Source organism: Streptomyces olindensis (assembly GCF_040645895.1).
Classification (GTDB): Bacteria; Actinomycetota; Actinomycetes; order Streptomycetales; family Streptomycetaceae; genus Streptomyces; species Streptomyces olindensis.
This window is the reverse complement of sequence record NZ_JBEYZD010000061.1, coordinates 1-54727: the sequence shown is the minus strand read 5'-3', so window position 1 is coordinate 54727 and position 54727 is coordinate 1. Positions and strand designations below refer to the sequence as shown.

The window sequence follows — 54727 nt, the reverse complement described above, 5'->3', positions numbered from 1 at the left end:
CTCAACGCGTTCGAGCCGATCATCCTGCACTCCCTGTCGGAGTCGATCACGCACCTGCGCGCCGCCTGTCTGACGCTCGCCGAGCGCTGCGTGTCCGGCATCACCGCCAACACCGAGGCCCTGCGGGCGACGGTCGAGAACTCCATCGGCCTGGTCACCGCTCTGAACCCGCACATCGGCTACACGGCCGCCACCGACATCGCCAAGGAAGCCCTCGCCACCGGCCGAGGGGTTGCCGAACTCGTCCTGGAGAAGGGCCTGCTCCCCGCCGAGACCCTCGCCGGCCTCCTGCGCCCGGAGGTCCTGGCGGGCAGCGGCCCGGCTCCGGCGGCCTGACCTGCGCGGGCACCGGGACCGGCACGGAGGGACAATCGAGATCATGACGCCGTCGACGACCTTCCAGCCGGTCCTGGAGCGCATCGCGGAGGAGATCGAGCGGACGCCCGGCCGGGGCCGGCCCGCCGACTACATCCCGGCGCTCGCGGCCCGTGACCCGCGCAGCTTCGGCATGGCCGTCGCCGAACTCGACGGCACCGTGTACGGGGTGGGGGACTGGCGGCAGCCGTTCTCCACCCAGTCCATCACGAAGGTCTTCACCCTCGCCCTGGACCTCGCCCGCGAGGGCGACGCCCTGTGGGAGCACGTGGGCCGCGAGCCCTCCGGCAACCCCTTCAACTCCCTGGTCCAACTGGAGTACGAGAACGGCATCCCGCGCAACCCGTTCATCAACGCGGGCGCCCTCGTCGTCACCGACCGGCTGCACACCCGCACCGGCGACGCGTCGGGGGAACTGCTGGGCTTCCTGCGCGCGGAGAGCGGCAATCCGGAGCTGACCTTCGACCAGGAGGTCGCCGCCTCGGAGACCGCCCACGGCGACCGGAACGCCGCGCTCGGCCACTTCATGGCGTCGTACGGCAACATCGACAACCCGGTGCCGGTCCTGCTCGACCAGTACTTCCGCCAGTGCTCGGTCACGGCGTCCTGCGCCGACCTCGCCCTCGCCACGACCTTCCTCGCCCGGCACGGCATCCGCGCCGACGGCACCCGCCTGCTCACCCGCAGCCAGGCCAAGCAGGTCAACGCGATCATGCTGACCTGCGGCACGTACGACGCCGCGGGCGACTTCGCCTACCGCGTGGGCCTGCCCGGCAAGAGCGGCGTGGGCGGCGGCATCATCGCGGTCGTCCCGGGCCGCTGCACCCTCTGCGTGTGGAGCCCGGGTCTGGACGAGCGGGGCAACTCGGTGGCGGGAGTGGCGGCGCTCGACCGCTTCACGACGCTGACGGGCCTGTCGGTGTTCTGAACGCCCCAAGGGGCGCGGGGAACTGCGCGACCGGCCACAGCGGGCCCGCAGCCTCCGTACCGCCGCACCCGGCAGACGGGAGGCAGCCTGATCACCGGCCGGTCACACCCCGGCTGCCCCCCGGAGGGCACCGCGTCAACTCCCCGCCACTCCGCGTTGACACGCTGCCCGAGTGTTGGCCATGGCTTTCCCCGTCGATCTCCGCCGCTGCCAGATACTCGGTCTGGCCGGCACCGCCTGCCTCGCCCTGGGCGGTGAGACGGCCGGAGCACTCCCCGTACGGGACCTCCTCCACCCGGCCTCCGCTCGCGCCGCCCTCGGCCTGGTCGGCGTGTACTTCGGCGTCGTCCTGCTGATCGCGGCCTGGGCGCTGCTCGGCCGGCTGGTGCGCGGCCCGAGGCCGCCCGCCCCCCGCGCCCTGCTGCTCGTCCTCGCCGTCTGGGCCGCGCCGCTGCTGCTGGCCCCGCCGCTGTTCAGCCGGGACGTCTACAGCTACCTCGCCCAAGGGGCCATGGTCGAGGCGCACATGGACGTGTACGCGCACGGGCCGTCCCGGCTCGGCGGCCCGCTCGCCGACGAGGTCGCCCCGCTCTGGCGGCACACCGGAGCCCCGTACGGCCCGGTGTTCCTCGCCGTCGCGGCGGCCCTGTCCGGGCTGACCCGTGGTGACCTGCCCGCGGGGCTGTTCGGGATGCGGCTCGTCGCGCTCGCCGGCGTCGGCCTGATGGCGGCCGCGCTGCCCCGCCTGGCCCGGCACAGCGGCGCCGACCCGTCCGCCGCGCTGTGGCTGGGCGCCCTCAACCCGCTCGTCCTGCTGCACCTGGTCGCGGGCGCCCACAACGACGCCGTCATGCTGGGCCTGCTGGGTGCCGGCCTGGTGGCGGCGCTCGGCCGGTGGCCGGTCCTCGGCGCCGTCCTCGTCACGCTGGCCGCCCTGGTCAAGGCGCCCGCGGTGCTCGGGCTGGCCGCCGTCGTCGTCCTCCAGGTCCGCGCGGGCCGCAGCCCGGCGAAGGCCCTCCTGACCACCACCGTCGCGGCCGCCGGGACGACCGTCGCCGCCACGGCCGCGGCCGGCACCGGCTACGGCTGGATAGGCGCCCTCAACACCCCCGTGTCACCCCAGAACTGGGCCCTGACCACCCTGCTCGGCCGCGCTACCGGTGCCCTGCTGGAACACCTCGGCAGCGATCTCGCGCCGCTGGCGGTCCCCGCCTGGCACGCACTGGGCATCGCCGCGGCCGTGGTCACGATCGCGCTGATCTGGCTGCGGCTGCGCCCGCGACCGGTGTACGCCCTGGGCCTCAGCCTCGCGGCGGTGGCCGCGCTCGGCCCGGCGATCCGCCCCTGGTACGCCCTGTGGGGCCTGTTCCTCATCGCCGCCGCCGCGCCCAGCACCTCCGTACGCCACCGCACGGCGGCCGTGACCGGCGTGCTCGCGCTGTGCGTCCTGCCCAGCGGCGGGCCGGCGGACACCGGCCAACTCGTGCTGGCCGTCTCCGGCGGCGCACTCGCGGTCGTCGTGCTGTGGCAGGCCCACCAGGCCGAACTCGCCCCGGCCCTGGGACGCGCCGCATGACCCCGGCCCTGCCGCGCACCGACCGGGGGCGGCTGCTGCTGGTGCTCGGCCTTGCCACGGCGGTGACCGTCTTCACCGCCACCGTGCCCCTGCTGCGCGGCTGGTTCGACCTGCGCGTCTACTACGGCAGCATCGACGCCTGGGTCCACCACGGCGGCCGCATCTACGACTACCGGGTGCCGGGCACGACGTACGGCTTCACCTACCCGCCGTTCGCCGCGGTCGCCATGCTGCCGATGGCCCTGCTGGACCTGCGGACCGCGATCGTCGCCGCCCTGCTGCTCAACCTGGCGGCCCTGGCCGTGATCCTGCGCCTGCTCGCCGGGCCGGACGGGCGGCGCCTCGGCTGGTACGGCTGGGCCCTGACCGTCTGCCTGCTCGCCCTGTTCGAGCCGCTGCGCGACACCTTCAGCTTCGGCCAGGTGAACCTGCTGCTCCTGGCCCTCGTCCTCACCGACGCGACGCTGCTCGCGACCGGACGCGGACGCCTGGCCGGCGTCGGCATCGGGCTCGCAGCCGCGATCAAGCTCACTCCGGCGCTGTTCATCGGACTGCTGCTGGTGGCCGGACGCCGGCGCGCGGCGGCGACCGCCACGGCCGTCGCCCTCGGGGCCACGGCCCTCGCCGCCCGGGTGGACCCCGACGCCTCACGCTTCTACTGGACCGAGGCGCTGTGGGACACCGACCGTGTGGGACGCCTCGGCTACGTCTCGAACCAGTCGGTGCAGGGCATCCTGGCCCGGCTCGGCGAACCCGACCGGGCCGTGTGGGCGACGGCGGTCCTGCTGATCCTCGGGGTGTGGGCCGTGCGAACCCGCCGGGCGGCCGTCGCGGGGGACTGGACGGCCGCGTTCGCCCTGACCGGGCTCGCCGCCTGCCTCGTCAGCCCGATCACCTGGGTGCACCATCTGGTGTGGCTGCTGCCGTCGTTCGCGGTCCTGCTCCGCACGGGGCACCTCCGGATCGCGGGGGCCCTGTACGCCGTGCTGTGCACCAGCGTGGTGTGGCTGTGGTTCGACGACGCGTCCGGCGTCGACGGGTTCCTGGGCAGCAACACGTACACCTGGATCACCCTGGGCCTGCTGCTGTGGCTGCCGGCCGGTCAGCTCCGCCCGGGCCTGCGGACCGGAAGCCGCAGCACCAGCACCACCACCGCCGCGCCCAGCCCGGCCGCACCCGCGATCAGCCCCGCGTCCGTCCAGAGGGACCCGGACTCCTCGGGGACGGCCGCGGCGACCGCGGGCGGTGTCGTCGTCTCCGGCCGCTGCGGAGCGTGGGCCGCGAGCGAGCCCACCGCGTCGACCCGCCCGGCCGACCCGAACCCCCAGTCGAGCAGCGAGCGCGCCTCCTCGTACACGGCCGAGCCGCCGCCCTCCTGAGGGTTCATCACCGTGACGACCAGGGTGCGCCCGTCCCGGCGCGCCGCCGCGACGAGCGTGCTGCCCGCCTTGCTGGTGTAGCCGTTCTTGATGCCGATCAGCCCCCGGTACGGCTCCACGCCCCGGGCACCGCTCAGCAGCCGGTTGGTGTTGCGGATCGGGTACGACCACCCGCCGCCGCCCGGGAACCTGGCCTCCACCGTGGCGCAGTACCGCGCGAAGTCGGGATTGCGCAGCCCCACGGCGCCGAACACGGCCAGGTCGAATGCCGACGACACCTGGCCCGGGGCGTCGTAGCCGTCCGGCGACACCACCCGGGTGTCGAGGGCGCCCAGGGACCGGGCCTTGGCCTGCATCCGCTCGGCGGTGGCCCGCCAGCCGCCGTTGAGCCCGGCCAGGACGCGCACGGCGTCGTTGCCCGAGTTGAGGAAGACACCGCGCCACAGGTCGGCGACCCGGTACGTGCGGCCCTCGGCGACCCCCACCATGCTGCTGCCCGCACCGATGCCCCGGAGTTCCTCCGCGCGGACCGTGTGCCGGATGCCCGCCGGCAGCGACGGCAGCACCGTGAGCGCGAACAGGGTCTTCAGGGTGCTGGCCGGGGGCAGCCTGCGGTGCGCGTCGCGGGCGGCGAGCACCTCGCCGGTACGGGCGTCGGCCACCAGCCAGGACAGGGCGGAGACCGCCGGGACACGGGCCGCCCCGGCACGCGGCCGGACCTGGACGCCGGGGCGGTGCAGCAGCGAGGGGTGAGGGGCCGCCGCCCTGGGCCCGGCCGGGGCACTGGGCTCCGCCCCGCCGGGGTCGGCCGCAGCGGCGGGCACCAGGGCCAGGAGCCCCGCCGCGCAGAGCGCACCGGCTGACACGACAGCCCGGGAAGAGAATCCAATGATCATATGATCAACGTAGAAACCGTTGTGCTCCGTACGGCGACGACCGGGCCGGAGACGACACGCGAGCACCCGGATGCCGCACGGACCGCGCCCCGACGGCGTGTCAGACGGCCAACTGCCGCAGCAGCTCCCGCGCCGCCCCGCGCGTCTCCTCGTCACCGTCGCGCTCGGCGCGGTCCTCCAGGGCGGCGGTCGTCTCCGCGCGGGACGGCCAGGCCAGGGCGAGCATGTGCAGGATCTTCCGGCGCACCACGGTATCGGGGTCCGCGACGGCACGGGCGGCCGCCACCGGGCACGCCTCGTCGCCGGCGGTGGGCGCCCATCGTCGCAGCGCGTGGATCCTGACGTCGGCGTCCGCGTCGTCCGCGGCCAGTCGCAGGAACAGGGCCCGGACGTCCGGGTGGTGGGCCCAGCGCAGACCGAGTGTCCTGACCGCGTCCAACCGGGTGTCGGCGTACCCGTGGTGGCGGGCGGCCTGGACGAGCAGCTCCCGGACGTCCTCGCGCCGCGCCCAGTGCCTGCGCAGTTCGTCCAGCACGGCCTGGGAGGCGTGCGGGTCGGACAGGTCCGTGGCGGCGCCGACCACGACGTCATGGACGTCGTCGCGGTCGAACCACCGTCTGGCGAGTGTCCTGAGGGCGTAGACGCGACTTCCGTCCCGGTCCTCGGAACGCGCGGCATGACGTACGACGGTGGCACGTATGTCGCTCCGGTCCGGCCAGTGGTCCATGAGCAGGCTCAGCAGCAGGCCCCGCTCCGCGTCCTCGTGGATGTCCGGGGCGCGTACCAGGAGAGCGTGGACGTCGTCGCGGTCGGACCAGTGGGCGATGAGCCCCTCCAGCACCATGGAGAGCGTCAGCGCCGACACGTCGTCGGCGACGTCCAGCAGCACATCCCGGACCTCCGGATGGTCGGGCCAGTGCTGGGCCAGCTGGAACACGGCGTCGTCCCGAACGCCCCGGTCGGGGTGACGGGACGCGGTCATCAGGACCTCGCGTCCGCCGTCGTGGTCGAAGCGGTCCCGGCCGATCAACCTGATGGCAGCCCAGCGGACCCGGTTCTCGGGGTCCTCGGCGGCCAGACGCAACACGATCTCCTGGACGTCCTCCTGCCAGGGCAGGTGCCCGCCGAACACGTCGAGAGCGGCCATCCGGATGTCCGCGTCCGGGTCCGCCGAGGCCCGGGCGACCGCCCGCCGCACCTGCTCGTCGCCGGGCCACCGGTCGCCGAGCACCCGCAGCGCGTCGACGCGGTCGCCCGGCCGGCGGATGTCGGCGAACCGCTCCAGGAGAAGGTCGCGCACGTGCTCGTCGCCGGAGAGGTGGTCGCCGAGCAACCGCATGGCCGTTCCGCGCTCACCACCGTCCGGGGCGTCGACCGCACGGGCACGGAGCAGGCCGAGGACGTCCTCGTGCGGGGAGCCGTACTCGCCGAGGACGCGCAGCGTCATGCGACGGACGTGCGGGTCGGGGTCGTCGACCGCCCGGGTCATCACGAAACGGCGGATGTCGTCGTGCTCGTCCGACCACATCCCCAGGACGCGCAGGAGACGGACGCGGCAGGAGACGTCCGGGTGACCGGCCGCTGCCCTCTCGGCCGCGGCGAGCGCACCGGTGTCGTCGGGGCCCAGCCCCATCAGGACGGCGAGAGCTTCGACGCGCGTGCGGTCGTCGGGGTCTTCGACGGCGCGCGCCGCCACGAAGGAGCGGACCTCCTCGCTGTCCGGCCGCGTCTCCGCCAGCACTTCCAGCGCGGTGGAACGCAGATGGCCCTCGGTCTCGTGCTCCGCCATGTGCCGCAAGAGGTCGCACATCACCGTGTCGTCCGGGCTGCGCTCGGCCCAGGTGTAGAGGAAGCGGAGCCGGTCGATGCCGTAGTAGCTGCGGCGCGCCAGTGCCGCGAGCTCGTCGTCGCCGAGGCGGAGCGAGCAGAGGACGAGGGTGGGTTCCTCGCTGGGGGAGAACTGCCCGCTGATCCGGAACCAGTCGAGGAAGCGCCGGTGCCCGGTCCAGTGCGGACTGAACGAAGCCAGTGCCGGCATCGCCTCCTCCAGCAGCCACGGCCCCTTCCGCCCGCGCACGTCCAGGGCCCGGGTCGCCGCGTCGACGACCGCCGCGCTCCGCGAGGACAGCTCGCGCAGTTTCCCGGTCTCGGCCAGCATCCGCAGGGCCAGGGCCACATGGGACGCGTCGTCGGCGGCGGCCGCGGCGTGCAGGTCCAGCAGCCGGTCGACGGCCGCGCCCACCGTCGCCGTGCCGACCTGGCCGGCGAGCAGGAGCAGCACCTCGTGCCAGGCGGGGTCCTCCGCGCGCCGCGCGACGACCTGCTCGACCAGTTCCTCCGGCGTCCACTCCCGGTCCTCCTTGTACCGGTGGGCGATGTCGGCGGCCGCCAGGTACTCCAGGAAGGCGCGGTGCACGAATCCGTACACGTCGCTGCCGTAACGGGACAGGATGAAGTTGCGTTCGTGCAGTTGCTCGACCATGGCGCGGGCCGCCGCCGCGGCGTGCACCGGGGGCAGCTCGTACTGCTGGAGGTAGTCGCGGAAGACGCGCTCGAGGTCCGGGCGGTGGATGTGGTTGCCCGCGATGCCGCTGTGGCCTTCCTGCATCGCGCGGGCCAGCAGGCGCAGCAGTTCCAGACGTTCGTCCGGCCCGAGGACGTCGAGGGCCTCGGCGACCGGTGGGTCCAGCGGGGCTTTGAGCAGTTTCGCCGCCTGGTCCCAGTGCGACACCAGCACCGTGACCGCGTGTTCGTACACACTGCGCCGGTTGTGCGGCAGGGTCTGGCGGCGGCCGATGAGGGCCAGGACCGTCAGCAGGAGCGGGTTGCCCGCCATCTCCCGCAGGGGACGCGAGTCCTGCACGGCCGTGGTGAGCCGTTCGACGAGTCGGCCGGCCTGGACCGGGTCGTTCGGGCAGGAGACGCGGTACCAGCGGCGGACGAACGTCCCGATCCGGTCCTCGTCCAGGTCCTGGAGCATGTAGTGGGAGAAGCCCGCCGCGTCCAGGACGGTGCGCTGGTGGCCGACGGCCCGTGAGGTCACCACGATCCGCGCGGACGGCCGGCGGGCGGCGAACGCGGCGATGCGCTGGGCGGTCCGGGCGCGGACCTTACGGTCGAAGAGTTCGTCGAGCCCGTCGAAGACGACCAGGGCCCGCCCGTGCGCGAGCAGCTCCTCCAGCACCGGCGGCGGCACGGACTGGGCGAAGTCGTCGTACAAGTGGTTGAGAAAGTCCTCGAAGCTGCTGTGCCGCCACTGTTCGTCGGCGTAGTGGCGCAACTCCACCACCAGCGGCACCCGGCCGGCCAGCGCCGCGGGCGGCCCCTGTGCCGTGGCGTGGGCCAGCGCCAGGGCGAGGTAGCGGACGAGGGTGGACTTGCCGGCGCCGGGGTCCCCGAGGATCACCAGCAGCCGGTTCGACGGCGCGGCCAGCACGTCCAGGACGTCCTGCGCGGGGCGGCGCAGATAGGACTCCCGCAGTGCCGCGAAGGACGCGCCGTCCACGCCCGGCGGCAGCGCGTCCCGGTCGGGCAGCTCCCCGGACTCCACGAGCCGTCTGAGCAGTTCCCGGGGCAGTTCGACGGGCGGCGGGTCGGCGCGGACGGCCGGTGCGACGAAGACCTCGCGCAGTTCCACGGCGGGATGCTCCTCCGGCAGCGGCGTGAGGACCTCCAGGTCCAGCCGCCCGTAGACCTGGGCGATCCGCCGCGCGTACCGGTCCACCGCCGCGGCGATCTCCTCCTCGGAGGGCGCGGAGGGCGCGGAGGGAGCGGAGGACTGGATCTGCTGGACGTACTGCTTTTCGACGATGGTGTTGCCGTCGCCGGAGACGACGGTCCGCGCGTTCCCGCCGACCGCGACCGCCCGTTCCGCGCTCGCCTCCACGGACGCCGGGGGAGGCGTCCGGCCGTCCTCCCGGTCGGCGCCCCGTGCCCTTCCGCTGCCGATGCCGACCATGGTCGCCTCCCCCGAGTGCCGAGCGTTCAGGGCCACAACCTAGCGGCCGTCCGCCGACCGCGGTCCCCACTCGGACGGTTGGGGTGCGTCCGTCAGGCCGACGGCAGGGTCGGCTGGATGCGCCGCAGGAACGTCGCGTTGTCCGGTGTCGCGCGCAGCCGTTCCAGGAGGGTCTCCAGGCCGCCCTGCCCGTCCCGGCCCTGCAGCACCCGCCGCAGACCGTGCATGGCGGCCAACTCGGGGCGGGCCAGCAGGAGTTCCTCGCGGCGGGTGCCGGAGGGAGTGATGTCGACAGCGGGGAACAGGCGGTGGGAGGCCGCGTCGCGGCTGAGGCGGAGTTCCATGTTGCCGGTGCTCTTCAACTCCTCGAAGTAGAAGTCGTCGGCCCGGGAGCCGGTCTCCACCAGGGCGGTGGCGAGGATGGTGAGGGAACCGCCCTCCTCGGCCGACCGGGCGGCGCCGAAGAACCGCTTGGGGCCGGCCAGCGCGGACGCGTCGACGCCGCCGGTGAGGATGCGGCCACCGGAACCGGCCGCGTTGTTGTGCGCCCGGCACAGCCGGGTCAGCGAGTCGAGGAGCAGGACGACGTCCTCGCCGGCCTCGACGCGCCGCTTGGCCCGCTCGATCACGAGCTCGGCGAGCGCGATGTGCTGCTTGGCGCTGCGGTCGAACGTCGAGGCGTACACCTCGCCCCGCACACAGCGCAGCATGTCGGTGACTTCCTCGGGCCGCTCGTCGAGCAGCAGCATCATCAGCCGGCACTCGGGGTGGTTGCCGGTGACGGCCGCCGCGAGCTGCTGGAGGAGGACGGTCTTGCCGGTCTTGGGCGGGGCCACGAGGAGCCCGCGCTGGCCCTTGCCGACCGGCGCGATCAGGTCGACGACCCGCCCGGCGAGTCCGGCGGCCGGGTGCTCCAGGCGCAGCCGCTCGTGCGGATGCAGGGGTGTCAGGTCCCGGAAGTGCCGGCGGCCGCGCAGGTCGGCGGGCGTGCGGCCGTCGACCCGTGCGACGTCGGTGAGGCCGCGCCGGTCGCCGAGGGGCCCCTCGACGAGGTCGCCCTTGCGCAGGCCGTGGCGGCGGATCAGGGCGGGGGAGACGACCGGGTCGGCGGGCGTGGGCAGACCGTTCTCGGCGCGCAGGTGCCCCTTCCCGCTCGGGTCGATGTCGAGGACGCCGAGGGCGGTCCGGGGCTCGGTGTGCTGCTGGGCGGGTGGGGTGTCGAGTGTGGTGGTCATGATGGTGTGTCCTTTCACGGACGGCAGGCAGGGGACATGCGAAGGGAAGGGGAGAGAGCCGCGAGGGGAGGGGCCTGGGGCACGCCTCCGGCGGCGGGGAACAGCACCGCGGCTACGGAACAGCACCTCGGCTACGACAGAGCCCGTCAGGATGCTGGAAAGGAGAGAGTGAAACGCAGAATCGCACAAATCGCACCGGCGCCCGAAGAGAGGGGCGTGCACGAGTGCTGTTCGCAGGCTATCACCCGACGGGGCGCCGGGCGAGGGGAACGAGGATCAGCGCGTGGCCAGGAGCCCGTACAGCAGGGGGATCCGCGGCTCGGTCAGCCGCCACCAGCCGGACTCCGTGCGGACCATCCGGGGCCAGCGCGGCCAGGGAAGTTCGTCGGTCTCGCGCAGTCGCCGCACGGTCAGTCCCGCTCCGGTCAACGCGTTGACGACCTCTCCTATTCCGTGCATCCACTCGTAACTGTCCGTGGCGCCCTCGACGGCCGGGCCGTCGGTGTAGGTGTGGGTCGCGTCCCGGTGCACCGGACCGCCGCCGCCCAGGTAGTCGTGGCGCAGCAGCAGTTCGGGTCCCTCGCCCGGAGCGGGTTTCGGACCCAGGGAGTTGAGCAGGGGGTGGAACTCGACGACGTACAGCCGGCCGCCCGGCCGCAGGAGTCGCCCGACGGTCTCCGCCCACCGGTCCAGGTCGGGCAGGTAGCACAGCGCGCCCTTGCCGGTGTACACGACGTCGAACCGGCGCCCGTCCAGGGCCTCCACGGCGTCGTACACGTTCGCCCGGACGTACCTCACGTCGGCGCCGGCCCGCGCCGCGATACCGTGCGCGGCGGCCACGGACGCCTCGGAGAAGTCGAGGCCGACGGCCCGGGCGCCGCGCCGGGCGAAGGCGATCGTCTCCGTGCCGAGATGGCACTGCAGGTGCAGCACGTCACGGCCGGCCAGCTCGCCGAGGTCCTCCCACTCGAAGGGCGCGAACCAGCGCTCCGGGTCCAGGTCCTGGTCGAGACCGTAGAACCGGCTGGCGAGGTGGACGGGCGTACGGGCGTCCCAGTTGGCCTGGTTGGCCCGCATCAGCCGGTCGTGCTCGACGGACGTCATGGGGGACATCCAACCGCGAACGGGCCGGGCACGGCGGGAGAACGCGGGAAACGACCCTCGCCCTTTCCCCTAGGGGGTGTCCGCAAAGTCCCGCCTGCCCCGCGACGCCCGGCACGTTCCCCCAAGCTCTTCGAGCAGGGGGTACCCCCACTCGCTGCACCGGGCGAACACCTGAGTACAACCAGTACGCGGGCGTCCGCCGGGCACGCCGAGAGCACGCTCCCCCAAGCTCTCGGCTTCGCTCGAGCAGGGGGGACCCCCATGACGCCGCAGGGCCCGCCCTCCGGGCGGACGACGCGACTGTGCGGACACCCCCTAGGCTGAGCCGATGTTCAGCCCCGAAGGCCCCAGTCTGCGCGAGCTCGCCGTCCAGGCGCTGTCGTCCGTCGAACGCGGCTACGACCTCCTCGCGCCGAAGTTCGACCACACGCCCTTCCGGACGCCCGACGCCGTGCTCGACGCCGTCGGGTCGGCGCTGCGGCGGATGGGGCCCTTCGACGCCGGGCTCGACCTGTGCTGCGGCACCGGTGCGGGCATCGGCGTGCTGGCCGGGGTGTGCCGGGAGCGGGTCACCGGCGTCGACTTCAGCGCGGGCATGCTCGACGTCGCCCGGCAGCGGGTCGGGCCGGCGGGGCCGCCGGTCTCCTACGTCCGCGCCGACGCCCGCGCCCTGCCCTTCGCACCCGCCTTCGACCTGGTGGTGAGCTTCGGGGCCTTCGGGCACTTCCTGCCGCGCGAGGTGCCCGGGCTGTTCGCGCAGGTCCGCTCCGTGCTGCGGCCGGGCGGCTGCTTCGCCTTCCCGCTGGTCGCCCCGCCCCGCCCGGGCTCGCTCGGTCACTGCATGCTGCTCGGCTTCGACACGGTGATGCGGGTGCGCAACGCCCTGTGGCGCCCGCCGTTCGTCATGTACTACCGCGCGGTCCGCTTCGGGGACGTGCTGCGCGCGCTCGCGGAGACCGGTTTCCGGGTCGAGCTGTACCCGCTGCCGGAGTTCGGGCGGCGACGGGACGGCAGCCCCCGGGCCCGTCTCGTCGCCGCCCGGCTCCCGGAGTAGTCAGCCGCGCAGGAAGTTCAGCAGGTCGTCGTTGAACGCCTTCTCGAAGTCGCCCACCAGCCCGTGCGGGGCGCCCGGGTACACCTTCAGCGTCGCGTCCTTCACCAGTTGGGCGGTCCGCTGGGCCGAGGCGCCGATCGGCACGATCTGGTCGTCGTCGCCGTGCGCCACCAGCGTCGGCACGTCGATCCGCCCCAGGTCCTCGGTGAAGTCGGTCTCCGAGAACTGGGCGACGCAGTCGTAGGCCCCCTTCAGGCCCGCCTGCATGCTCCACATCCAGAACGCGCGCCGCACGCCCTCCGAGACGGCGGTCCCGGGCCGGTTGAAGCCGTAGAAGCTCTCGCTCAACTCCCAGTAGAACTGGGAGCGGTCCGCCGCCACGGCCGCGCGGATACCGTCGAAGGCGTCCTTCGGGGTGCCCTCCGGGTTGGCCTCCGTGCGCAGCATCAGCGGCGGCACCGCCCCGAGCAGCACGGCCTTGGCGACCCGCGCGGTCCCGTGCCGCCCGATGTAGCGGGCCACCTCGCCACCGCCGGTCGAATGGCCCACCAGGACCGCGTCGTCGAGGTTCAGCGACTCGATCAGCTCGGCCAGGTCGTCGGCGTACCGGTCCATGTGGTTGCCCTGCCACGGCTGGCCCGAGCGGCCGTGCCCGCGGCGGTCGTGCGCGATCGCGCGGAAGCCGTGCTCGGCGACCAGGCGGGCCTGCACGTCCCACGCGTCCGCGTTGAGGGGCCAGCCGTGGCTGAACACCACGGGCTGCCCTTCACCCCAGTCCTTGTAGTAGATCTCGGTCCCGTCGGACGTGGTGAACGTACTCATGAGCTTCCTCTCGGCGGGGGTGTCGTCGGCGGGGATGCCGGCGGGCGATCAGACGAAACGCCGTACGAACGTCAGCGCGGTGTCCGCGACCTCCTGCCAGCCGTGGTCGATGGTCAGGGCGTGGCCCCTGCCCTTGATCTCGATGATCTCCGTGATCCCGGGATTGCGCCGCTGGCGCTTGTAGGAGGCGTTCGACAGCGCCCAGGGCACGGTGTGGTCCTTCTCCCCCGAGATGATCAGCAGCGGACCGCGCTCCGGGTTCTCGGTGTCGACCTTCGCCTCGGTCCACGGGTTGAGGTTCGCCGTGGCCGCCTGGAACAGCGGGGCGCCCGGCGCCGGCACGGCGAACGTCTCGTACAGCTCCCGGGCCTCCTCGTCGCTCACCGCGTTGGCGAAGGAGTACCGGAACTGGTCGAACGTGAGCGGCACGGCACGGTTGCGGTTCGCCGGGTTGGTGAGCACCGGCGCCGCCGCGCGCAGCGACGACACGGGCAGCGGCAGCACGCCCCGGAACGGCGCCGGGTCGATCGCGACCGACGCGGCGGCCAGGCCCCGCCCGGCGAGAATCTGCGTGAGCAGTCCGCCGAACGAGTGACCGATGATCGCCGGCCTGCGCTTGAGGCCGCCGATCAGTGCCGCCAGGTGGTCGGCGACCTGCCCGACGGTCTTGCCGGCGAGGACCTCGGGGTGCCGGTTGGCCTCCTCGACGGTGTCCGGGTCGTCGGGCCAGGACAGCGAGACCGGGGCGTACCCGGCCCGCTCGAAGTGTTCCGCCCAGCGGTCCCAGCTGCTCGGCAGCAGCCACAGTCCGTGGACGAAGACGACGGGCGTGCGGTCGGCGGCGTTGGCCCGCTCGATCAGCTCCTCGTCATGCGTGGTCATGCGGTCGTTCCCCCCTGGACGTCGGTGTCGGTCACGAACGCTCCTGTAAACGCGCACAGGGCGTTCACCTCTGGCCGATACTGGCAGCGGACGCGGTCGGCGGATCGGCCCTGGGTGCCCGGTCCTCGACTCACCGTGCCGCCGGGGTGGAGAGGACTGGGGATGATCCTGCTGGACACGAGGGAATTACCGGTGGGCGAGCGGGTGGAGGCCTTCCGGGCCGCTCTGCTCACCGCGTCCGTGCCGTCGCTGGTCAGGATGGAGGAGGGCGGAGAGCGGGCCTTCGCCCGCATGGACCGGTGGCACTTCGGCGAGCTGACGCTTTTCACCAGCAGTTCGTCCGGCTGGGCCGTCACCCGCAGCCCCCGCTTTCTGCGTCTCGAAGGCGCGCCCATGGTCTCCCTGTCTCTCCAGGTCCGCGCCACGGGCCGGTTCGGCCAGTCGGGCCGGCAGGAACTGGTGGACCCCGGCGAGCTGATGCTCAACGACCTGACGATCCCCTACGACTTCGCCTGGTCGGGCAGTGGCGGCGCACAGGCGCTCCAGGTGCCGTACGACGCCCTCGCCGTGCCGCCGCACATCGTCCGTCGGGGCGCCGAACGGCTGCGGGCCAGTCCGCTGTACGACCTGGTCCGCGCGCACATCGCCCGCCTCCGGTCCGACGCCGACACCCTCGCCGGCGACCCGGGCGCCGCCGCCCTCGGGTCGGCCACCGTGGAGCTGGTGCGGGCGCTGGTCACCTCGGCCGCCGGTGTGGACGCCTACGCCCGGCCCGCGCTGGCCGAGTCGCTGCTCCAGCGGGTCCTCGCCTACGCGCGCGCCCATCTGACGGAACCGGACCTCACACCCGCCCGTATCGCGCACGCCCACAGCATCTCCGTGCGCGCCCTGTACCGCCTGTGCGCGCAGGCCGGGCTGAGCCTGGAGCAGTGGATCATCGAGCAGCGGCTGGAGGGGGCCCGCGCCGGACTGGTCTCCCCGGTCGGGCGCACCCGGACCGTCGCGTCGGTCGCCCGCGCCTGGGGTTTCACCGACCCGAGCCACTTCACGCGCCGCTTCAAGGCGTCGTACGGCGTGACGCCCCGGCGGTGGCGGGCCTCGCAGCCCGGCCCGGAAGAGTGAACTCGTAGACGAGCGCGTCCTGTCGGGCGTCGACGACGAGGTCGGTGATCTCCAGCGGACGCGCGTACTGGTCGTGCACCCGGCGGGTGACCCGCACCGACGGCGTGCTCGCGGGCCGGGTGATGGTGTCGCGATGGTGCAGGGTCAGGCCGGCCCGGCGCATCCAGTCGTAGGCCCGCCGCAGGTGCGCGGCCGCCGTGCCGTCGGCGCGGTCACGGTAGCGGGCCAGCTCCTCCACCTCGGCCAGCGCCACGGCGGAGAAGGACGTCACGGCGGTCCGCAGCCCGCGTCCGTCGGCGGTCGCGTACCGGTAGCGGTGAACCAGCGTCGGACGTCCCGGGGCCAGCCCCAGTGCCGCCGCGTGGTCCGGGGCGGGCGGTTCCCAGGAGACGGTGGCGCGGGAGACGGTGCCCGGTGTCGCGGCCCGGGCGCCGACGGGGAAGGTGAGCGTGGCGGGGGTCTCGACGGGCGGGCCGGGCAGGGTCGCGTGGCTGCCGCGCCGGTCGGTGGCGACGAGGCCGTCGCGGCGCAGCAGCTCCAGGGCCTGCCGCACGGTCTCCCGGCTGACTCCGAAGTGTCCGGCCAACCGCCGTTCCCCGGGCAGGCGTTCACCCGGCGGGACGGTGCCGTCGCTCAGCTCGCCGAGCAGCTCCGACGCGATCCGTCGGTACAGGGGCTCCTCTTCGGTCGGCGGGTGGTCGGGCGGGGTGGTGCGGGGCATGCCGCGCCTCCTGTTGGTGACGTGCGGTAGCCGTGCGGGCTCGGTGCGCCACCAGATCTAGCATTGGTCTAAACCAGCAGGGAAGGGCGGCCGGGCGGTTCGGCCGAAACCGGACCGCCCGCGCCCGCCCTCACAGCGCGGCGTACAGGGCGTCCACCAGCGCCATCTTCCGCGGGTCGTCCGCGATATGAGGCCCCATGCGGTTCATCACATAGCCCAGGGACACCTCCGCCTCCGGGTCGGCCAGCCCGCAGGAGCCGCCGAAGCCGTCGTGTCCGAAAGCGCGCGGGTTGGGTCCGTAGGAGCCGTTGGCCCCACTGAGCCAGAGTCCGAGCCCCGCCTCCGTCTCGGCGGCGAGCCCGGCGCCGAGCACCAGGTCCAGGCACCTGCCCTGCCCCTCGCGGACCCGCTCGGCCGCCTCGGGGGAGAGGACGCGGTGACCGCCGTACGTGCCGCGCCCCGCGAAGACGGCGTACAGCTCGGCGACCGCGCGGGCGGTGCCGTGCCCGTTCGCCGCGGGGATCTCGGCGGCCCGCCAGCCGGGTGTGACGGCCCCGGCGGCCGACACCGCCGGGTTGGTCACGGCGGCGATGGCCGCCGGCGTCAACTGCGCGAAGACGGCGGCCTGTTCACTCGTCGTCACGACCGGGGGCTGGACCAGTTCGGCCGCCCGGCCGTACTCCTTCTCCGGCAGGCCGATGGTGAAGTCGATGCCGAGCGGCCCGGTCACCTCCCGCTCGAGGAAGGCCCCCGGCCGCAGTCCCGACACGCGCCTGACCACCTCGCCGACCAGATGGCCGTAGGTCAGCGCGTGGTATCCGGAGCGCGTGCCCGGCTCCCACCAGGGCGGTGTCGCCGCGAGCCGCTGCGTGGTCAACTCCCAGTCGCACAGCTGCTCCAGGGAGTGCGGCTCCCGCAGCCCGGCCAGTCCGGCGCGGTGGGACAGCAGGTGCCGTACGAGGACCTTCTCCTTGCCCGCCGCGGCGAACTCGGGCCAGTACACGGCCACCGGCGCGTCGAGGTCGAGCAGCCCCCGGTCGGCGAGGACGTGCGCGCACAGCGCCACCGGGCCCTTGGTCGTGGACCACACGTTGACCAGCGTGTCCCGCTCCCACGTCCGGGTGCGTGCCGCGTCGGCCCAGCCGCCCCACAGATCCACCACGGTCCGGCCGCCGACGATGACGGTCACGGCCGCGCCCAGTTCGCCCCGCTCCCGGAAGTTCTCCTCGAACGCCGCGCGCACCGCCGCGAATCGCGCGTCGCAGCGACCGTGCACCCGCATCTCGCGCTCGGGTGCCTCGCGTTCGGATACTCCACGCTCGGACACCTCGTGCTCGGTCATGGCCCCACCCCTTTGCCGGTCGTCTCCGGCCCGGGCCGCCGTCTCGCGGCCCGGGCGCCAAGAACGTACCGACTGGTCGGACCAAGGTGGAAGCCCGGCGGCGGTGAACGGCCGGATCAGATGTACGAGCGCATCCAGCGCAGCTTGGCCGCCTCCTGGAAGGGGCCGCCGCCCTCGTGGTCGTTGAAGTCGTACACCTCGATCACCTTGTCCTCGTGGCTCCAGGCGTTGAAGGCCGCGAAGACGGTCGAAGGCGGGCAGGTCTGGTCCTCCAGGGCGGCCGAGAAGAGCGCAGGGGCGCGGCCGCGGGCGGCGAAGTGGACGCCGTCGAAGTAGGACAGGGTGCGCAGGGCGTCGTCGGTGCGGCCGCGGTGCGTCTTGAGGTAGAGGCCGATCTCACGGTACGGGTGGCGGTCGGTGATCGTCGCCGCACGCGGGAAGTCGCACAGGAACGGTACGTCCGGGGCGATGCCCGCGAGGTCCGGGACCAGGCCGCCGACCGCGATCGTGATGCCGCCGCCCTGGCTCGAACCGACGGCCACCGTGCGCGCCGGGTCGGTGAGCGGGTGCGCGCGGGCCGCCTCCACGGCCCGCACCGCGTCCGTGAACACCCGGCGGTAGTAGTAGTGCTCCGGCGCGTCGATCCCGCGCGTCATGAAACCGGGGAAGGCGGGCGCGCCGCCCACCGGGTCCGCCGTGCCGCCGCCCGCGCCCCAGGCGCTGCCCTGCCCGCGAGTGTCCATCACGAAGTGCGCCCGGCCCGAGGACGCCCACAGCAGGTGCTCGTGCGGCAGACCCCGCCCCCCGCCGTAGCCGATGAACTCCACGACCAGCGGCAGCGGGCCCTCCGCGCCGGCCGGCAGGGTCAGCCAGCCCTTGACCGGATGACCGCCGAACCCGGCGAACGTCACGTCGAGGACCTGCACGGTCGACAGGCCGGTGTCGACCGGTTCGAAGCGGACGTCCAGGTCGTGCTCGCGCGCCTCCTGGAGGGTCTTGGACCAGAACGCGTCGAAGTCCTCGGGCTCCGCGGACGCGCTGCGGTACTCGCGGAGTTCGTCGAGAGGAAGGTCGAACAGAGCCATGCAGGACCACCTTGGGTGAGGAGCGGCTGCGAAGACGGTGCGATGATCACATTACGGTGACGGCCGGAGGACCGGCCAGGCCCTTCCGGTGGTTCACGCCCGTCGACCTCCGGTGTTCCCCGCCCGTCGACCACCGGTTTTCCGCGCCCGTCGACGACCGGTTTTCGGCGCCCGTCGACGGCACTCGCTCACGGCACACCGGGCACCGGGCTCGGGCGCGCTCGTCTCACGCGTTGCGATGCGTCCACTCCGGCTCCGTACGGGCCCAGGCCCGCTCCCACTCGGCGAGCCGGCGGCGCATGGCCACCCGGCGGACGAGGAAGTGGCCGAGCAGCACCACGAGCACCGCACCGCCCGTGGCGCACGTGCCGATCGAGAGGGTGTGCTGCCAGACCGCGGTGCCGTCCACCGGCGGAGGCACGTTCCGCCCCCGGGAGTCGAACCAGACGTCCACGGCCTCGCCCGGCCGCGTGCCCGCGGAGACCCGTGCCGTCGCCGTGCGCGTGCCCTCGCCCGGCTCGCTCCAGCGCACGGTCGCCCGGTAGGCCTGCTGCCCGCCGGCCTGCACCGACGGCAGGGGGCCGCCGTTCCGGTCGACCACCTCGGCGCGGACCCGGTGCCGCTCGGCACGCTGCTCCGCCGAGACCGACCGCGCCTCGCCGTGGGCCCACACGGCGGCCGCCGCGCCCACCAGCGGCGCGACCACCGCCATCAGGACGGCGACCACCAGCACCGTCCACGCCTCGACGACATCCGACCGGCGCCGCAGCGGACTGTGCCGCCACCGCCAGCCGGGCATCCGGGTTCGCATGCCGACCTCCTCGCCGTCACCGCTGTCGGAGGGCCGGACCGGCGGTGCGGTGGCGGCACCGCCGCCCCCTCCGCGTCACGCCGCACATGCGAGTGTCCACACGGATCTGGTACCCCCTCCGACGCACATCGATCGCTCACACGGCCTCGGCGCCGCCCGACGGGCAGCCCCGGCCACGCCGTACGAAGTGCGATGCCGCACGGGAGAGCCGGGCCGTCGGTCCGCTCCCCGGACGCGCCGGTGCCCGCGCGGGGAGGAGCGGTGGCGCGCCGCGTCGCGTGCCGAAGCCCTTCGGCCGGGGTGCCCGGACCGGCCGGGGCGAAACACCGGCCTCGCGCCCCTGTGGCAGGCGACACGCCACCGGCCGCGGCAACACCGGGAGAGGGCACCCCCGTCGGGGTCAGCCGAAGCGCTCGATCCGGATGCGGTCCACCGGCTGACCGGCCGTCACGAGCAGACGGGAAGCATGCTCGGCGAAGGAGTTGGAGCCGCACACATAGGCTTCCCACCCACCCGGAGGCTGCTCGGCCAGGAGCGCCGCCACATGGGCGGCCGCCATACGTCCCACCGGCACACCCTCCGGTGCCCTGCGGGTGAAGACGGGTGTCGTCTCCGCGCCCAACTCCCGGGCGTAGACGAGCTCCTCGGGGCTGCGCGCGGACACCAGCATCCGCAGCGGCACGGCCAGGTTCCGCGCCCGGTGGTGCCGGACCATCGACATCAGCGGTACGACGCCGGAGCCGGCGCCGATCAGCAGCGCGGGCCGGTCACCCGGCCAGGCGAAGAAGCCGCTCACCGGGCCCCGCACCTCGACCCGGTCGCCCACCCGGGCCACGGTGTGGAACCAGCCCGAGACCTCGCCGCCCTCGACGTGGTCCAGGGTCAGCTCCACGTGCCCGGAGTCGTCCGGCGCGGAGGCGATCGAGTAGTGGCGCTGGGCCGTGTAACCGTCCTCGGCGGTCAGCCGCACCATCAGGTGCTGACCGGGCAGATGACCCGGCCAGCCGGGCACGGCGAACCGGAACGTGGAGGCGCGCGGGGTCTCCCGGCGGATCTCGGTCAGCGTCGCGGTCTGCCACACGGAGGCGGCCTGCTCGCTCACGGCGATGCGCCCGGGCACGGCGAACCGCGTGGGCGGCACGAAGGTCTCAGTCACCGGAGTACCTCTGCTCCTCCCAGGGGTTGCCCCGCTCGTGGTAGCCGTTCCGCTCCCAGAAGCCCGGCTCGTCGTGGTCGAGGATCCGCAGACCGGCTATCCACTTGGCGCTCTTCCAGAAGTACAGGTGCGGCACCAGCAGCCGTGCCGGGCCGCCGTGCTCGGGGGCGAGCGGCCGGCCGTCGTACTCCCACGCGATCCAGGCGCGCCCGCCGGTCAGGTCGGCGAGCGGGAGGTTCGCCGTGTAGCCCGTGTGGGAGTAGGCGACGGCATGGGTCGCCGACCCATGGGGCCGGACCACATCGAGGAAGGCGTCCAGGGACACGCCCGCGAACCGCACACCGAACTTCGACCAGCTCGTCACGCAGTGGATGGCGCCCTCGTACGCCGACGGCGGCAGCCGGTGCGCCTCCTCCCAGTCCCAGGTGCGCGGCTCCGCCACCAGACCGTCGACGCGGAACGTCCAGTCCGCGGGTGCGAGATCGGGCGTGACCTCGGCGGACAGGACGGGCCAGTCGTCACCGGCGTCGTACTGGCCGGGCGGCAGACCGGGGTCGGCGACGCGCGGGCGCCCGGTGAAGCCTCGGGTGATGTGCATGGGGTGGTGCCTCCTGGGCCGGGCCGGCGGTGCCCCGCCGGCCGGCGAGCTCAGTTATTGCCTGTTCAACCGTACGGGCCCGGGGGTCTGGCGCCGCTCCTCGGGGCCGGGCCACGCGTTGTAGCGCACGAGGTAATCGGCGAAGCGTGCCAGATCCGCCGCCGGCCAGTGCGCCAGCCGCTCCCGGAAGGCCGCCCGGCGGCTCTCGGTGACCTGGGCCAGCATGCGCCGCCCGGCCTGCGTCAGGTGCAGCACCTGGACCCGCTGGTCCCGCGGGTCGGGGCGGCGCTCGATGAGGCCGGCGCGCTCCAGCGCGGCCACCTGGCGGCTGACCGTGGACTTGTCCAGGGCGTAGTGGGCGGCCAGGTCGGTGGCGCGGCACCCGCCGCTCTCCTCCAAGTGCCCGAGCAGCGTGTACGACACCAGCGACAGCTCGGGGTGCATCCGCCCGGCCGCGGCACGGGCACGGCGGGCGAAGACCGTCATCTCCCGCTGGATGGTCTCCACGGCGTCGGCTGTGTGCACGGGACCTCCCTCACGGCGTCGCTGCGTCCCTTCCCATGGTTGCATGACCCAACCAGTTGCTCAGGCGGGACGGCGAGGCGGCGGGACGGTGGTCCGCTGCGCCGTGCCGGGCTACCGGACCGTCGGGTAGTGTGGCCGCCGGCTGTGGACGGACCCAGCCGTGCGAAGCCGGGGAGGTGAGACCCATTACCGCTGTGTCAGCTCGGGTGCTCTCCTTCCGATGTCGCGCGGATCGCCGGCCGTAGGCGTCCGCCGGAGCGCCCTTCGGCTCCCGAAAGGCTCTGGGCTTCCATGCCGTCCGTGTCTCCCGTACCACCGTCCACCCCGCCGTCCCGTGACCGGGTCGTCGCCGCCCTGCGCTCCGCGGGCTGCGTCTTCGCCGAGGACGAGGCCGAGCTGATCCTCGCCACGGCGCGCACGCCCGCCGAGGCCGCCGCCATGACCGGGCGCCGCGTCGCGGGCGAGCCCCTCGAACTCGTCGTCGGCTGGGCCGAGTTCGCGGGCCTGCGCATCACGGTCGCCCCGGGCGTCTTCGTGCCGCGCCGCCGCACCGAGTTCCTGGTGGAACAGGCCCTGGACCGGGCGCCCGGAGCGACCGTCGTCGTGGACATGTGCTGCGGCTCGGGCGCCGTGGGCGCGGCGCTGGCCGCCGGACTCGGCCGCGTCGAACTGCACGCCGCCGACATAGACCCGGCCGCCGTGCGCTGCGCCCGGGGCAACGTCGCCGCCGCCGGCGGCCACGTCCACCAGGGCGACCTGTTCGAGGCCCTCCCCGGCGAGCTGCGCGGCCGCGTCGGCATCCTCGCGGCGAACGTGCCGTACGTCCCCAGCGAAGAGATCGGCCTGCTGCCGCCGGAGGCCCGGGACCACGAGCCCCTGGTCGCCCTGGACGGCGGCACGGACGGCCTCGACGTACTGCGCCGCGTCGCCGCCGAGGCCCCCCACTGGCTCGCGCCCGGCGGCTGTGTCCTGGTCGAGACGAGCCGGCACCAGGCCCCGGCCGCCGTCACCGCCTTCGAGCGCAACGGCCTGACGACCTCCGAGGCCGTCTCGGAGGAACGGCACGCCCACGTGGTGATCGGCGTCAGGTCCTAGGGGGTGTCCGGAGTCGTCGCCCGTGCGATGAGGAGTGCCACGTCGTCGAAGTTGTCCGGCTCGTGCAGCGTGCGCAGCAGCACGTCGCAGACCTCCTCCAGCGGCCGGTCGGGGCCGTCGAGCAGGGACAGCAGGGTGCCGAGCCGTTCGTCGAGCGGGTCGCGGCGGGTCTCCACGAGCCCGTCGGTGTAGAACACCAGCCGGTCACCGGGTCCGAGGTCGACGGTGGTCGTGGAGAAGGCGACGCCGCCCACGCCGAGCGGCACGCCGGTCGGCAGGTCGAGCAGCTCCGGCGCCCCGCCGGCCCGCACCCGCACCGGCGGCAGATGCCCGGCGTTGGCGATCCGGCACTGCCGCAGATGCGGGTCGTGGACGGCGTACACGCAGGTGGCGATGGCCTGCTCCAGCCCCGTGGTGATCCGGTCCAGGTGCTCCAGCAGCACGGCCGGATCGAGGTCCAGGGAGGCGAGGGTGTTGGTCGCCGTGCGCAGCCGGCCCATGGCCGCCGCCGCGGGGATCCCGCTGCCCATCACATCGCCCACCACCAGCGCCGTCTTGCCGCCGTCCAGCGGGATCACGTCGAACCAGTCGCCGCCCACCTCGCTGGTGGCACCCGCCGGCTGGTAGCGGGAGGCCACCTCCAGCCCGCCCGTCACCGGCGGATGGCTGGGCAGCAGACTGCGCTGGAGCGTGAGCGCGGTCTCGCGGGCGCTCTGGTACCAGCGGGCGTTGTCGATCTGCACGGCGGCCCGGGCGGCCAGCTCGCGCGCCAGCAGCAGATCGTCCTCGGTGAACGGCAGCGGATTGCGGGTGCGCTTGAGGTCCAGGGCACCCAGCACCTCGCCGCGCGCGATCAGCGGCACCGCCAGATAGGAGTGCACCCCGGCCCGCCCCAGCAGCTCGGCCGCCTCCGGGGATCGCGCGATGCGCGCCAGATCCTCGTCCTTGACCTCCGGCAGCATCACCGGGCTGCCGGTGCGCACGCACTCGGTGACCAGCCGGTCGGGCGCGTACCGGGCCACCTGCCCGGGAGGGTCGGCCGCCTCCAGCGCCTCGGCGGAGTCGTACCCCTGGACCGCCAGCGCGCGGATAACGGCCGCCTCGGTGGGGCCGAGGCTGGTGCGCCGGCCCTGCACCACCGCGTCCAGCAGGTCGACGGCCGCGATGTCGGCGAGCTCCGGCACGGCCACGTCGGCGAGCTCGCGGGCCGTGCGGTCCAGGTCCAGGGACGTGCCGATCCGCCCCGAGGCGTCGGCGATCAGGGCCAGGCGCCGCCGGGCCGCCTCGGCCTCGATGCCCGCCCGGTACTGCTCGGTGACGTCGACGATCGAGACGGCCACGCCCAGCACGGTCCCGAAGGCGTTCTCCAGCCGGTACAGCGAGATCGACCAGGCGTGGTCCTGGTGGGGATCGGCCGGGGTGCGGCCGATCGTGGACTGGTCGACGACGGGCCGGCCGGTCTCCAGCACCCGGCGCGCCGCGCTCTCCAGGGCGTCGACATCCATCCGCGGCACCACCTCGCGGGCCGTGCGGCCCAGGTGCTCCTCGGCCGGCACGCCGTTGATCTCCTCCAGCGCCGGGTTGACCGAGACGTACCGCAGGTCCGTGTCGAGGACGGCCAGCCCGATCGGGGACTGCGCGATCATCCGCGTCGACAGCGCCACGTCCCGCTCCAGCCGGTGCACGGTCGACTGGTCGGCGCACAGCCCCAGCGCGTACACGTCGCCCTGGTCGTCCAGCAGGCGCATGTTGCGGAACTCCACGAGCCGCGTGCTGCCGTCCTTGCGCCGGATGGGGAAGGCGCCCGCCCAGCTCTGCCCGGTGCCCATGACATCGGCGAACAGCTTGACCACCAGGTCGAGGTGCTGCTCGTGGACCATGATCCGGGCGGCGTACTGGCCGAGCGCCTCCCGCGCCTCGTACCCGAACAGCTCCTCGGCCTGCGGGCTCCACAGCACGATCCGGCCCTCGGCGTCCAGGACCACCGAGGCCACGCGCAGGACGTCGAGCAGGCCGCTCGGCCGCGCGGACCCGGGCACCGGCTCGTCGCCCTCGGACTCGGGAGACCCGGCTGCACTCATCCCACGCCCCGCATTCGCCGATCCTCGCGGCACGCCGTCACGGTGCCGACACCCCATGTTCTACCGCGCGGAGCCGTTCCTCCGAGGCCCCTTCCGTCACCTACCACCATCTCCCAACCCGGCGCGGGCCGCCCCGCAAACCCGTCACCACGAACAGGCGCACCGCCGGTAGTGCTCGCCGGAAGGTGGTGCTTTGCTGGGGTAGGGGCGGATACGGCACCTGGTGGCCGCGAGAGGAGCGATCACGATGGCGATGAACCACGAGCGACCGCACCCCCACTCCGTCTCGGTGGAGATCAGCGGGTGCAGCAAGCACGACGCCCGGATCGTGTTCGACACGCTGTGCGCCTGCTTCGAGTCCGACCGGTGCGCCGACGACGTCCCCGAGGAACTGCACGAGACGCGCCCGACCGTGTGGCTCGGCACCTTCGACGTCGCCGACGAGCACGAGGGCGCCCGGCCGGCCCGGCTGTCGTCCTCGGTCGAGGCCGACCTGCACGGCGGGTACTGGGCGATCGAGCGGTTCCGCACGACCCTGGACGCGCTGTTCGACGTGCACGACCTGAGCACGGTCTCCGGCGACCAGGAGAAGGAACTGCACGTGCGCCTGCAGAGCCGGTGAGCGCCGCACTGTGCCCTTCCTCTCTTCTGCAACTAGTTGCATAAACTGCGGGTAGTCCTCTAGAACTGCGGATACGACACCGCGCACGGAGGGCCCGATGAGCCGTTACCCGCACCTGCTGACCCCCCTCGACCTGGGCTTCACCACGCTGCCCAACCGCGTGCTGATGGGGTCCATGCACGTCGGCCTTGAGGAGGCCGAGGGCGGCTTCGCGCGCATGGCCGCCTTCTACGCCGCCCGCGCCCGCGGGGGAGTGGGCCTGATCGTCACCGGCGGCATCGCCCCCAACGAGGAGGGCCGGCCCTACGAGGGCGGCGCCAAGCTCACCACCGACGAAGAGGCCGAGCAGCACCGGGTCATCACCGAGGCCGTGCACCGCGAGGGCGGGCGGATCGCGATGCAGATCCTGCACTTCGGCCGGTACGCGTACCACGAGGACCTCGTCGCCCCGAGCCCGGTCCAGGCGCCGATCAGCCCCTTCCCGCCCCGCGAGCTCACCGACGCCGACATCGAGCGGACCATCGAGGACTACGCCCGTGCCGCCCGCCTCGCCCGGCAGGCCGGCTACGACGGCGTCGAGATCATGGGCTCCGAGGGCTACCTCATCAACGAGTTCATCGCCCTGCAGACCAATCACCGCACCGACCGCTGGGGCGGCTCGTACGAGAACCGCACGCGGTTCCCGCTGGAGATCGTGCGCCGGGTGCGCGAGGCGGTCGGCGAGGACTTCATCATCGTCTACCGGCTGTCCATGCTCGACCTCGTCCCGGGCGGCTCGACGCTCGACGAGGTGATCACCCTCGCCAAGGCCGTCGAGGCGGCCGGGGCGACGATCATCAACACCGGCATCGGCTGGCACGAGGCCCGCATCCCCACCATCGCGACCTCCGTGCCGCGCGGCGCCTACACCTGGGTGACCAAGCGGCTGATGGGCGAGGTGTCCGTGCCGCTCGTCACGACCAACCGCATCAACACCCCCGAACTCGCCGAGGAGTTGCTCGCCGAGGGCGCGGCCGACATGGTGTCCATGGCCCGGCCGATGCTCGCCGACCCGGACTTCGTCGCCAAGGCCGCCGCCGGCAAGCCGGAGGCGATCAACACCTGCATCGGCTGCAACCAGGCCTGCCTCGACCACACCTTCAGCGGCCAGATCACCTCCTGCCTGGTCAACCCGCGCGCCTGCCATGAGACCGAACTGGTGCTCTCCCCGACCCGGCTGCGCAAGCGCGTCGCGGTCGTCGGCGCCGGACCGGCGGGGCTGGCCTGCGCGGTCTCCGCCGCCGAGCGCGGGCACGAGGTCACGCTGTTCGACGCGGCGAGCGAGATCGGCGGACAGCTGAACGTCGCCCGCAAGGTGCCGGGCAAGCAGGAGTTCGACGAGACGCTGCGCTACTTCCGCACCCAGCTCGACTGGCACGGCGTCGAGATCCGCCTGAACACCCTGGTCACGGTCGCGGACGTCGACCGTTTCGACGAGGTCGTCGTCGCCACCGGCGTCACCCCGCGCACCCCCGACATCCCGGGCGTGGACCACCCGAGCGTCCTCGGCTACCTCGACGTGCTCCGCGACGGCGCCCCCGTCGGCGACCGGGTCGCGATCCTCGGCGCGGGCGGCATCGGCTTCGACGTCGCTGAGTTCCTCACCGACACCGGCGACAAGGCCCACGAGAACCCGCAGACGTACTTCCGCCAGTGGGGCGTCGACCTCGACTACCGCGCCCCGGGCGGCCTCGCCGCGCCCGAGCGGCCCGCCCCGCCGCGCACCGTGCACCTGCTCCAGCGCAAGACGTCCAAGGTCGGCGCCGGCCTCGGCAAGACCACCGGCTGGATCCACCGCACCGAGCTCAAGCACCGCGGCGTCACCATGGTCCCGGGCGTGCGCTACGACCGGATCGACGACGCCGGACTCCACGTCACGGTCGGTGAGGAGAGCACGGTGCTGGAGGTCGACACCATCGTGCTGTGCACGGGCCAGGAACCGCGCCGGGGCCTGTACGAGGAGCTGCTCGCCGCCGGGCGCAGCGCCCACCTCATCGGCGGGGCGGACGTGGCCGCGGAACTGGACGCCAAGCGCGCCATCAAGCAGGGCACCGAGCTGGCGGCGGCCCTGTAGGGGGCCTGCCCCGTCCCTAGGATGACTCCATGTCACTCCCGCACGCGATCCTCACCGCCCTCCTGGAGAAGCCGTCGTCCGGGCTCGAGCTGACCCGCCGGTTCGACCGGTCGATCGGCTACTTCTGGTCGGCGACGCACCAGCAGATCTATCGCGAGCTGGGAAAACTGGAGGCCGACGGCCTCATCAGGGCCCTGCCGACCGAGCAGCCGGCGCGCGGGCAGAAGAAGAGCTACGAGGTCCTGGCCGCGGGCCGCGCCGAACTGGCCCGCTGGACCGCCGCCTCCCAGGACCCCAAGCCGCACCGCGACCCGCTGCTGCTGCGGCTGAGGGCGGCGGCCGTGGTCGGCACCGCGGGCCTGGAGGAGGATCTGCGACGCCATCTGGAGCTGCACGAGAGGCAGTTGGCGGAGTACCGGGAGATCGAGCAGCGCGACTTCCCGCCCGGCCGGGACGGCACCGAGGACCGGCTGCGGCACCTGGTGCTGCGGGCCGGCATCGACCTGGAGACCTTCTGGACCCAGTGGCTCAGGCACGCCCTGGCGGACTTCGCCGAACTCCCCGACGGCGAGCCGGCCGGCCCGGCCTGATCAGGGGATGCGGGCTCCTGTCCGGCCTGACCAGGGCATGCCGGCACCCGTCCGGCCCGGGCGGGACGTGACAGCGGCCCGCCCGGCCGGAGCGCTTCGGCAGGGCGGACCGCCGTCCGTACCGGGTCAGAGCCGGTACGGCTTGTTGCGCCGGCGCAGGTACCAGGCCGTCGCGAGGACGCCCGTCCCGACCAGCGCGCCGCCCGCCACCAGCGTGACGGTGCCGTAGTCCGTCGACGAACCGCCGACCCCGCCCATGACGCCGCGGGACGGCGAGGCCGACGGCGACGGGGACCGCGTGGGGGCGGGGGAGACGACGACGGACTGGGTGCCCGCGGTGGTGCCGTCGGAGCAGATGACGATGACGGTGTACGTACCCGGAGTGACGTTCGACCAGGCGGCGGACTGGCTGGTGGACGTCCCCGACAGGGTCACCTGACGCCCCTGGGCGAAGCTGCCTTGACTGCTGGTGAGGAGCGAGGCGGTGCCCCAGCTGCCGTTGACCTGGGTGCACGTACTGGTCGTGACCGAGACCGTGGAGCCCGTGGTGCTCACGGAGATGCCCGGGCCCGCGGCAGCGGGCACCGCCGCCAGGGCGAGGGGCAGCGCGGCGGCGGCCACGGTCAGGCCGGAGCGGAGAACTGGCGATGAGTTGCGCATGTGACTGCCCTCCGGCGGCACGGTTGGCGGTACATCCCTAGCGCCGCCGAGGATCGGGAACGCCCGTGCTGCCTCAGGGTCAGCCAAGACGCACCGGGTCCGGGCCGCACGCCGGGTGCCCCCGTGCAGGTGACGGCGTCCACCGGCCGGCCGACGCCGGACGGGCAGATCGTCCCCGTGGGCCGGTCGTCACCGTTGCCCCGTCGTCACCGTCCGCTCCTCGGAGAAGCCGCCCCAGGTGCCGTCCGGCAGCATCGCCCGGATCCGGACACGATGGCCGACCCCGGCCTCCCGCCCCACGTAGAAGCTGTACGTCGCCCGGTCACGCGGGGCGCGCCCGCCGAACACGAGGGACGTGGCGGGGCGGCCGTCCAGATGGATCTGGTACTCGGCGACCTCGCCGTCCACGCGCGGCGGCACCCAGCTCAGATCGACGTGGTACGCCCCGTCCTCGCGATGGCTCGACGCCCGGAAGCCGGTGGGGGCCGTGGCGCGGCCGTCGCCGCTGCCCGGGGTGGTGAGGCGGACGGCGGAAGTGGCGGGGGAGACGTTGCCCGCCGCGTCCCGGGCCCGGACGGTGAACGAGTAGGACGTGCCGGGGCGCAGCCCCGTGACGACGGTGGCCGTCTGACCACCGCCCACACTGTGGATCTTCGTGTCCCCCTGGTGGATGTCGTACGACACCACGTCCCGGTCGTCCGCCGGGGCGGACCAGGACAGCTGGACCGCCCGGCTGCCGGCCGGCCGCCCGCCGAGCGCCGAGGGGCGCGCCGGTGCGGAGCGGTCGTCCGAGACGGACGCGGGCGTCCTCGCCCGCACCTCGCGGCTGCGTGGCCCGAGCCGCCCGTCGGCGTCCCGCGCCCGCACCGTGAAGGCGTACAGCGTGGAGGGGCGGAGCCTGGTGACATCCACCATGTGCTCCGAACCCGGCACCTTTCTGACCATCGTGGTGCCGCGATACACCTCGTAGGCGTCGGCCTCAGGGATCGCGTTCCACATGACGTGCACGCTGGTCGCGCTGCCCGCGGTGGCGGTGACGCCCGTCGGCGCGCCGGGCGGAGCACCGCGGTGTCCTTCGTCCGCGCCCGCCCAGCCGCAGGAGGCGACCAGCGCGAGACACCCGCAGAGTGCGAGGCGGCGGAGGAGGGGGAGCGGAGCGGAAAGGCCTCGCACGACACTGCCTCCCGGGAGCGGCCCTCATGAATGGTCCGGACCAATATGACGCGACTGACGCGACCACATCAAGAGGGCGGTGCGGCAGGAGTCGTCACCCCGCAGTGCGCGACCACCCGTGAGGGTTACGTATGCTGATGTTCCTCACGGCCGAACACCTGGCGCACACCGGGGAGTTCGGGCCTGTCGCGCGGACCGCTGTCGTCGCAGATCCCGCGCCGGCGCGGGTGGCCGGGTGGCCCGGGTCTTACGCGGACTCAGGCGCCCGGCCCCTGCCGGAGGTTGGGGCCGTGCACCGTCCGGCCCCCCAGCGGTGGCCGGGTGACTGCCCCGGGGCCAGATTGGGCTGAGTGCCCGTCAGGTTCCTACGAGAGGCTCCCGTATCGTGCGTGTCCGCTCGCTCACCCTGGCCGCTGCCAGCGCCGCCCTGCTCGCCCCGACGACCCCGCCCGCCCTCGCGTCCCCGTCGGTGGCGTGGCGCGACAACCCCGTCCGCGCCGCCGACCTGCTCGCCCGGCTCAAGGACTGCGCGCCCGTCTCCCGCGGCCGGTACCGCAGCGACCAGGGCGCACCCGCCGACATCCCGGTCTGCGGCACCCGCGACGCGGTGTTCTGGAAAGCCGACATGGACATCGACTGCGACGGCCGCCCGGGACCCCGCTGCAACCGCCGCACCGACCCGTACTTCGCCCCGAGCACGGCCTACGCACAGTCCGACGGGCGGCCGTTGAGCGCGGAGACCCTGCCCTTCGTCGTCGTCCCGGCACCGAGCGGCATCTGGGACTACCGGAAGCACGGCGTGACCGGCGGCTCGGTCGTCGCCGTCGTGTACCGCGACCGGGTGCGGTACGCGGTCGTCGGCGACACGGGCCCGCAGGGCATCATCGGGGAGGCGTCCTACGCGACCGCCAAGGCGCTCGGCATCCGCCCCGACCCGCACGGCGGCGGCGCGCCCTCCGGCGTCACCTACGTCGTCTTCAAGAACACCCGCGTCTCACCCATCGAGGACCACGCCGCGGCCGTGACGGCGGGGGAGCGCCTGGCCAGGCGGTTCGTCACCGGACGCTGAGCGCCTGACGGCTGAGGGCGTGACGAGCGCATGGCGGTGAGCGCATGACGCGGCGCACGGATCCGTCCTGGGCCGTGCCGGGCCGGGCGCACCGCCGCGTGCGGCGCGCCCGGGGACCGGTCTCACACCTTCCGGTACGTGTACGCCTCCGCGGCGGCCGACTCCACTGCCGCCAGATCCGCCCCGGTGGCCGCCGTGACGACCGCGGCCACGGCGCCCTCCACGAACGGTGCGTCCACCAGCCGCGTCCCCTCCGGGAGTTCGTCGCCTTCGGCGAGCAGCGCCTTCACGGTGAGCACCGCGCTGCCCAGGTCGGTCAGGACGGCGACTCCGGCACCCCGGTCGACGGATGCGGCCGCCGCGGCGATCAGTTCGGCGCTCGTGCCGAGCCCGCCGCCCTCGGTGCCGCCCGCCGGGGCGACCGGAACCACCGGACCACCGCCCGCCAGCCCCTTCGCCAGCGCGGCGACCGACGCGGCCACCTCCGCGCTGTGCGACACCAGCACGATCCCCACGAGCCGCTCGCCACTCACGTCACTCACCGGCGGCCTCCGCGAGTCCGGCGATCAGCAGCGCCGAGGACGTGGCACCCGGGTCCTGGTGCCCGATGCTGCGCTCGCCCACGTAGCTGGCCCGGCCCTTGCGCGCCTGCAGCGGCGTCGTCGCCACGGCGCCCTCCTCCGCGGCGGCCCGCGCCGCCGTGAACGACTCGCCGAGCGCGTCCACCGCCGGCACCAGCGCGTCGATCATGGTTTTGTCGCCCGGCGCGGCACCGCCCAGCGTCATGACCGCGTCCACCCCGGCCCGCAGCGCCTCGGCGAGCTGCTCCGCGCCGACCTCGGCGGCGTCCCCGAGCGCCTTGCCGGTGCGGCGCAGCAGCGTCCCGTACAGCGGCCCCGAGGCGCCGCCGACCGTCGAGATCAACTGGCGTCCGGCCAGCGTGAGGACCCCGCCGGGCGTGTCCGGGGCCTCCTTCTCCAGGGCGGCCGTCACGGCCCTGAACCCGCGCTGGAGGTTGCTGCCGTGATCGGCGTCCCCGATGGGGGAGTCGAGGGCGGTGAGCCGTTCCGCCTCGCGGTCGACGGACGCGGCGGTCGCCGTCATCCAACGGCGGAAGAAATCGGCGTCGAGCACTGGATCTCCTTGCCTGGTAGGTACGTGGTGATCCTCTACCCCTTGTGTCTCACACGCCCCAGCGCAGCCCCGGCGTCTTCACCGGCGCGTCCCACAGCCGCAGCAACTCCTCGTCGACCTGGCACAGGGTGAGCGAGGCGCCGGCCATGTCCAGGGAGGTGACGTAGTTGCCCACCAGGACCCGGGCCACCGCGACACCGCGCTCGGCGAGCACCCGGTGCACCTCGGCGTTGAAGCCGTACAGCTCCAGCAGCGGCGTCGCGCCCATGCCGTTGACCAGGACCAGGACGGGATTGCGCGGGCGCAGGTCCTCCACCACCGCCTCGACGGCGGCCTCGGCGATCTCGCCCGAGGTCATCATCGGCCGCCGCTCCCGGCCGGGCTCGCCGTGGATGCCGATGCCCAACTCCAGCTCGCCGGGCGGCAGATCGAAGGTGGGGCTGCCTTTGGCCGGCGTGCTGCAGGCGCTGAGCGCGACACCGAAGCTGCGGGAGTTCTCGTTGACCTGCCGGGCGATCGCCTGCACCCGCTCCAGCGGCATGCCCTCGTCGGCGGCGGCACCGGCGATCTTCTCCACGAACAGGGTGGCGCCCGTACCGCGCCGTCCCGCCGTGTAGAGGCTGTCGGTCACCGCCACGTCGTCGTTGACCAGCACTTTCGCGATCTGGATGCCCTCGTCCTCGGCCAGCTCGGCGGCCATGTCGAAGTTGAGCACGTCACCGGTGTAGTTCTTCACGATGAACAGCACACCGGCCCCGCTGTCCACGGCGGCGGCCGCGCGCAGCATCTGGTCGGGCACCGGGGAGGTGAACACCTCGCCGGGACAGGCCGCCGACAGCATGCCGGGGCCCACGAAACCGCCGTGCAGCGGCTCGTGCCCCGAGCCTCCGCCCGACACCAGCCCGACCTTTCCGGCCACGGGAGCGTCCCGCCGTACGATCACCCGGTTCTCCACGTCCACGGTCAGCTCCGGGTGGGCAGCCGCCAGACCGCGCAGCGCGTCCGCGACCACGGTCTCCGGGACGTTGATCAGCATCTTCACGGGAACCTCCTGGTGAGACTGGTGTCTGGGCCTCTGACCTTCATCTTCGCAGGCCTCTTTGCAGCAGGCATCGGGGAAGGAGGTTCTGGGCGGCGGAGGCCTTGCCGCGGCCGCCGCCGGGACGCCTTCTTCGGCGTCTGAGCCCCGCGCATCCCGTGGGGTGGACAGGGCTTGGCAGCCCGCTCGCTGAACCGATTCAATGACGGCGTCCGTGATCGTGCCGTCAGGGGGAGGACCGGGTGTTGACACAGGAGGAAGGGGCAACTGCCCTGCCGGGGGCGGGCGTTGCCGTGCCGGAGACCCTCGCCTTCGGCTCCGGACACCTTGTCCTCGATGCTCTCACCGGTGCCCCCCTGCAGTTCGTCGACGAGCAGGACCGGGACCGCCGGTTCCTGCTGGAACCCGGCGCCACCGTCTGGCACTCGGTCGAGCACCAGTGGGGTTCGGGACATCTGGTGACGGACCGGGGCGGCGCCCGCTGGCACACACCCGTCGAGCTGCGGGCGGCGGACGGGGTGGTCGAGGCCGTGCACAGGCCTCTGCCGGGAGTCGATGTGGAGGTGCGGCGCGCTGTGCGCGGGGACCTGCTGCACGAGCGGTACTCGGTCGTCAACACCGGTCAGGAGCCGCTCACGATCAGCGGCCTGGGCATCCAGACCCCCTTCGCCGACCTGTACGACGGCGCGGAGCGCTCCCTCGGCCGGGCGGTGCACGCGCACGTGTTCACCGGCGGGACGTGGGCCTGGGTGCTGGCGCAGCCGATGTCGGGGGAGGGGCGGTGCCTGGGGCTGATCGTGCGGGAGGGGGCGCTGCGGGCGTACTCCGTGGAGTCGCGCAACCAGTACTCGCAGTCCGACGCCCGTGGTCACCTGGTGCTTCTGGTCACCGACCAGGCCCGCAATCCGCAGGCGTTCGGCGGCCAGCCGGTGCTGCGCCTGGCTCCGGGTGAGTCGGTGACCATGGCATGGGAGCTGGGCTGGTACCCCTCGGTCGCGGACTTCACCGCCGCGACCAGACCGCCGGCCGTCCTCTCCGCCTACGCCGCCGAGACCGGACAGCCGATCACCGTCGAGGCGTCGGCGGTGAGCAGCCCGGACCCCGGGGTGACGGTGGAGCACGACGCGGACGGCCGCCACCGGGTCAGGGCGTCCCGGCACGGCACGTACACGCTCGACGTCGGTGACGGTGCCCGTACCGAGGTCCTGTTCCACCTCCCGCTGGACGAGGTCGTACGGCGCCGGGTGGCCTACATCACCAGGTACCAGCGGGCCCGGGAGCGGCCCGGCCTGCTCGCCCACGCCTTCGTGCCGGTGGACACCAGGACCGGACTCACCCAGGCGACCAACGGCTGGTCGGACTGGACGGACGGCTCCGAGCGGATCGCCATGCCGCTGCTGCTCCAGGCCGCCGCCGCACACGGCCTGGCGGACCCGGAGGAGATCGACCCCCTGCTGGACGGCTGGTCCCGCTTCGCCCGCCGGCATCTGCTGGACGAGACCGCCGCCCCGCGCCGCGGCTCCCAGAACTGGCACACCGGACCCCGGCTGTACGACACCCCGTGGCTGGCCCACTTCTTCCACGACCGGCACCGGGCCCACGGCCGGCCGGAGGATCTCGACTTCGCCGCCCGCATCATCGAGCGGAGCTTCGAACTCGGCGGTGCCACGCACCTGTCCATCGGCCTGTCCCCGACGACGCTCGCCGTCTGCGACAGCCTGGACACCGCCGGGCAGGAGGACCGCGCCGAGAGGATGCGAGGCCAACTGGTCGACAGTGCACGGCAGTTCGTGCGCATGGGCAGGCGGCTGCCCGCCCACGAGGTGGCCTACGAGCAGTCCATCGTCGCTCCCCTGCTGGATCTTCTCGTCGACGCCCACACCCTGACCGGGGATCCCGCCTTCCACGACGCGGTCGCCGAACGGCTGCCCTGGCTGCTGGCCTTCGGCGGACCCCAGCCGCACGTCCGCCTGCACGGCATAGCGATCCGCCACTGGGACGGCTACTGGTTCGGCGCCCACCGCCTGTGGGGAGACGTCTTCCCCCACTACTGGAGCACCCTGACCGCCACCACCCTCCTGCGTCTGCCGGCCACCCTGCGCACGGCCGGCACCGACCGGCTGGCCGAGGCGATCCTGCGAGCCAACATGGCCAACTACCACGAGGACGGCTCCGCCACCTGCGCCTTCGTCCTGCCCTCGACCGTCGACGGCCGCCCCGCGCACACGGCCGACCCGCTCGCCAACGACCAGGACTGGCACCTGGTGCTGTGGCTGCGGGCACAGGGTCCGCGGCTATAGTCGGCCCGAGCCCTGCGTGAACACTGAGGTGGTGTGGCCGGAGTGTCCGAGACGGAAGAAGTGCGGTCGGCGTGGGGGCGGATCGTGCACTGGCTCACGGCGAACGCGCCGTCGACCGCGCAGGCGCTGCGCGGCCCGGCGACCCGTGAGGACATCGCGGGTCTGCGCGAGGCCCTCGGGTTCGAGGTGCCCGACGTGCTCGAGGCGTTGCTGCGGATGAACAACGGAAGCACCGCGAAGGACACCACGAGGACCCTTCCCAACGGGCGTGTGGTGCCCGCCCGGCACCTGGATTCGGTGATCTTCCCGTTCGGGAAGGTGTTCCTGGGGTGCGAGGAGATCATCGCGCGGCGCGCCCAGCTGCTGGCCTCGGCGCAGGAAGCGGAGGGTTACTGGAAGCCCTCCTTGATCCCGGTCATCTGGGATTTCGAAGGTGCCTACCACGGTTATGCCCTCGACGCATCCGGGGCTTCGGAATCCCGGATCCTCACGTACGCGGAAGTGAGCCCGAACGAGACCGACCCGGCGGTCTCCCTCGGGGAACTGCTGACGTCGTTCGCCGACGGAATGGACCGCGGCACGTGGGACGTTCAGCGCCCGTTGGTGGAGAACGGCTCTCTCAGGTGGCGTGAGGACTGACCCCGGCGCGGGGCCGCCCCGGGAGGGACGGCCCCACGCGGTTCAGCCGGTGGTGGTCAGGGTGCACTTGACGGACGTCGAGTTGACGTTGCGGGAACCGCAGTTCCCACTCGTGGCGGTGTCGAGCCAGTAGGCGTCCTTGTCCATGAGACGCATCTTCTTGCTGAACCCGTAGGCCCCTCCGAAGGGTGACATGGAGTCCTGGTTGTCCCGGTCGGAGATGGCCGACCGCCCGCAGACCTCGGTCCAGGTGGGGACGCTCCCGTTGAGGTTGTACAGGTGCATGGTGCCGTTGACCGAGGTGGCGTAGGTCTCGACACAGGCCGACCCGCTCGGTGTGCCGGTGGTGCTGTCGTCGGGGACGGCCGGGTTGATCCCGCCCTCGGCGGCACTCATGCCGCCGCTGTTGTAGCTGGCGCCGAAGGCGAACTCGTCGCAGTTGAGCGCCACGTCGGACGGCCCGTCCAGGGCGCTCGGGTCGCCGTTGTCGGAGGCCCACCCCGTCGGGCACATACGGCCCCGGTTCCTGCTGACCTGGCTGCTGTCGCCCAGGTAGTACAGCGGCTGTCCGGTCGCCTCGGAGCCGGGGTGCCTGGGCGAGAAGGTCTGGATCAGCCAGGCGTGCGCGGCGGCCTGCGGGTTCTTGGCCGCGTTGAAGGTGTAGGTGGGGGCGTAGTTCGAGAAGACGCAGCCTCCGGCGGTGTCGACGACGGTGTCGCAGCGGACGGTGTCGAGGTCGGTCGCCCTCGTCGTGCTCGCGCTCCACTGGTAGCCGGTGGTCTGGTACGGGACGGTGTCGTCCGACGGGTACACATCGCCGTCGATCTTGACGTCCGGATGGAAGAAGTAGGTCTTGCCGCTGGTGGCGGTGGGCCAGGTGTAGGACGAGGTGATCGACGCCTCGTGGGTGTCACCGGCCGTCCAGGTGGTGCTTCCCTGCCATGCGCTCATGCCTGCCTCGACGGGGTTGCACGGGGACTCGCACAGGTGCTGGTTGACGGCGAGCTGGATCATGGCGAAGTCCGGCGGGATGCTCTGCCCGGCCACGCTGAGGTGCTCGGTGAAGGAGTTGGTACCGGTCAGTTCGATGGTGCGCTGGAACTGGAAGTAGGCGGTGGCCTTCACCGCTCCGTCCACGCGCAGGTAGTAGGGCACGACGCGGTTCTCGCACTCGATGGTGCGGGTGGCGCGGGCGACGATTCTGCCGTCGTCGCACCAGGTGGCCACGCCGTGGCTGCTGACGTGGGGCACCACGCTGCCGTCCGCGGCGGGGTTGGAGGCCTCCCCCTTGAGCGGGGCGGTGGCCTCGTCGCTGACCGGCTGGTCGAGCAGGTCGGGGTTGGGGGCGGTCTCGACCGGGGCGGGCAAGGTCAGGTCGACGGGACGGTCCTCGCTGATGCCGTAGTCGCCGGGCACGAAGGCGACGGCGTCCCAGGCGACGTCCTCGTCACCGGATCCGGTGCCGGTGGAGTTCGTCAGGGTGACCTGCGGGGTGTTGTCGTTGAACCGGTACGCGCCCAGGGACACCCATTTGTCGGCCTCGTTGGCGTTCTGGTCGAGGCGGACCTTGGCCTCACCCCAGGCTGTGTTGATCTTGTAGACGGCCTCGTGGGTCTGGGCGCCGGTGTCGGGGACGTGGACGTAGATCATGGCCTGCTTCTCGGCCACGGGTCCGTTCATCCTCCACGTGCCCAGGACCGTCATACGCCCGCCGGGACCGCCCAGATGGGCGGCGTCACGGGTGTGCGCGTACCAGAAGTGGCCCTGGTAGCCGCCGCCGATCTGGTGCAGGTCGGCCTTGGCGTCGTACTGCCCGAGCCCCGGGCCGGTGGCGTTCGGGTCGGGGTAGAAGGTGAACTGGAACGAGCCGCCGGTCGTGGTCGTTCCGCAACTGCTCCAGGTGTTCGTGCCCGACGGGACGTCGTCGACGACCACGGAGTTGGCGGGCGCCCCGCTGCACACGGGCGTGCCGTACTGGAGGCGGTAGCCGCGTCCGGGCTCGCTGATCAGGGTGGCGTACTTGATGTGTTCGTTGCCGCAGGTGGAGGCGCAGTCGGCCTTCCAGGTGGCGTTCGACTCGTGCCACCAGTACTGGGTGTAGCAGGTGGCGTCCGGACAGTCCGGCGGGTTGGCCACGTCGCAGCTGTTGTGGGTGTTGCAGAACGTGTCCAGCGGCGGCTTGATCGCGGAGCGCTCGGCGGTGGTGTTCCACCAGGCGGGGTAGAAGCCCGCGGAGGAGAAACCGGACTCGCCGGGCCAGTCCTGCCGGCCGGAGGTGGCGTAGGAGTGGCCGGTGTCGATGGACCAGGCGGCCCAGCCCATCACCTTCTCCTCGTACGGCCAGTACTGCGGGTGGGCCGCGTCCTGGTTGGCGTCGCTGTCGAGGTCGGTGTCCATGAAGGCGAGCCGGCCGGGCGGGTAGACGGGGTTGGCCGGGTTGTTGTACCAGCCCAGGCCCCAGTTGCCGTTGGTTCCCGCGTCGGCCGCCTTGTTGAAGCCGAGGTTGTAGTTCCACACGGCGGTGAACCAGTTCTCGGGCTTGGCGGGGTCGTCGTTGTTGACGGTGACCGTCTGGCCGCTCTCGTGGACCTCGTTCCACTTGTCGGCGAGGATGTGCAGCGAGGCGGCGATGTTGCTGGCGTAGTCGATGGCGACGGCCCGCTGCTGCTCGGGGGCGAGAGCGGTCTCGCCGGTCTTCTCGTGCCCGGCCATGCGCATGCCGTCGGTGACCTGGCCGACGCCGTAGCCGCAGTCGGACTCGTTCCAGTTGATCGTCCAGTAGGCGGCGAGGGATCCGCCGCTCTGGTGGCCGTAGAAGCCGTCCACGGCGGCGAGCGGGCTGCCCATCTGGCCCGGGATGGCGCCGGACTCGGCCTGCCACAGGTTGGACTCCTGGGCGAGGATGCCCAGTTCGACCTGGGCGGGGATGCGTCCGCCGGTGTTGAGCGTCGGGACGGGGAACATGCCCTGCGGGTCGATGGTGCCGATCCCGGTCTGGGAGCGCCAGCCGCCCTGGGTGAGGTAGCCGGAGCGCAGGTCGCCCCGGACGGCCATGTCCACGGCCCACTCGACCTGGTTGGGGGTCGGCTGCAGTGCCTGGGTGTCGACGTCGTTGCGGGGTACCGAGCACCAGCGGTCGGTGTCGACGGGGTTGTGCTCGATGCTGGTGCTGTCGGCGGTGGTCATCATGCTCATCGTCGTCAGCTGCGGCTCGGAGGAGCCGGTCAGTGACGGCGAGGTCGTGCCGCCCGCTGTCGTGGCGGGCGCCGGAGCGGTCTGCTCGGTGCGCTTGCCGGTGGCCGCCGCCGTGCCGGTGACGGTCAGGACGTGGCTGGTGGTGCCGTGTTCCCGCTTGGCCGCCGGTTCCTTGGTTTTCGGCGTGGTGAAGTTCCTGCCCGCGTCGGCGATGTGGTCCAGGCCGGCCTGGACGGCCGGGGACACGACCGGGTCGACGGCGAGGCGCCCGTGGCTGGAGACATCCGCGTCGGGTGAGACGCTGAGGGCTTTGATGCCACTGGCCTTGAAATTCTTGTCGGGCGTGGCGTGGCCGGTGAGGAAGACGGTGCCGTCGGCGCCCTGACGGAGGTTCATCGCGGTGAGCCTGCCGCCGGCGACGGTGGCCGTCTTGCCATGGGCGTACGTCTTGACGTTCGCCGTGGTGTCATCGGTGCGGTCGAGGTAGCTGACCGTGCCGTCGGCCCGGACGTGGATGGCGTACGGAGCGTGCCGGGTGGCCGCGAGCTTCTCGGTCTTCCCGTGCCGGTCGACGTGGACGAGCCGGTTGCCGGCGGCCGCGATCACACCGTCCCTGGTGGGGACGGGCGACGTGATCTGGCCCTGCGCGGTGGTATCGGCGAGGGTCTCGCCGTGGGTGTTCACGGTGACCAGGCGGGTCTTGCCGCCACGGTAGGCGGTGAAGACGGCGGTGCGCGTGGCCGGGTCGCAGGAGGGGTCGAAGTAGGCCAGGGAGGCGTTGAACGGCAGTTTGGTGACGCTGCCGTTGTCGAGGTCGACGATCGCGGTGAACGCCCCGCCGAGCATCGTGTCCTGGTGGTTGGTGAAGGTGCGGGGTGCGTAGGCGACGGCCGCGTGGTGGTCGTCCATGACGCACTGGTTGCCGATCCAGGTGTCGGCCGGGAGCCGGGGTTCGCTCAGGACGGCGGCCGTCCGCCAGGCGTAGGCGTTCCCGCTGTCGGCGACGAGGAGGTGGAGGCCGTCGCTGTCGGCGGCGGCGGTCACGGCCCGGTCGGTCGCTGTCTTCCACCCGCGGCCGAGGATCCTGTCAGGGTTCTTCACGCCTCCCCCGGGGGCATCGGGGGAAGGGGTGGAAGTCTGTGCGGGGGCGGCGGGCCGGGCCATGGCGGGCTGGGCCTGTATGAGCCCGGTCAGGGCTGCGATGACGGAGAGGACCGTCACCGCGGTTCTTCTGCAGCCGGTGGTCACCTGGCTTCCTCATTCCTTCTCTACCTGGGTGATACGGACGTCGAGCCCGCGGGAAGGGACGGCGCCGAGACTCTGGAAGTCGGCCTCGGCGCTCATCGTGGTCGTGGGGGGAAGCGGCCCGTCGCTGGAGACGACCGCGCTGTCGGTGACTCCGGCCGCGTCTCCCGCGGTGACCGTGACGGTAACGATCACGCGGTAGGAGGCTGGTTCGGCCGCGTGGTTGGTGAGGGTGAGCGGGATCGTGAGCATCCGCTGTGCCTCGTGGCGCGGGGCGTAGGCGATCACGTCTCCGTGGGCGGCGCGGGCGATGGGGGTGCCGTAGCCGTACTGGGACGGTTCGAGGGTTCCGTAGGGGGCCGGGAGCCGGTCGGGAGTGGGGGTCTGCCGGGGCGGGCCGGCCATGAGGTCCTGGTTCATGCTGTCGGCGAAGCGGAGGCCGCCGTAGACGACCGCACCGGCGAGTGCGGCGGCCACGGCGGCTCCGGCCAGAACGCGGCGCGCGGCGGGCACCGGTCAGCCGTTCAGCGCCGTCTTCGCCGCCGCGAGCGCGTCGGTGTTGCGGGCGCGCAGGGCGTCGAGTTCGCTTCTGTGGTCCTCGATCTGCTGTCTCTGGATCGTCGATTCCGCGTCGAACCAGATCCGGACGAGGTCGGTCGTCTTCTTGCAGTCGATGTCCGCGAGGGCGACGTTGATCTCCTCTTGGGACGGGTTCATGTCAACGTGAGGGACGACCTTGTCGGCGTCGTACGGCGTGGCGACGGTGTATCCCTTGGTGCTCATGCACGTCGACCAGGCGGTGATGGCGTTCTGGACGGCGGGCGTGGCCCGCGACCGGGTGAGGCTTCGGCCGTCGAGCTCGGAGACGAGCGAGAAGTCGAGGTCGCGGGTGCCGAGCCGGTCGTCGGCCCAGCCCGCGCATCCGTCCTTGTGGATCTGCTTGCCCCGGTAGGTGCCGGGCGCCGCCTTCGGTGCCGGGTCGGCGAGGTTCCCTCGGATGCCGGTGCGGCCGGTGAGGACCTCGACCTGGTCCTGGGTGAGGCCGGGCATCCTGGTGCCCTGCTGCTTCTGGCTCTCCTCGGGCAGCCCGTAGCCGTACTTCTCCGCGAGGGCACGGTCGGTGATGCCGTAGCGGCGGGGCATGTTGGCGTCGTCGGCGCTGGGCGGCGGGGTCTGGCCCGCCGGGGGGAACGTGACGTGGAAGCCGTAGCCGGCCATGCAGGAGGTTTCCAGGTGGCGCTCGGCGTTGTCGAGGGTGACGGTGTCCTCGTAGGTCTGCATGTAGGCCTGGAGGGGCAGGGAGAGTCCCTTGGCCAGGCCGGTGTCGGGGACGGCCTTGGGCCAGGCGCTCTTGTCGATGTTCGAACCGGCGTCGGCGACCGGTGCGGTCCTGGGACGCCCGGGGGTCTTCTCCGCGGTGTCGTGGCCGGCGGAGCAGGAGGTGATCAGGGCGGCGGTGGCGGCGGCGGCCGCCAGCCGGGCCGCGGTACGGCGCGTGCTCATCGAGGGCTCCTTGGGTGAGGGTCAGGCGAAGTGCTCGGAGGCGTTCTCGTTCTTCAGCGTCGAGTCGAGATTGGTGAGAACGCAGTCGCCGTACGGTTCCCGGTGCGCGAAGTACTGGGAGTGGCCCTCGTATCCGGAGTTGTAATAGACGCGGTAGTTGTCGACTTCGGAGCAGTTCTGCACCGAGGCGGCGTTGTTCTTGACGTACTGCCAGGCCCCGTTGCCGTTGCCGTTGAAGACGTAGCGGTAGGTCGTCAGGGTCGAACCCTGGTACTGGCTGGTCCCCCAGTAGTCGGAGACGTTGCCGTAGAACTCCGCCCAGCTCGTGACGTACTGGCCGTCCTGGACGGCGTAGGCCGTGGAGTTGTAGAGCAGCCACAGGTCGCCCTCGGTGCAGTTGATCCAGGGCACGTCACAGTTGTCGGTGACGTTGTAGGTGGCCGCCCGGGCGGGTGCCGCCGTGGCGAGTACGGCCGCAGCCGTGACGGCGAACGCCCCGGCCGCGGTTCTCGCGCGCAGCTTGATGAACTTCACTGTGTCCCCTCCCCGATTGCCGGCGTGCCGCGGCTGCGCCGGACCTGATCAGGCGACTGGGCAGCCCCGGTCGCCGGACTCGCGGTGTGCCCCCATGGCAGCGGGATTCCAAGAATTCCGTGTGAAGATCGCGAGCCGTCCGGAAGCTACTACCGCGTCCCGGCGGAAATCGATGTGCTTTGCGATTTTCTGGGTGAAGAGGACAGCCTGTTTGCTGGGCCTTACCGGCCCATTGCTGAAATCGGATCAGGTCCCGCCGGTGCCATGGTGGTTATCGGGGCCGGGCTGTGCGGGGTTACCGCTCGGTGTCGGGTTGTGCCGGGTCGAGGTAGTGCGTGGTGGTCCGGTCAGCGTGTGGGGTGAGCAGGCCACGCAGTTCCTCCGCCGCGCTCTTGAGGAGGGCGCCGTCGCGGGTGGCGTGCAGCGTTTCGAGGACGAAGGCGACGTGGGTGGAGTCCTCGGTGACGCGGGTGCGGTGGGCGTCGCGGTGGTTCCAGTGACGCGTCAGGACGCCGCTGGTGTCCGCGTAGATGATCTCGCCGGGCTTGGGGTGTTCGACGGTGCCGGGTTCGCCGAGCGGGGTGAAGGTCTCGGTGCCGTCGGCGTGGCGGATGTCGACGTCGCCGGTGACGTGGTCCAAGTCGAAGGCGCCGGCGGGCAGGCCGTGGCGTACGGAGACGGTGTTGTAGGAGTCGACGGCCGGGTTGATACGCGGCAGCGTCCCCTTCTTGGCGAGGCGGCGGCCGAGCGCGTCGACGCTGGGGCGGATGCGGCGCGGGTTGGTGCCGAAGGAGCGGTAGGCGGTGTGCCAGGCCTCGATGCGGGGGTCGCTCTCGTCGGCGGGCTGCCAGGTGCCGTCGGCGAGCTGCTGCTCCAGTTCCTCCACGGCCGCGGCGGTGTGCGGCCAGGACTCACGGCCGCGCAGGCCGGTGGCGGTGACCACGGCGATGAGGGTGTCGGGGAAGGCGTCCGCGACGGCGGGGGCGATGCGGAAGGCGGGCATGGGCGGCGTTTCCATTTCGTGTCGGGGTGGGTCAGGACTTCCAGGGACCGATGCGGTCGAGGCGGCGCAACTGCCGGCGTGCGGTGGGCACGTCCAAGCCCTGGCCCCGCTCGGTGAGGCGCTCGGCGACCGTGCTGCGGTGTTCGACGGGCTTGTGGTCGTCGTACTTGAACTTGGCCCGCACGTCGGTGACTTCCAGGCGCAGCCCGCGGATGCCGGACAGCATCCGGCCGTAGGGCGGCCGGTCGACGGCCACGGGGCCGTGGTCGCCGTCGGGCTGGAAGTGGGCGAGCTGGTGGCGGAGCAACTCGGCCTTGGGCGGGTGGCCGGGCAGGCCATTGAGCTGTCCGAAGTCGTGGCCGTCGGTGATCCAGGCCTGCCACTCGGCTTCGTCCCGACCGGCGTCCCAGGGGTGGACCAGCATTGCTTTTCTCCTTGGTCGTGCGGGCCTGCTCAGGTCAGGGCGAGGAGGCCGACCGCGACGGTGGCGGTGCCCAGGCCGATCAGCCGGCCGCGGTGGACGCGTTCGGCGAGGACACCACGGGCCGGCGGGACCGTGCCGGCCGGGTAGAGGGCGACGTGACGGCGACGACGGTGAGTCCAGCACGCCCGCGGTCGCCGACATCGCGCACGCGGGCCGCTCCGGGCCCAGCCCGCGCCGGCGACGGACAGGTGCTCGCCCTGTGCCAGGCCCACCCCGATCACAGCACATCCTCTAGTACCATTGGAACGACCGCACCGTACAACGTAACGACCAATCCTTGTCAACCGAACGACCGCGCGGTGCATTGGGATGACCCATCGGTGAGGAGAGAGATCAGATGGCCGAGACAGGCGCAGCCCTGCGGACGGTCGCGCACAACGTCCGGGCCGCCCGCACCCGCGCGGGCCTGTCCCTGGAGGAGCTCGGCCGTCGCGCCCAGGTCAGCAAGGGGGCCCTGGTGGCACTGGAGAAAGCCCAGGGCAACCCCAACCTGGCCACACTGGTCCGGCTGGCCGACACCCTCGGCATCTCGGTGTCCGCCCTGATGCAGGGACCGTCCGAAGGTCGCGTCCGCGTCGTCGCCGCCGACGCCGTCGCACCGCTGTGGACCGGAGAACACGGCGGCGAGGCCCGGCTCATGCTGACGACGTCGGGCCCGGCCCCGGTCGAGGTCTGGCGCTGGCGCCTGGAGCCGGACGAGGAATACCCGAGCCATCCCCACCAGGCCGGAGTGGTGGAGACCGTCAGTGTCACCTCCGGCCGGATAATCCTGGTCGTCGACGGCACCGAACACACCGTGGAAGCCGGCCAGACCGCCACGTTCGACGGGGACACCCCGCACACCTACCGCGGCTCCGGCACCGGGACGTGCCACCTGATCATGACGGTCCACCTGCCGCCCGGCCCCACCCGGACGGCCTGACCGGCTCGGCGCATCCGGAGCCGCATTCACCCGGCCGTCCCTCGCCCGACCGCCGGACCGTGACCTTACGGCGCCGCGTCGAACGCCGCTTTCCGTACGCGACGGTCAGCACCGCCGGCAGCGGTCCCCACAGGAGCAGTGGCGCGTAACAGACGTAGAACCAGGCGGCTTCCCAGCCGGAGACCCGGCCCGGGGCGTCGGACGGCAGGTCGTCGCCCCGGACTGTGGTGCCCCTCACCTCGGAGACGGTGAACAGGCACGTGAACAGGAGGGTGAGGACCGTGGCCCCGCAGGCGGCAGGGAGGAGCACCGCCGTCCTCGGCACCTCGCGGCCCCGCAGGAACGGGATCCAGGCCGGGAACACCTCACCCCAGCGGGCGATGAGGCCGATCGCGGTGAAAGCGAAGACTTCCGAGACGACCGACAGGAAGACGAGGTACGCCCGTTCGCCGGGCCCGATGCCGTCGCCGAACGCGGCCGGGAGCCGCCAGACGCCGGACGGAAGGACCGTCAACGGAACGGCGTAGGCGACGAGCCGTATCCGCCGCGACACTCCGGCGACGGGCTCGTGGGCGGACCGCCACGCGGCGCGGAAGCGTCCGGGGCGGGTGGTGACGGGTGTGTGCGGGTGCGGCTGCACGGGCGGTCCCCGGTTTCGACGGACTGGTGCTCGGCCCTTTCCGCACGAAGATCCCAGTCACGTCGGCCCCTGAGGATCGACCCCAGGGCTGAACCCGCTCCCTCCGACGGCCGAGGGTCGGCGGGCCCCGAGGACGAGCCCCGGTGCGCCGGCGTCGAGGGTAGTGCCGTGAAACCCGCTCCGACCTCGGCGTACGGATCGTTTTCCGCGCACAAAGATGCGTCAACTCCTCGTTGACGGGCTTTCCGTGGCGGGGCCAGGGTGAGGGGGACATCGGATCCCGAGCCGTCCGGTCACCGAACCGCGAGCAGGAGGCCGTGATGCTCCAGACAGACACCCGCCGCGCACTCTTCTTCCAGCGCTGCCTGTGGTGCGGCACCCCGGCCTACCGCCGCTCGTTCTGCCGTGTCTGCGGCGCCATGGCCTTCCACCGGGAACGCAGCGCCGGCACCGGAGTCGTCGTGCGCCGCAACGGCCACGCCCAGCACAACACGTGGTTCGTCGCGATGGACGAGGGCTTCAACCTGCTCTGCCAGGTCGCCGGGACATCACCGGTCGTCGTCGCGGTGGGCGCGCGGGTGACCCTCGTACGGTCGGTCGACCCCCGCGACCAGGGGCTACCCGTCGTGGAACTCGCCCACCCGGGAGCGCTCCTGGAGCGCTGGACGTGACGGGATCCGGCTCCGGCGGGGCCACGGCCGGACGGGACGATCAGAGAGGAGGGTGCGTGAGCACCCAGCACCAGACGCCGGACGGACGGGCCGACGCGATCGGCGGAACCGGGCGGGGCGCCCTGGAGGGAGTGCGCATCGCCGACTTCTCCCGGGTCCTCGCGGGGCCCTACGCCACCATGCTCCTCGCCGACCTCGGCGCCGACGTCATCAAGGTCGAACGGCCCGGCAGCGGGGACGACACCCGGGCCTGGCACCCGCCCACCGGCCACGACGGCACCTCCACCTACTTCCTCGGCGTCAACCGGAACAAGAAATCGGTCGTCCTGGACCTGGCCACGCGGGCCGGCCGTGCGCGGGCACACGCCCTGGTCGCCGACTGCGACGTGCTGGTGGAGAACTTCCGCCCCGGCACGATGGCACGCCTGGGCCTCGGCCACCAGGACCTCCTCGCGCGGCACCCGCGCCTGGTCTACTGCTCCATCAGCGGCTTCGGCAGCGGCGCGGGCGCCACGATCCCCGGCTACGACCTGCTCGTGCAGGCCGTCGGCGGCCTGATGAGCGTGACCGGAACCGCCGACGGGGAACCGGTGAAGGCCGGAGTGGCCCTGGTCGACGTGATCACCGGACTGCACGCCTCGCTCGGCATCCTCGCGGCCCTGAGGCACCGGGACGCCACCGGGCAGGGGCAGCTCGTCGAGGTCAACCTCCTCGGCTCGCTGCTGTCCGCCATGGTCAACCAGGCCTCGGCGTACGCCGTCGCCGGTGTCGTCCCCGGACGGCTCGGCAACGCGCACCCGAGCATCGCCCCCTACGAGACGTTCCCGACCGCCGACCGGCCCATCGCCCTCGCGGTGGGCAACGACAAGCAGTTCGCGGCGCTCGCCGAGACCCTCGGGGAGCCCGGCCTCGCCGACGACGACCGGTTCCGCACCAACACGGACCGGGTCGCCCACCGCACCGAGCTGCGGGAGACCCTGATCCGGCTGCTGAGCACCGGCGGCGCCGACCACTGGTCGACCGTCCTGCTGGCCGCCGGCGTACCGGCCGGCCCGGTCAACGGCCTCGACGAGGCGTTCGCCTTCGCCGAGCGGCTCGGCCTGCCCGGCATCGTCGACGTCCCCGCCCCGGCCACCGGCGCGGCGGCCGGCAGGCCCGCCCGCCAGGTCGCGCATCCCGTCGCACTGAGCGCGACCCCCGCGCGCTACCTGCTGCCCCCGCCGCTGCTGGGACAGCACACCGAGGAGATCCTCGACGGCTTCGACGGCTTCGACAGCCGCGACGGCCACGGCGGCTTCGACGGCCTCGACGGTCACGACGGCCACGCCTCGGTGTGACCCGCGGCGGCCGCCCGCCCGGGCGCGCCACGTGCCGCCCCCGCACCACCACCCGACACCCCCGGACCCACCACCACTCGACACCCCAGCCACCAAGGAGCTCGCCATGAGCGGCAAGCCGCTGAAGGACCCTCTCGACCTGCTCGACATCGCCTCCGTCCTCTCGGACGAGGAACGCGAGATCCAGGCCACCGTCGCCAGGTTCCTCGCCGACCGGGTCCGCCCGCACATCGGCGAGTGGTTCGAGAACGCCCACTTCGCCCGCGAACTCGCCCCGGAACTGGGCAAGCTGGGCGTGCTCGGCATGCACCTGGAGGGCTACGGGTGCGCCGGCACCAACGCCGTCTCCTACGGCCTGGCCTGCCTGGAGCTGGAGGCCGCCGACTCGGGCTTCCGCAGCTTCGTCTCCGTACAGGGCTCGCTGTCCATGTACTCCATCTGGAAGTGGGGCTCGGAGGAGCAGAAGCTTCAGTGGCTGCCCCGGCTGGCCGCCGGCGAGGCGATCGGCTGCTTCGGCCTGACCGAACCCGACTTCGGCAGCAACCCCGCGGGGATGCGCACCCGGGCCGTCCGGGACGGCGGCGACTGGATCCTCAACGGATCCAAGATGTGGATCACCAACGGCGGCATCGCCGACGTGGCCACCGTCTGGGCGCAGACCGAGGACGGCGTCCGCGGCTTCCTCGTCCCGCGCGGCACGCCCGGCTTCACCACGCAGGACATCAAGCAGAAGATGTCGCTGCGCGCGTCGATCACCTCGGAGCTGTACTTCGACGACGTGCGCCTGCCGGACTCGGCCAGGCTCCCGCTCGCCGAAGGCCTGCGCGGACCGCTGTCCTGCCTGAACGAGGCCCGCTTCGGCATCCTGTTCGGCGTGGTCGGCGCGGCCCGCGACGCGCTCCAGGCGGCCATCGAGTACGCCGACTCCCGCGTGCAGTTCGACAAGCCGATCAGCGCCTTCCAGCTCACCCAGAAGAAGCTCGCCGACATGACCGTGTCCCTGGGCGGTGCCGCCCTGCTCGCCCTGCACCTGGGACGCCTGAAGGACCAGCACCGCATCCGGCCCGAGCAGATCAGCGTCGGCAAGCTCAACAACGTCCGGGAGGCGATCGCCATCGCCCGGGAGTGCCGCAGCGTGCTCGGCGCCAACGGCGTCTCCCTGGAGTACTCGCCACTGCGTCACGCCAACAACCTGGAATCCGTCCTCACCTACGAGGGCACCAACGAGATGCACACCCTGGTCGTCGGCCAGGCGATCACCGGCCACCCGGCGTTCCGCTGACCGGCCCCGCCGAAGGAAGACGCACGTGAACATCGTCGTACTCGTCAAGCAGGTCCCCGACACGGCCGCCGAACGCACCCTGTCCGGGACGGACCACACCCTCGACCGGGAGGGCGCCGACCTCGTCCTGGACGAGATCAACGAGCGCGCCGCGGAGGAGGCCCTCACGCTCAAGGAGACGGCCGGTGCCGAGGTCACCGTCGTGTCCATGGGGCCCGACTCCGCGCTCGACGCCATCCGCACCGTGCTGGCGATGGGGGCCGATCGCGGGATCCACGTCCGCGACGACAGGCTCCGGGGCGCCGACGTGGTGACCACCGCGAAGGTGCTCGCGGCCGCCGTGCGCACGGTCGGGGACGTCGACCTGGTCCTCGCCGGCAACGCCACGACCGACGGACAGGCGAGCGCGGTCCCCGCCGTCGTCGCGGACCTGCTCGGCCTGCCGCAGCTGACGCAGGTGCGGGAACTGCGCGTGACGGCGGGCCGGGTGTGCGCGGAACGCGAGACCGAGCACGGCGAGGCGACGCTCGACGCGCCGCTGCCCGCGCTGGTCAGCGTCACCGAGAAGATCAACGAACCGCGCTACCCCTCCTTCAAGGGGATCATGGCCGCCAGGAAGAAGCCCGTGGAGACGGTCGGCCTCGACGACCTGTTCCCCGACGCGGACGCCGCCGGCTTCCTCGTCACCCGCACCCGGGTGGTGGAGGCCGTCCCGCGTCCGGCTCGGACCGCAGGAGTCCGGGTCACGGACGACGGCTCGGCCGGCCGGCGGGTCGCCGACTACCTGATCGCCCGGAAGCTCCTCTGAACGCCCCGGAAGCTCGTCCGTACCGCTGCGCAAGCCCGACCGAGAAGCAGGCACCCATGCCCGAAGTCCTCGTCCTCGTCGACCACGACGGGGAACGTGTCCACCGCACCACCTACGAACTCCTGGCCGCCGCACGGCGGTTGGGAGACCCGACCGCCGTCGTCGTCGGAACCCCCGGCACCACGGGGCGCCTCGGGGAGTCCCTCGCCCGTCATGGCGCCACGAGCGTCCACGCGGCCGAATCCGCCGAAGCGGACGAGTTCCTCGCCACGCCGGCCGTCGACGCCCTGGAACGCGCGGCCCGGGAGGTTTCCCCCGCCGCCGTGCTGGTCTCGGCGACGACGGACGGCACGGAGGTGGCCGGGCGTCTCGCCGCACGGCTGGACGCCGGACTGCTGATCGACGTGGTGGACGTGGACCCGTCCGGCGTGGCCACCCAGGTCGTCTTCGGCGGGTCGTACACCGTGCGCTCACTGGTGACCCACGGCCCGCCGGTGATCGCCCTGCGGCCGGGCTCCTTCGAGCCGAAGGAGTGCCCCGTGGAGGCGCGGCAGCGGGGACTCGCCCTGCCTCCGGTCGACCCGGCGCGTTCCGCCCGCGTCACCGACCGTCGCACGGCGCTCGGCGGCGACCGTCCCGGCCTCACCGAGGCGGCCGTCGTCGTCTCCGGCGGGCGCGGTGTCGGGGGAGCGGACGGCTTCAAGGTGGTGGAGGAACTGGCGGACGCCTTGGGGGGCGCGGTCGGTGCCTCACGCGCCGCGGTCGACGCCGGCTACTACCCGCACCAGTACCAGGTGGGTCAGACGGGCAAGTCCGTCTCCCCGCAGCTGTACATCGCCCTGGGCATCTCCGGGGCGATCCAGCACCTGGCCGGGATGCAGACCTCCAAGACGATCGTCGCGGTCAACAAGGACCCGGAGGCGCCGATCCTCGGCCTGGCCGACTTCGGCGTGGTGGGCGACCTGTTCACCGTCGCACCCGGGCTGACCCGGGAGGTGACCGCCCGCCGCGCGGGCAGTTGAAGCACTTCAGCCACGCCTTCAAGGCGTTCCCTGTCAAGTTCAGCGTGTTGGAGTCGAGGCGGTCCTGGCCCGGGCGGTGGACAGTAGTTGAAGGGCTGGCAGGCCGCCCGTCGAACACGGCGGCCTGCCAAGCCTTGGCGAACTCGGCGGGAGCTGAAGGCGGTCGTGGTCAGAGGCCGATGTCGGCCAGCCACTGGCTTGTGGTGCGGGGAGTGACTCCCAGCAGCTTCTGGGCGGAGGTCTCCGGCGCGATCGAGCGGCCGGGCATGGCGCTCATCGCCTGGTAGGCGCCTGCGATGTCAGCGGCGGCACTCGTCCCGATCAGGGGAGTCATCGAGGTGCGGAACTCCTCGGCGGTGATGGGGTCGAAGACCACCTCCCGTCCGAGTCGGGCGCCGAACGCCTCGGCCAGATCCGGTCCGGTGATGGCCGGGTACTGGCCGACAGAGACCACGCCGGTGACGTCCGTGCGGTCGAGCAGGGCGACGACGGCGTCGGCGATGTCCAGGTGGGAGGCCCAGGAGACGGGGAAGTCGGCCCGGATCGGGTAGGGCAGTACGCCGCGTTCGCGGACGGAGCCGATGACGTGCGGCATAAGCAGGTTCTCGAGGTAGAGCTCGGGCGCGATGACCGCGTGGGACACGCCGCCGTCGGACAGGCCGGCGGCCAGGGTCGCGGCGGCGCCGCCGATGGCGGGATCGATGGGGAAGCCGCTGGTGGAGAACACGACGCGGTCCGGCCGGGCCTCGCGAACGGCGGTGAGGATGTTGTGCGCGTAGGTCTGGCGGTCCTCCTCCGAGGCCACCGGCAAGTGGATGAAGACTCCCTCGGCGCCTCGGTATGCGTCGGTCAGGTCGGCGGCGGAGGAGTATCCGGCGGCCAGGACACGCTGCGCTCCGTGAACGACGGCGTCGGGGTTGCGGGTCAGGGCGGTCACGGTCTTGCCCGCGGCGGCGAGAGCGGCGACTACGGGGGCGCCCTGGGCGCCGGTGGCGCCATGAATCACGTAGGTCATGGCGTCATTAGTGCATGCGATGCACCAGTTACATCAACTGCACTAATGGGGTACGGTCGAAATTGTGACTGATCCCTGTCTGCCTGAGTGCGGTGTCGCCCGGTTCCTCACGCTGCTCAACGGACCGTGGGCCACTTTGATCGTGCGCGAGCTGCTCCACGGCCCTCACCGGTTCAACCAGCTGCGCGAGGCCCTGCCCGGCATCAGTCCGCACACTCTGACCAGTCGGCTGCGTCAGTTCGAGCGGCACGGCATCGTCACCCGCACGACGTACGCGGAGATCCCGCCGCGCGTCGAGTACGCGCTGACTCCTCTCGGCGAGGGCTTGCGCGAGGTCCTGGAGGCCATGGGGACCTGGGCCATGGCGGTGCCGGATCCCGAGCCCGGCGTCACCGCCTGACGTACGCCTGGCCCAGCGACCTGGTGACGGTCATGGTCACGCTGAGGATGCGAGCCTTGCCCGCAGGGCGTCATTGTCCGGTGCTCCTTGGTCCGCGCCCGGAGGTACGCCTCGTGGACCTCTTCGGGCTCGTCGGCAAGGACCTGGTCCATGCGCTCGCGGATGTACCGCTTGAGGTTGATGTGCTCCATGAACACCTCGCCCACCCCGGCCTCGACGAGCTGTCCGAAGAGGTCGTCGAGGAGTTCGGGCTGGGTGGCGAAGTGGGGCAGGAGCGGGCCGACGAAGGCGTAGGTGGCGATGCCGGCCTCGTTGAGTTCGGCCAGGGTGCGCAGTCGGCGGGAGGCGAGCGGGGCGCGGACCTCCAGCCAGCGGACGGGTACCCGACCGCTTGCAGTTCGCGCAGGATGCCGCGGGTGAGCCGGTACTTCGTCTCGTGGCCCTGGTAGGGGTCGGTGACCGAGCTGAGCAGCATCGTGCCTTGCCGCTTGTCCTGCGGCATCTTCGCCAGCTCTGTGCGGGCGAGCTCGACCGCGTTCTTCTTCACGTACAGGTAGTCGCCGATCTCGACCGGTTCCATGGCCGACTTCCTTCCTGCTGTTCACCGTCCGCCTCTTGGGTGCTGCGGCCGGGCTCCTGAGCTGTCCATGGGACGGCCGGCGGGACGCCGCCGGGCCTACACCCATGGAACAATAATCCCAGGAAGTTGATTCCATGGAACATAAATGGTTGGCTGGGCGACAGCTGATCGAGGCTCGCGGCCACGCTTCCCACGGGTCGGCTCGCCGAGTCGCAGCCGCAGAGCCGCCGTCACCCATCGAGTCCAATCCATCTCAGAGAGTTTCTGCGCGCCCCCCGGTATGGGGTGAGGAGTGAGTGTCATGACCGTTCCCGCCTTCAACTCGGTCGCCTGGTTCGAGTTCGGCACCGACCAGCCCGAGAAGGTCAAGGAGTTCTACGGCGAACTCTTCGACTGGAAGTACGTCCTCAACACCAACACCCCTGGCGTCACCTACCACTCGGTGATGACACCGGGCGCCCAGCGGCCGGCCGGCGGAGTGTGGGACTCGGAAGGCGGCTTCCCCGACTACGCGGTCTTCTACGTCGTCGTCCAGGACGTCGCCGCGACCGTCGCCCACGCCGAACGACTGGGCGCTGAGGTGCTCATGGCGCCGGTCTCCGACTCCGCGGGCTTCACCTTCGCCCGGCTGCGGGACACGGCGGGCAACCACTTCGGCGTGTTCTCCGCACCCACCCCCTGACCGGTTCCGCGGGGCCGCGTCCCGCCAGTACTCCGCCTGGAGGTTTCCGATGCCCGGCGCCAGCGCCACCAGCGAACAGATCCCCGTCCGTGTCCACGGCGGACCGACCACCGTGATCGAGTACGGCGGGCTCAGGTTCGTCACCGACCCCACCTTCGACCCGCCCGGCGAGTACCCCATGCCGCTCCCGGGCGACCACAGGCTCGTCAAGACGGCCCCTGCCGCCGTCTCCGCCGCCGACCTGGGTCGCGTCGATGCCGTCCTGCTCTCCCACGACGAGCACGACGACAACCTCGACCACGCCGGCCGCGCTTATCTGTCCGAGGTTCCCGTCGTGTTCACCACGGTCAGCGGCGCCGGTCGCCTGGGCGGCGACGCCCGCGGGCTGGACGTCTGGCAGACCGCCGAGCTCAGGCGGCCCGATGCCGGCACCGTGACCGTCACCGGCGTGCCCGCCCGGCACGGCCCCGTCGGCTGTGAACCGATCACCGGTGACGTCATCGGTTTCATGCTCACCAGCGACGACCTGCCTCCGGTCTACGTCAGCGGCGACAACGCCGCCTTGGAGCACGTCAAGGAGATCGCCGAACGGTTCGCCCCGGTAGACACTGCGATCCTCTTCCTCGGCGGCGCCCGCATGCCCTTCGCCTTCGACGGCGCCCTGCTCACCCTCGACAGCGCCCAGGGCGCCGAGGCCGCGAAGACGCTCGGCGCCCGCCGGGTCGTCCCCGCCCACTTCGACAGCTGGGCCCACTTCACCGAAGGCCGAAAAGAGATCGAAACCGCGTTCGCCGACGCCGGCCTGGCCGGATGCCTGGACTTCGCCCGCTAACAGCCGTACCCACCCAACATTCTGGAGAACACACACCATGACCAGCACGAACATCGACATCGCCCGCACCTACTTCCAGGCCGTGCAGACCGGCGACATGGCCACCCTCGGCGAGCTCCTCGACGAGGCGATCGTCTGGCACCAGCCCGGCGCCAACCAGTTCTCCGGCGAGCACAAGGGCCAGGGCGCCGTCTTCCAGATGCTCGGCGGCATGATGGAGGCCAGCCAGGGCACCTTCGCCATCGACAAGATCCACTCCCTGATGGGCAACGGCGACCTGGTAGCCGCCACCATCCACTTCACGGGCCGCCGCGGCGACATGTCCATGGCCATGGACGGCGTGGATCTCTTGCGCCTCCAGAACGGCAAGATCACCGAGATGTGGCTCTTCTCCGGCGACCAGAACGCCGAGGACGCCTTCTGGGGCCGCTGACCGCCACTTCGTCGTGTAGGTGTCCGGGTCGAAGCCCAGCCGGCCGCGCACGGCC

49 protein-coding genes and 3 pseudogenes are annotated in these 54727 nt (G+C 72.6%); 24 read left to right on the top strand and 28 right to left on the bottom strand.

All coding sequences use genetic code 11. The features are described 5' to 3' along the window. From aspA to ABZ948_RS30865, 4 genes and pseudogenes are all read left to right on the top strand, one after another. Positions 1-336: pseudogene (gene aspA, locus ABZ948_RS30880) on the top strand (aspartate ammonia-lyase); the annotation flags it as partial. Between the two features lie 43 nt (positions 337-379). Beyond that, entirely contained in the window at positions 380-1303 is a 924-nt protein-coding gene (locus tag ABZ948_RS30875) for a glutaminase (RefSeq protein WP_359765034.1), read from the top strand. 181 nt (positions 1304-1484) lie between these two features. Next, positions 1485-2879 carry a polyprenol phosphomannose-dependent alpha 1,6 mannosyltransferase MptB gene (gene mptB / locus ABZ948_RS30870; protein WP_359765032.1) on the top strand — a complete coding sequence of 465 codons (1395 nt, stop codon included), beginning with the start codon at positions 1485-1487 and terminating at the stop codon, positions 2877-2879. Next, the gene (locus ABZ948_RS30865) at positions 2876-4258 is read left to right on the top strand and encodes a glycosyltransferase 87 family protein (protein ID WP_359765030.1); all 1383 of its coding nucleotides are present in this window, start codon (positions 2876-2878) and stop codon (positions 4256-4258) included. Before mptB ends, ABZ948_RS30865 begins: the two co-directional genes overlap by 4 nt. A gap of 59 nt (positions 4259-4317) precedes the next feature. On the opposite strand, the pseudogene ABZ948_RS30860 reads toward ABZ948_RS30865, so the two are convergent. The 4 genes and pseudogenes from ABZ948_RS30860 to ABZ948_RS30845 all read right to left on the bottom strand — a co-directional run. Beyond that, a pseudogene (locus tag ABZ948_RS30860) lies at positions 4318-5154 on the bottom strand (D-alanyl-D-alanine carboxypeptidase family protein); the annotation flags it as partial. A 100-nt stretch (positions 5155-5254) separates the two neighbouring features. Then, entirely contained in the window at positions 5255-9112 is a 3858-nt protein-coding gene (locus ABZ948_RS30855; protein WP_359765028.1) for a HEAT repeat domain-containing protein, read from the bottom strand. Positions 9113-9204: 92 nt separating this feature from the next. Beyond that, positions 9205-10347, bottom strand: coding sequence for a transcription termination factor Rho (gene rho / locus ABZ948_RS30850; protein ID WP_359765026.1), 1143 nt, complete (start codon positions 10345-10347; stop codon positions 9205-9207). Positions 10348-10623: 276 nt separating this feature from the next. Next, positions 10624-11451 (bottom strand): class I SAM-dependent methyltransferase, encoded by an 828-nt coding sequence (locus ABZ948_RS30845; RefSeq protein ID WP_359765024.1) that lies wholly within the window; start codon positions 11449-11451, stop codon positions 10624-10626. Between the two features lie 328 nt (positions 11452-11779). On the opposite strand from ABZ948_RS30845, the gene ABZ948_RS30840 reads away from it, so the two are divergent. Then, positions 11780-12505 (top strand): methyltransferase domain-containing protein, encoded by a 726-nt coding sequence (locus ABZ948_RS30840; protein ID WP_359765022.1) that lies wholly within the window; start codon positions 11780-11782, stop codon positions 12503-12505. Here ABZ948_RS30840 and ABZ948_RS30835 read toward each other — a convergent pair whose 3' ends face one another. Both ABZ948_RS30835 and ABZ948_RS30830 read right to left on the bottom strand, forming a co-directional pair. Continuing rightward, entirely contained in the window at positions 12506-13327 is an 822-nt protein-coding gene (locus ABZ948_RS30835) for an alpha/beta fold hydrolase (RefSeq protein ID WP_359765020.1), read from the bottom strand. It abuts the gene before it with no gap. Positions 13328-13375: 48 nt separating this feature from the next. Continuing rightward, entirely contained in the window at positions 13376-14209 is an 834-nt protein-coding gene (locus ABZ948_RS30830; protein ID WP_359765018.1) for an alpha/beta hydrolase, read from the bottom strand. A gap of 162 nt (positions 14210-14371) precedes the next feature. Here ABZ948_RS30830 and ABZ948_RS30825 point away from each other — a divergent pair, with 162 nt between their 5' ends. Further along, positions 14372-15331: a helix-turn-helix domain-containing protein gene (locus ABZ948_RS30825; protein ID WP_359765016.1), complete on the top strand. Its 960-nt coding sequence runs from the start codon at positions 14372-14374 to the stop codon at positions 15329-15331. On the opposite strand, the gene ABZ948_RS30820 is transcribed toward ABZ948_RS30825, so the two are convergent. From ABZ948_RS30820 to ABZ948_RS30790, 7 genes are all read right to left on the bottom strand, one after another. Beyond that, the gene (locus tag ABZ948_RS30820) at positions 15267-16052 is read right to left on the bottom strand and encodes a GntR family transcriptional regulator (protein WP_359765014.1); all 786 of its coding nucleotides are present in this window, start codon (positions 16050-16052) and stop codon (positions 15267-15269) included. The two genes, ABZ948_RS30825 and ABZ948_RS30820, sit on opposite strands and share 65 nt — an antisense overlap. Positions 16053-16182: 130 nt before the next feature. Beyond that, entirely contained in the window at positions 16183-17394 is a 1212-nt protein-coding gene (locus tag ABZ948_RS30815) for a serine hydrolase domain-containing protein (protein WP_435857657.1), read from the bottom strand. A 116-nt stretch (positions 17395-17510) separates the two neighbouring features. Further along, positions 17511-18479, bottom strand: a complete 969-nt coding sequence (locus ABZ948_RS30810) for an acetylxylan esterase (RefSeq protein WP_359765012.1) — start codon at positions 18477-18479, stop codon at positions 17511-17513. 226 nt (positions 18480-18705) lie between these two features. Then, positions 18706-19290 carry an Rv1733c family protein gene (locus ABZ948_RS30805; protein ID WP_359765010.1) on the bottom strand — a complete coding sequence of 195 codons (585 nt, stop codon included), beginning with the start codon at positions 19288-19290 and terminating at the stop codon, positions 18706-18708. Between the two features lie 400 nt (positions 19291-19690). Next, positions 19691-20446 carry a ferredoxin reductase gene (locus ABZ948_RS30800; protein WP_359765008.1) on the bottom strand — a complete coding sequence of 252 codons (756 nt, stop codon included), beginning with the start codon at positions 20444-20446 and terminating at the stop codon, positions 19691-19693. Then, positions 20439-21044 (bottom strand): sulfite oxidase-like oxidoreductase, encoded by a 606-nt coding sequence (locus ABZ948_RS30795; RefSeq protein ID WP_359765006.1) that lies wholly within the window; start codon positions 21042-21044, stop codon positions 20439-20441. Before ABZ948_RS30795 ends, ABZ948_RS30800 begins: the two co-directional genes overlap by 8 nt. 54 nt (positions 21045-21098) lie before the next feature. After that, the gene (locus ABZ948_RS30790; protein ID WP_359765005.1) at positions 21099-21569 is read right to left on the bottom strand and encodes a MarR family winged helix-turn-helix transcriptional regulator; all 471 of its coding nucleotides are present in this window, start codon (positions 21567-21569) and stop codon (positions 21099-21101) included. 291 nt (positions 21570-21860) lie between these two features. Between ABZ948_RS30790 and ABZ948_RS30785 the strand changes: the two genes are divergently transcribed. Further along, positions 21861-22664: a putative protein N(5)-glutamine methyltransferase gene (locus tag ABZ948_RS30785; RefSeq protein ID WP_359765003.1), complete on the top strand. Its 804-nt coding sequence runs from the start codon at positions 21861-21863 to the stop codon at positions 22662-22664. Here ABZ948_RS30785 and ABZ948_RS30780 read toward each other — a convergent pair. Further along, on the bottom strand, positions 22661-24745 hold the full coding sequence (locus tag ABZ948_RS30780) for a SpoIIE family protein phosphatase (protein ID WP_359765001.1): 2085 nt from the start codon (positions 24743-24745) through the stop codon (positions 22661-22663). The genes ABZ948_RS30785 and ABZ948_RS30780 overlap by 4 nt on opposite strands. Positions 24746-24998: 253 nt before the next feature. Between ABZ948_RS30780 and ABZ948_RS30775 the strand changes: the two genes are divergently transcribed. The 3 genes from ABZ948_RS30775 to ABZ948_RS30765 all read left to right on the top strand — a co-directional run bounded on the left by ABZ948_RS30775 (position 24999) and on the right by ABZ948_RS30765 (position 28070). Then, positions 24999-25367: a hypothetical protein gene (locus ABZ948_RS30775; RefSeq protein ID WP_031119579.1), complete on the top strand. Its 369-nt coding sequence runs from the start codon at positions 24999-25001 to the stop codon at positions 25365-25367. 97 nt (positions 25368-25464) lie between these two features. Continuing rightward, on the top strand, positions 25465-27480 hold the full coding sequence (locus ABZ948_RS30770; protein WP_359764999.1) for an FAD-dependent oxidoreductase: 2016 nt from the start codon (positions 25465-25467) through the stop codon (positions 27478-27480). Between the two features lie 29 nt (positions 27481-27509). Further along, positions 27510-28070, top strand: coding sequence for a PadR family transcriptional regulator (locus ABZ948_RS30765; RefSeq protein ID WP_359764997.1), 561 nt, complete (start codon positions 27510-27512; stop codon positions 28068-28070). 126 nt (positions 28071-28196) lie between these two features. Here the strand turns inward: ABZ948_RS30765 and ABZ948_RS30760 are convergent, their stop codons facing one another. Both ABZ948_RS30760 and ABZ948_RS30755 read right to left on the bottom strand, forming a co-directional pair. Then, a complete protein-coding gene (locus tag ABZ948_RS30760; protein WP_359764995.1) occupies positions 28197-28730 on the bottom strand; it encodes a hypothetical protein in 534 nt (177 codons plus the stop codon). A 189-nt stretch (positions 28731-28919) separates the two neighbouring features. Then, a complete protein-coding gene (locus tag ABZ948_RS30755; protein ID WP_359764993.1) occupies positions 28920-29903 on the bottom strand; it encodes a fibronectin type III domain-containing protein in 984 nt (327 codons plus the stop codon). Between the two features lie 385 nt (positions 29904-30288). On the opposite strand from ABZ948_RS30755, the gene ABZ948_RS30750 reads away from it, so the two are divergent. Beyond that, positions 30289-30972, top strand: coding sequence for a glycoside hydrolase family 75 protein (locus ABZ948_RS30750; protein WP_359764991.1), 684 nt, complete (start codon positions 30289-30291; stop codon positions 30970-30972). 122 nt (positions 30973-31094) lie between these two features. Here the strand turns inward: ABZ948_RS30750 and ABZ948_RS30745 are convergent, their stop codons facing one another. The 3 genes from ABZ948_RS30745 to dhaK are packed head-to-tail and all read right to left on the bottom strand — an operon-like array spanning position 31095 to position 33148. Continuing rightward, positions 31095-31505, bottom strand: a complete 411-nt coding sequence (locus ABZ948_RS30745; protein WP_359765038.1) for a PTS sugar transporter subunit IIA domain-containing protein — start codon at positions 31503-31505, stop codon at positions 31095-31097. A 1-nt stretch (position 31506) separates the two neighbouring features. Further along, positions 31507-32106 carry a dihydroxyacetone kinase subunit DhaL gene (gene dhaL / locus ABZ948_RS30740; RefSeq protein ID WP_359764989.1) on the bottom strand — a complete coding sequence of 200 codons (600 nt, stop codon included), beginning with the start codon at positions 32104-32106 and terminating at the stop codon, positions 31507-31509. 49 nt (positions 32107-32155) lie between these two features. Beyond that, entirely contained in the window at positions 32156-33148 is a 993-nt protein-coding gene (gene dhaK / locus ABZ948_RS30735; protein WP_359764988.1) for a dihydroxyacetone kinase subunit DhaK, read from the bottom strand. A gap of 242 nt (positions 33149-33390) precedes the next feature. On the opposite strand from dhaK, the gene ABZ948_RS30730 reads away from it, so the two are divergent. Both ABZ948_RS30730 and ABZ948_RS30725 read left to right on the top strand, forming a co-directional pair. Further along, on the top strand, positions 33391-35445 hold the full coding sequence (locus ABZ948_RS30730; protein ID WP_359764986.1) for a hypothetical protein: 2055 nt from the start codon (positions 33391-33393) through the stop codon (positions 35443-35445). A 42-nt stretch (positions 35446-35487) separates the two neighbouring features. Then, a complete protein-coding gene (locus ABZ948_RS30725; protein WP_359764984.1) occupies positions 35488-36084 on the top strand; it encodes an SMI1/KNR4 family protein in 597 nt (198 codons plus the stop codon). A gap of 42 nt (positions 36085-36126) precedes the next feature. On the opposite strand, the gene ABZ948_RS30720 is transcribed toward ABZ948_RS30725, so the two are convergent. The 7 genes and pseudogenes from ABZ948_RS30720 to ABZ948_RS30690 form a co-directional block, all read right to left on the bottom strand. After that, the gene (locus tag ABZ948_RS30720) at positions 36127-40380 is read right to left on the bottom strand and encodes a golvesin C-terminal-like domain-containing protein (protein WP_359764982.1); all 4254 of its coding nucleotides are present in this window, start codon (positions 40378-40380) and stop codon (positions 36127-36129) included. Between the two features lie 156 nt (positions 40381-40536). Continuing rightward, entirely contained in the window at positions 40537-41001 is a 465-nt protein-coding gene (locus ABZ948_RS30715; protein WP_359764980.1) for a hypothetical protein, read from the bottom strand. A gap of 39 nt (positions 41002-41040) precedes the next feature. Beyond that, positions 41041-42027 (bottom strand): hypothetical protein, encoded by a 987-nt coding sequence (locus ABZ948_RS30710; protein ID WP_359764979.1) that lies wholly within the window; start codon positions 42025-42027, stop codon positions 41041-41043. 21 nt (positions 42028-42048) lie between these two features. After that, entirely contained in the window at positions 42049-42561 is a 513-nt protein-coding gene (locus tag ABZ948_RS30705; protein ID WP_359764977.1) for a hypothetical protein, read from the bottom strand. A 295-nt stretch (positions 42562-42856) separates the two neighbouring features. After that, complete coding sequence (locus ABZ948_RS30700; protein WP_359764975.1) at positions 42857-43564, bottom strand: B3/B4 domain-containing protein; 708 nt, start codon at positions 43562-43564, stop codon at positions 42857-42859. A gap of 31 nt (positions 43565-43595) precedes the next feature. Beyond that, the gene (locus ABZ948_RS30695; RefSeq protein WP_359764973.1) at positions 43596-43988 is read right to left on the bottom strand and encodes a hypothetical protein; all 393 of its coding nucleotides are present in this window, start codon (positions 43986-43988) and stop codon (positions 43596-43598) included. Positions 43989-44017: 29 nt separating this feature from the next. Beyond that, a pseudogene (locus ABZ948_RS30690) lies at positions 44018-44222 on the bottom strand (EamA family transporter); the annotation flags it as partial. Positions 44223-44385: 163 nt separating this feature from the next. Here ABZ948_RS30690 and ABZ948_RS30685 point away from each other — a divergent pair. Then, positions 44386-44970: a helix-turn-helix domain-containing protein gene (locus ABZ948_RS30685; RefSeq protein WP_359764971.1), complete on the top strand. Its 585-nt coding sequence runs from the start codon at positions 44386-44388 to the stop codon at positions 44968-44970. Here the strand turns inward: ABZ948_RS30685 and ABZ948_RS30680 are convergent. Beyond that, on the bottom strand, positions 44927-45610 hold the full coding sequence (locus tag ABZ948_RS30680) for a hypothetical protein (protein WP_359764969.1): 684 nt from the start codon (positions 45608-45610) through the stop codon (positions 44927-44929). The two genes, ABZ948_RS30685 and ABZ948_RS30680, sit on opposite strands and share 44 nt — an antisense overlap. 320 nt (positions 45611-45930) lie before the next feature. On the opposite strand from ABZ948_RS30680, the gene ABZ948_RS30675 reads away from it, so the two are divergent. The 5 genes from ABZ948_RS30675 (at position 45931) to ABZ948_RS30655 (ending at position 50730) form a co-directional block, all read left to right on the top strand. Next, the gene (locus ABZ948_RS30675; protein ID WP_359764967.1) at positions 45931-46281 is read left to right on the top strand and encodes a Zn-ribbon domain-containing OB-fold protein; all 351 of its coding nucleotides are present in this window, start codon (positions 45931-45933) and stop codon (positions 46279-46281) included. Positions 46282-46337: 56 nt separating this feature from the next. Further along, the gene (locus ABZ948_RS30670; protein WP_435857654.1) at positions 46338-47618 is read left to right on the top strand and encodes a CaiB/BaiF CoA transferase family protein; all 1281 of its coding nucleotides are present in this window, start codon (positions 46338-46340) and stop codon (positions 47616-47618) included. A 106-nt stretch (positions 47619-47724) separates the two neighbouring features. After that, entirely contained in the window at positions 47725-48900 is a 1176-nt protein-coding gene (locus ABZ948_RS30665) for an acyl-CoA dehydrogenase family protein (protein ID WP_359764965.1), read from the top strand. 25 nt (positions 48901-48925) lie between these two features. Beyond that, on the top strand, positions 48926-49708 hold the full coding sequence (locus tag ABZ948_RS30660) for an electron transfer flavoprotein subunit beta/FixA family protein (RefSeq protein ID WP_359764963.1): 783 nt from the start codon (positions 48926-48928) through the stop codon (positions 49706-49708). Positions 49709-49764: 56 nt separating this feature from the next. Further along, positions 49765-50730 carry an electron transfer flavoprotein subunit alpha/FixB family protein gene (locus ABZ948_RS30655; RefSeq protein WP_359764961.1) on the top strand — a complete coding sequence of 322 codons (966 nt, stop codon included), beginning with the start codon at positions 49765-49767 and terminating at the stop codon, positions 50728-50730. Positions 50731-50899: 169 nt separating this feature from the next. On the opposite strand, the gene ABZ948_RS30650 is transcribed toward ABZ948_RS30655, so the two are convergent. Continuing rightward, the gene (locus tag ABZ948_RS30650; protein WP_359764959.1) at positions 50900-51745 is read right to left on the bottom strand and encodes an NmrA family NAD(P)-binding protein; all 846 of its coding nucleotides are present in this window, start codon (positions 51743-51745) and stop codon (positions 50900-50902) included. 64 nt (positions 51746-51809) lie between these two features. Between ABZ948_RS30650 and ABZ948_RS30645 the strand changes: the two genes are divergently transcribed. The 5 genes from ABZ948_RS30645 to ABZ948_RS30625 all read left to right on the top strand — a co-directional run bounded on the left by ABZ948_RS30645 (position 51810) and on the right by ABZ948_RS30625 (position 54672). Further along, positions 51810-52145: a winged helix-turn-helix transcriptional regulator gene (locus ABZ948_RS30645; protein ID WP_359764957.1), complete on the top strand. Its 336-nt coding sequence runs from the start codon at positions 51810-51812 to the stop codon at positions 52143-52145. A gap of 113 nt (positions 52146-52258) precedes the next feature. Further along, a complete protein-coding gene (locus tag ABZ948_RS30640; protein WP_359764955.1) occupies positions 52259-52594 on the top strand; it encodes a hypothetical protein in 336 nt (111 codons plus the stop codon). Positions 52595-53026: 432 nt separating this feature from the next. Continuing rightward, the gene (locus tag ABZ948_RS30635) at positions 53027-53407 is read left to right on the top strand and encodes a VOC family protein (protein WP_359764953.1); all 381 of its coding nucleotides are present in this window, start codon (positions 53027-53029) and stop codon (positions 53405-53407) included. 49 nt (positions 53408-53456) lie between these two features. Further along, positions 53457-54239, top strand: coding sequence for an MBL fold metallo-hydrolase (locus ABZ948_RS30630; protein ID WP_359764951.1), 783 nt, complete (start codon positions 53457-53459; stop codon positions 54237-54239). Between the two features lie 37 nt (positions 54240-54276). Beyond that, entirely contained in the window at positions 54277-54672 is a 396-nt protein-coding gene (locus tag ABZ948_RS30625; RefSeq protein WP_359764949.1) for a nuclear transport factor 2 family protein, read from the top strand. Positions 54673-54727: the final 55 nt, after the last annotated feature.

Bases quoted from the DNA above. Each gene is read 5' to 3' on its own strand.
- ABZ948_RS30875 (WP_359765034.1), top strand. From the start codon at position 380: ATGACGCCGTCGACGACCTTCCAGCCGGTCCTGGAGCGCATCGCGGAG.
- mptB (WP_359765032.1), top strand. From the start codon at position 1,485: ATGGCTTTCCCCGTCGATCTCCGCCGCTGCCAGATACTCGGTCTGGCC.
- ABZ948_RS30865 (WP_359765030.1), top strand. From the start codon at position 2,876: ATGACCCCGGCCCTGCCGCGCACCGACCGGGGGCGGCTGCTGCTGGTG.
- ABZ948_RS30855 (WP_359765028.1), bottom strand. From the start codon at position 9,112: ATGGTCGGCATCGGCAGCGGAAGGGCACGGGGCGCCGACCGGGAGGAC.
- rho (WP_359765026.1), bottom strand. From the start codon at position 10,347: ATGACCACCACACTCGACACCCCACCCGCCCAGCAGCACACCGAGCCC.
- ABZ948_RS30845 (WP_359765024.1), bottom strand. From the start codon at position 11,451: ATGACGTCCGTCGAGCACGACCGGCTGATGCGGGCCAACCAGGCCAAC.
- ABZ948_RS30840 (WP_359765022.1), top strand. From the start codon at position 11,780: ATGTTCAGCCCCGAAGGCCCCAGTCTGCGCGAGCTCGCCGTCCAGGCG.
- ABZ948_RS30835 (WP_359765020.1), bottom strand. From the start codon at position 13,327: ATGAGTACGTTCACCACGTCCGACGGGACCGAGATCTACTACAAGGAC.
- ABZ948_RS30830 (WP_359765018.1), bottom strand. From the start codon at position 14,209: ATGACCACGCATGACGAGGAGCTGATCGAGCGGGCCAACGCCGCCGAC.
- ABZ948_RS30825 (WP_359765016.1), top strand. From the start codon at position 14,372: ATGATCCTGCTGGACACGAGGGAATTACCGGTGGGCGAGCGGGTGGAG.
- ABZ948_RS30820 (WP_359765014.1), bottom strand. From the start codon at position 16,052: ATGCCCCGCACCACCCCGCCCGACCACCCGCCGACCGAAGAGGAGCCC.
- ABZ948_RS30815 (WP_435857657.1), bottom strand. From the start codon at position 17,394: ATGACCGAGCACGAGGTGTCCGAGCGTGGAGTATCCGAACGCGAGGCA.
- ABZ948_RS30810 (WP_359765012.1), bottom strand. From the start codon at position 18,479: ATGGCTCTGTTCGACCTTCCTCTCGACGAACTCCGCGAGTACCGCAGC.
- ABZ948_RS30805 (WP_359765010.1), bottom strand. From the start codon at position 19,290: ATGCGAACCCGGATGCCCGGCTGGCGGTGGCGGCACAGTCCGCTGCGG.
- ABZ948_RS30795 (WP_359765006.1), bottom strand. From the start codon at position 21,044: ATGCACATCACCCGAGGCTTCACCGGGCGCCCGCGCGTCGCCGACCCC.
- ABZ948_RS30785 (WP_359765003.1), top strand. From the start codon at position 21,861: ATGCCGTCCGTGTCTCCCGTACCACCGTCCACCCCGCCGTCCCGTGAC.
- ABZ948_RS30780 (WP_359765001.1), bottom strand. From the start codon at position 24,745: ATGAGTGCAGCCGGGTCTCCCGAGTCCGAGGGCGACGAGCCGGTGCCC.
- ABZ948_RS30775 (WP_031119579.1), top strand. From the start codon at position 24,999: ATGAACCACGAGCGACCGCACCCCCACTCCGTCTCGGTGGAGATCAGC.
- ABZ948_RS30770 (WP_359764999.1), top strand. From the start codon at position 25,465: ATGAGCCGTTACCCGCACCTGCTGACCCCCCTCGACCTGGGCTTCACC.
- ABZ948_RS30765 (WP_359764997.1), top strand. From the start codon at position 27,510: ATGTCACTCCCGCACGCGATCCTCACCGCCCTCCTGGAGAAGCCGTCG.
- ABZ948_RS30760 (WP_359764995.1), bottom strand. From the start codon at position 28,730: ATGCGCAACTCATCGCCAGTTCTCCGCTCCGGCCTGACCGTGGCCGCC.
- ABZ948_RS30710 (WP_359764979.1), bottom strand. From the start codon at position 42,027: ATGAGCACGCGCCGTACCGCGGCCCGGCTGGCGGCCGCCGCCGCCACC.
- ABZ948_RS30700 (WP_359764975.1), bottom strand. From the start codon at position 43,564: ATGCCCGCCTTCCGCATCGCCCCCGCCGTCGCGGACGCCTTCCCCGAC.
- ABZ948_RS30695 (WP_359764973.1), bottom strand. From the start codon at position 43,988: ATGCTGGTCCACCCCTGGGACGCCGGTCGGGACGAAGCCGAGTGGCAG.
- ABZ948_RS30685 (WP_359764971.1), top strand. From the start codon at position 44,386: ATGGCCGAGACAGGCGCAGCCCTGCGGACGGTCGCGCACAACGTCCGG.
- ABZ948_RS30675 (WP_359764967.1), top strand. From the start codon at position 45,931: ATGCTCCAGACAGACACCCGCCGCGCACTCTTCTTCCAGCGCTGCCTG.
- ABZ948_RS30665 (WP_359764965.1), top strand. From the start codon at position 47,725: ATGAGCGGCAAGCCGCTGAAGGACCCTCTCGACCTGCTCGACATCGCC.
- ABZ948_RS30655 (WP_359764961.1), top strand. From the start codon at position 49,765: ATGCCCGAAGTCCTCGTCCTCGTCGACCACGACGGGGAACGTGTCCAC.
- ABZ948_RS30650 (WP_359764959.1), bottom strand. From the start codon at position 51,745: ATGACCTACGTGATTCATGGCGCCACCGGCGCCCAGGGCGCCCCCGTA.
- ABZ948_RS30635 (WP_359764953.1), top strand. From the start codon at position 53,027: ATGACCGTTCCCGCCTTCAACTCGGTCGCCTGGTTCGAGTTCGGCACC.
- ABZ948_RS30630 (WP_359764951.1), top strand. From the start codon at position 53,457: ATGCCCGGCGCCAGCGCCACCAGCGAACAGATCCCCGTCCGTGTCCAC.
- ABZ948_RS30625 (WP_359764949.1), top strand. From the start codon at position 54,277: ATGACCAGCACGAACATCGACATCGCCCGCACCTACTTCCAGGCCGTG.